At 72.2% G+C, this 50,319-nt stretch carries 33 protein-coding genes; 21 read left to right on the forward strand and 12 right to left on the reverse strand.

What is annotated here, in order from left to right:
* From O145_RS19460 to O145_RS15215, 3 genes are all read left to right on the forward strand, one after another.
* Nucleotides 1-216: hypothetical protein (locus O145_RS19460; RefSeq protein ID WP_043564534.1), on the forward strand; the 216-nt coding region annotated here is incomplete at its 5' end.
* A complete protein-coding gene (locus O145_RS15210; RefSeq protein WP_043564536.1) occupies nt 213-1,229 on the forward strand; it encodes a hypothetical protein in 1,017 nt (338 codons plus the stop codon). The genes O145_RS19460 and O145_RS15210, both read left to right, overlap by 4 nt.
* 91 nt (nt 1,230-1,320) lie before the next feature.
* Nucleotides 1,321-2,292, forward strand: a complete 972-nt coding sequence (locus tag O145_RS15215; RefSeq protein WP_043564538.1) for a tetratricopeptide repeat protein — start codon at nt 1,321-1,323, stop codon at nt 2,290-2,292.
* A 352-nt stretch (nt 2,293-2,644) separates the two neighbouring features.
* Here O145_RS15215 and O145_RS15220 read toward each other — a convergent pair whose 3' ends face one another.
* The 7 genes from O145_RS15220 to O145_RS15250 all read right to left on the reverse strand — a co-directional run bounded on the left by O145_RS15220 (nt 2,645) and on the right by O145_RS15250 (nt 16,499).
* Nucleotides 2,645-5,005 carry a glycogen/starch/alpha-glucan phosphorylase gene (locus tag O145_RS15220; protein WP_043564540.1) on the reverse strand — a complete coding sequence of 787 codons (2,361 nt, stop codon included), beginning with the start codon at nt 5,003-5,005 and terminating at the stop codon, nt 2,645-2,647.
* 443 nt (nt 5,006-5,448) lie between these two features.
* The gene (glgB, locus tag O145_RS15225; protein ID WP_229118629.1) at nt 5,449-7,668 is read right to left on the reverse strand and encodes a 1,4-alpha-glucan branching protein GlgB; all 2,220 of its coding nucleotides are present in this window, start codon (nt 7,666-7,668) and stop codon (nt 5,449-5,451) included.
* 103 nt (nt 7,669-7,771) lie between these two features.
* On the reverse strand, nt 7,772-9,307 hold the full coding sequence (locus O145_RS15230) for a 1,4-alpha-glucan-branching protein (RefSeq protein ID WP_043564543.1): 1,536 nt from the start codon (nt 9,305-9,307) through the stop codon (nt 7,772-7,774).
* The gene (treS, locus tag O145_RS15235) at nt 9,304-11,061 is read right to left on the reverse strand and encodes a maltose alpha-D-glucosyltransferase (protein WP_229118630.1); all 1,758 of its coding nucleotides are present in this window, start codon (nt 11,059-11,061) and stop codon (nt 9,304-9,306) included. The genes O145_RS15230 and treS overlap by 4 nt, the downstream gene beginning before the upstream one ends.
* Nucleotides 11,062-11,264: 203 nt before the next feature.
* A complete protein-coding gene (locus O145_RS15240; RefSeq protein ID WP_043564546.1) occupies nt 11,265-13,355 on the reverse strand; it encodes an alpha-1,4-glucan--maltose-1-phosphate maltosyltransferase in 2,091 nt (696 codons plus the stop codon).
* 140 nt (nt 13,356-13,495) lie between these two features.
* Nucleotides 13,496-14,608, reverse strand: a complete 1,113-nt coding sequence (gene trpS / locus O145_RS15245) for a tryptophan--tRNA ligase (protein WP_043564548.1) — start codon at nt 14,606-14,608, stop codon at nt 13,496-13,498.
* Nucleotides 14,609-14,747: 139 nt separating this feature from the next.
* A complete protein-coding gene (locus tag O145_RS15250; RefSeq protein WP_052375281.1) occupies nt 14,748-16,499 on the reverse strand; it encodes an alpha/beta hydrolase in 1,752 nt (583 codons plus the stop codon).
* Between the two features lie 117 nt (nt 16,500-16,616).
* On the opposite strand from O145_RS15250, the gene O145_RS15255 reads away from it, so the two are divergent.
* From O145_RS15255 to O145_RS15265, 3 genes are all read left to right on the forward strand, one after another.
* Entirely contained in the window at nt 16,617-17,531 is a 915-nt protein-coding gene (locus O145_RS15255) for an ABC transporter ATP-binding protein (protein WP_229118631.1), read from the forward strand.
* Entirely contained in the window at nt 17,528-20,101 is a 2,574-nt protein-coding gene (locus O145_RS15260) for an ABC transporter permease (RefSeq protein WP_043564551.1), read from the forward strand. The genes O145_RS15255 and O145_RS15260 overlap by 4 nt, the downstream gene beginning before the upstream one ends.
* 156 nt (nt 20,102-20,257) lie before the next feature.
* Complete coding sequence (locus tag O145_RS15265; RefSeq protein ID WP_043564553.1) at nt 20,258-21,169, forward strand: ribonuclease Z; 912 nt, start codon at nt 20,258-20,260, stop codon at nt 21,167-21,169.
* A 77-nt stretch (nt 21,170-21,246) separates the two neighbouring features.
* Here the strand turns inward: O145_RS15265 and glgX are convergent, their stop codons facing one another.
* Nucleotides 21,247-23,592 carry a glycogen debranching protein GlgX gene (gene glgX / locus O145_RS15270; RefSeq protein WP_043564554.1) on the reverse strand — a complete coding sequence of 782 codons (2,346 nt, stop codon included), beginning with the start codon at nt 23,590-23,592 and terminating at the stop codon, nt 21,247-21,249.
* A gap of 150 nt (nt 23,593-23,742) precedes the next feature.
* Here glgX and O145_RS15275 point away from each other — a divergent pair, with 150 nt between their 5' ends.
* The 6 genes from O145_RS15275 to O145_RS15300 all read left to right on the forward strand — a co-directional run bounded on the left by O145_RS15275 (nt 23,743) and on the right by O145_RS15300 (nt 32,630).
* Nucleotides 23,743-24,531, forward strand: coding sequence for an electron transfer flavoprotein subunit beta/FixA family protein (locus tag O145_RS15275; protein ID WP_043564556.1), 789 nt, complete (start codon nt 23,743-23,745; stop codon nt 24,529-24,531).
* A 71-nt stretch (nt 24,532-24,602) separates the two neighbouring features.
* Nucleotides 24,603-25,595, forward strand: coding sequence for an electron transfer flavoprotein subunit alpha/FixB family protein (locus tag O145_RS15280; protein ID WP_043564687.1), 993 nt, complete (start codon nt 24,603-24,605; stop codon nt 25,593-25,595).
* A gap of 45 nt (nt 25,596-25,640) precedes the next feature.
* On the forward strand, nt 25,641-26,798 hold the full coding sequence (locus O145_RS15285; protein WP_043564558.1) for an ATP-binding protein: 1,158 nt from the start codon (nt 25,641-25,643) through the stop codon (nt 26,796-26,798).
* Nucleotides 26,795-29,326: a DUF5682 family protein gene (locus O145_RS15290; RefSeq protein WP_229118632.1), complete on the forward strand. Its 2,532-nt coding sequence runs from the start codon at nt 26,795-26,797 to the stop codon at nt 29,324-29,326. The genes O145_RS15285 and O145_RS15290 overlap by 4 nt, the downstream gene beginning before the upstream one ends.
* Nucleotides 29,323-30,534 (forward strand): VWA domain-containing protein, encoded by a 1,212-nt coding sequence (locus tag O145_RS15295; RefSeq protein WP_043564691.1) that lies wholly within the window; start codon nt 29,323-29,325, stop codon nt 30,532-30,534. The genes O145_RS15290 and O145_RS15295 overlap by 4 nt, the downstream gene beginning before the upstream one ends.
* Nucleotides 30,531-32,630, forward strand: coding sequence for a hypothetical protein (locus O145_RS15300; RefSeq protein WP_043564560.1), 2,100 nt, complete (start codon nt 30,531-30,533; stop codon nt 32,628-32,630). The genes O145_RS15295 and O145_RS15300 overlap by 4 nt, the downstream gene beginning before the upstream one ends.
* Nucleotides 32,631-32,653: 23 nt before the next feature.
* Here the strand turns inward: O145_RS15300 and O145_RS15305 are convergent, their stop codons facing one another.
* The gene (locus O145_RS15305; RefSeq protein ID WP_043564562.1) at nt 32,654-34,819 is read right to left on the reverse strand and encodes a hypothetical protein; all 2,166 of its coding nucleotides are present in this window, start codon (nt 34,817-34,819) and stop codon (nt 32,654-32,656) included.
* A gap of 240 nt (nt 34,820-35,059) precedes the next feature.
* Here O145_RS15305 and O145_RS19465 point away from each other — a divergent pair, with 240 nt between their 5' ends.
* From O145_RS19465 to O145_RS15315, 3 genes are all read left to right on the forward strand, one after another.
* A complete protein-coding gene (locus O145_RS19465; protein ID WP_043564564.1) occupies nt 35,060-38,710 on the forward strand; it encodes a DUF4132 domain-containing protein in 3,651 nt (1,216 codons plus the stop codon).
* A gap of 646 nt (nt 38,711-39,356) precedes the next feature.
* Complete coding sequence (locus O145_RS19470; RefSeq protein ID WP_229118634.1) at nt 39,357-39,584, forward strand: DUF4132 domain-containing protein; 228 nt, start codon at nt 39,357-39,359, stop codon at nt 39,582-39,584.
* A 562-nt stretch (nt 39,585-40,146) separates the two neighbouring features.
* Complete coding sequence (locus O145_RS15315; RefSeq protein ID WP_043564566.1) at nt 40,147-41,028, forward strand: hypothetical protein; 882 nt, start codon at nt 40,147-40,149, stop codon at nt 41,026-41,028.
* A gap of 118 nt (nt 41,029-41,146) precedes the next feature.
* Here the strand turns inward: O145_RS15315 and O145_RS15320 are convergent, their stop codons facing one another.
* Nucleotides 41,147-41,428: a DUF1540 domain-containing protein gene (locus O145_RS15320; protein WP_043564568.1), complete on the reverse strand. Its 282-nt coding sequence runs from the start codon at nt 41,426-41,428 to the stop codon at nt 41,147-41,149.
* Between the two features lie 342 nt (nt 41,429-41,770).
* On the opposite strand from O145_RS15320, the gene O145_RS15325 reads away from it, so the two are divergent.
* Nucleotides 41,771-42,103: a GntR family transcriptional regulator gene (locus O145_RS15325; protein WP_052375282.1), complete on the forward strand. Its 333-nt coding sequence runs from the start codon at nt 41,771-41,773 to the stop codon at nt 42,101-42,103.
* Nucleotides 42,100-43,356: an ATP-binding cassette domain-containing protein gene (locus tag O145_RS19975; protein ID WP_084682676.1), complete on the forward strand. Its 1,257-nt coding sequence runs from the start codon at nt 42,100-42,102 to the stop codon at nt 43,354-43,356. The genes O145_RS15325 and O145_RS19975 overlap by 4 nt, the downstream gene beginning before the upstream one ends.
* A gap of 313 nt (nt 43,357-43,669) precedes the next feature.
* On the opposite strand, the gene O145_RS19980 is transcribed toward O145_RS19975, so the two are convergent.
* Complete coding sequence (locus tag O145_RS19980) at nt 43,670-44,122, reverse strand: tyrosine-protein phosphatase (protein WP_411265972.1); 453 nt, start codon at nt 44,120-44,122, stop codon at nt 43,670-43,672.
* A 428-nt stretch (nt 44,123-44,550) separates the two neighbouring features.
* Complete coding sequence (gene mnmA / locus O145_RS15340; protein WP_043564572.1) at nt 44,551-45,672, reverse strand: tRNA 2-thiouridine(34) synthase MnmA; 1,122 nt, start codon at nt 45,670-45,672, stop codon at nt 44,551-44,553.
* 197 nt (nt 45,673-45,869) lie between these two features.
* Between mnmA and O145_RS15345 the strand changes: the two genes are divergently transcribed.
* The 4 genes from O145_RS15345 to O145_RS15360 all read left to right on the forward strand — a co-directional run bounded on the left by O145_RS15345 (nt 45,870) and on the right by O145_RS15360 (nt 48,999).
* The gene (locus O145_RS15345) at nt 45,870-46,565 is read left to right on the forward strand and encodes a metal-dependent transcriptional regulator (protein WP_043564694.1); all 696 of its coding nucleotides are present in this window, start codon (nt 45,870-45,872) and stop codon (nt 46,563-46,565) included.
* 218 nt (nt 46,566-46,783) lie between these two features.
* Nucleotides 46,784-47,326 carry a class Ib ribonucleoside-diphosphate reductase assembly flavoprotein NrdI gene (gene nrdI, locus O145_RS15350; protein WP_084682678.1) on the forward strand — a complete coding sequence of 181 codons (543 nt, stop codon included), beginning with the start codon at nt 46,784-46,786 and terminating at the stop codon, nt 47,324-47,326.
* Nucleotides 47,327-47,380: 54 nt separating this feature from the next.
* Nucleotides 47,381-48,400, forward strand: a complete 1,020-nt coding sequence (nrdF, locus tag O145_RS15355) for a class 1b ribonucleoside-diphosphate reductase subunit beta (protein WP_084682679.1) — start codon at nt 47,381-47,383, stop codon at nt 48,398-48,400.
* Nucleotides 48,397-48,999 (forward strand): NADPH-dependent FMN reductase, encoded by a 603-nt coding sequence (locus O145_RS15360; RefSeq protein ID WP_052375284.1) that lies wholly within the window; start codon nt 48,397-48,399, stop codon nt 48,997-48,999. The genes nrdF and O145_RS15360 overlap by 4 nt, the downstream gene beginning before the upstream one ends.
* Nucleotides 49,000-50,319: the final 1,320 nt, after the last annotated feature.

Here is a 50,319-nt window from a genome sequence, read left to right on the forward strand (position 1 = left end):
CAGCCCGAGGGACAGCAGGGCTTTACCGGCCCGGGCTACCCGGACTACGGCACTCAGCCCGAGGGACAGCAGGGCTTTGCCAGCCCGAGCCACCCCGACACCAATGGACAGTCCGATCCCTTCTTCCCGGCCCAGGGCTGGCCAGCGGAGCACAGACGGCTTGATGCCGCGCCTGAGACGCCCACCGGCTCCGAGTCCGACGAGGAGAAAGCATGATGACCAGCCGCCGAGCCTTCCTGACGTCCGCTGCTGCGACCGTCGTCGGCGCCACGCTCACGGCGTGCTCACAGGAACTCCCGCCGGCGCCCGCGGTGGGGACTCCCACAGCGCATTCGGTCCTGGACAGCACGCGCTTCACCACTGTCCTCGAACGCATCCAGACCGGCCTGGACGCCGCAGACGCCGCAAAAGACGCCAAGCTCTTGTCCGGTTACCTCACCGGGCCGGCCCAGCGTGTGCGCACCGAGGAGTACACCCTGGCCTCGGCGGCAAAGGACGACAGCAAGATCGAGCACTTCACGACCCAGAGCCAGGCCGGTACCGCAGGACTGACCACGGGCTTCCCCCGCATTGCCCTGGCGGTCACCGACGCCGAGGAGGACAAGGTCCCTTACCTGCTGGCGATGACCCAGAACGGGGCTCGCGACAACTTCGAGCTGTGGGCCTGGGTGCAGCCGTTCGTTCCCGTCAGCATCCCCGAGACAACGGCCGTCTCGGCGGGAAGCGAACAGGTGGATGGCGACACCGACGGGCTGCTCTCCACGCCCCAGCAGGTCCTGGACGCCTACATTGACGCGCTGAACAACCCCGATGGGGACAACGGGAAGACCTTCGCCGATGATCCTCTGCGCCAGCAACTGGCGTCGCTGCGCAGCAAGGACGTGTCCGTGGCCGGCGAGATCACGGTAGCTGCTCGCGGCGGCTCTGACGGCTTTCGTGGCGTGCGCACCAAGGAGAACGGTGCGATCGTGTTCACGACGATCACCTACGACGTCGTGTACAAGCGCACGGTTGCCAAATCCACGCTCAAGATGCCGGCGGACGTCGCCTCCCTGCTGGGGACGGGCACCGAGATCGCAGGAGAGGTGACGACAACGAACGACGTCATGATGGCCTTCTCGATCCCGCCTGCCGAACCCACCGAGGCGTCCGGCAACCAGCCGGTGCTTCTGGGGCAGAGCCGCGTGCTGGCGTCGGCCTCCAAGGACGACTCCAAGTCACCCGGCTGAGCCAATAGACTCAGGACCCCGCCTGTCTCGCCACCACCCCACTGTTCCTTCCACCCATTAGCGGGCTGGCTCAGCCCGGGAAAGGCTCACCATGAGCATGTTCGGCGCCGTGGACCTGTCCACTCTTGCATCCCAACAGGGTGCTCCCGCCACAGGGAGCCCGTCGGGCGCCGGGAGACCCGCAGGGCGCCCTGCACCCGGCTCCGCGGGCTCGTCCTCGGTCTCGGCCACAGACTCTACGGTCTCGGCGCCGCTGGTGGTGGACGTCGACGCCGCCTCGTTGCGCAGTACCGCCGAGATCTCCATGCAGGTGCCAGTGGTGGTTGTCCTCCACACCTCACGCTCCCAGGCCTCCACGGCCCTTGCCGACCAGCTCGGGACACTGGCCCGGGAGTACGCCGGCCGCTTCCAGCTGGCGCGTGTGGACGTCGACGCCGCTCCGGAGGTCGCCCAGGCGCTCCAGGCCACAGCCGTGCCCACCGTCGTCGCCCTGGTCGCCGGACAGCCGGTGCCGCTGTTCCAGGGGGCGATCCCCGCCGGCCAGCTGCGGGAGCTGCTCGATCAGCTGCTCGAGCTGGCGGCTCGCAACGGCGTCGCCGGGCGTCTTGCGCCGCAGCCGGCGGATGAGGCCGAGCCGGCTGAGCCTGAGGAGACCGAGGTGGAGCGTCAGGCGCGCGAGGCCATGGAGCGGGGCGACTACGCGGCCGCCGAGAAGGTCTACGACCACGCCATTGCGCAGAACCCGGCGGATGGAGAGCTCAAGATCGCACGGGCCCAGATCCGCATGCTCGGGCGCATGGACGGCAAGGATCCGTACTCCCTGCTGACCGCCGCGGACGCTCCCGGGGCGAGCCTGGAGGATCAGCTCGCCGGGGCCGACGCCGCGGTGGCGCTGGGGGACGTGAATGTCGCGTTGGGGCGCGGCCTCGAGGCGGTGCGCTCGCACTCCGGCGAGGAGCGGGAGACCGCGCGGCTGCGGCTGCTCGAGCTTTTCGACGTTATTGGCTTCTCGGCTCCCGAGGTGGCCCGTGCTCGTCGCCAGCTGGCCAGCATTCTGTACTAACCGGGTCGACTGGCCCGTCCGCTCCCTCGCGCACCGGTCCTTGGGTTTTCCGTAGATTGAATTAATGCGGACTCGACCAGCGGCTGGGTCTTCCGGGGCCTTGCAGGTTGTTTCACGCGCTGCAGGTGGATACGCATCGTGCGTGCCGCGCCCCTGGGCCAAAGGCCATTCTGGCGATTTCGCATTGCCTGTGATAGGGGCGCGCGAATACAGATCTCGACGCGGAACTCGACCGATCTCGGCGAAGGAGGCATGGTGCGTCGTCGTCGGGTGCCGCGCCCCCTGGATGGCGCGCGGCGCCCCCCACCTTGTCGGTGGGGGGCGCCGCGCCGGAGTACCAGGCGACTCGGCCTCAGGCGATCGGCTCAGGCTGGATGTTCCACATCTTGGCGTAGTCGCTGATCGTGCGGTCCGACGAGAAGCGGCCGGAGCCGGTGATGTTGACCCACACCTTGCGCTGCCAGGCGCGCTGGTCCGCGTAGTCGGCCGCCATGCGGTCCTTCGTCTCGCGGTAGGCGGGGAAGTCGCCCAGCACGTAGTAGACGTCGGCCGGCTCGTAGGAGGGCTCCAGGAGGCTGCGGCGCAGGTCTGCGAACCAGCCGGAGCCGTTGTCGTCCAGGGTGCCGTCGATGAGGGCGTCCAGGACCCGCTTGAGGCCGGGGACGGTCTCGTAGGCGGCGCGCGGATCATAGGTCGCGCGCAGGGCGGGGAGCTCGTCCTCCGTGGCGCCGAAGATGTAGGCGTTGTCCTCGCCGACCGCGTCCAAGATCTCGACGTTCGCGCCGTCGAGGGTGCCCAGCGTGAGCGCCCCGTTCATCATGAACTTCATGTTGGACGTGCCCGAGGCCTCCTTGCCCGCCATCGAGATCTGCTCGGAGACGTCGGCTGCGGGAATGATGTGCTCGGCGGGGGAGACATTGTAGTTGTGGATGAACACGACCTTGATCGTCTTGGAGACGACCGGGTCGTTGTTGACCAGGTCGGCGACCGTGTTGATCAGCTTGATGATCGCCTTGGCCCGCACGTACCCGGGGGCGGCCTTGGCTCCGAAGACGAAGACCCGCTCCGGCACCCTCAGGCCGGGGTTATCCTTCATGCGGAAGTACAGGTCCAGAATGTAGAGCGCGTTGAGCAGCTGGCGCTTGTACTCGTGGAGGCGCTTGATCTGGACGTCGAAGATCGCGTCCGGATTGATCTCGATGCCCTCGCGTGCGGCGATCCAGGCGGCGAAGTCGACCTTGTTGGCGTGCTTGATCTCGGTCAGCCGGTCGAGAACGGCGTCGTCGACTCGCGTGTGGCTCTCCAGGAGCGAGAGGTCCTTCACCCACGCGTCGGAGCCGGTGACCTCATCCAGCAGGGCGGACAGGCGCGGGTTGCACTCGCGCAGCCACCTGCGCGGGGTGACCCCGTTGGTCTTGTTGTTGAAGCGCTCGGGCCAGATCGCGTACCAGTCCTTGAGGGTGTCGCGCTTGAGGATATCGGTGTGCAGGGCGGCGACGCCGTTGATTGCGTAGGAGGCGTAACAGGCGATCCAGGCCATGCGGACCTTGGAGCCCGAGATCGGCGCCATGTAGTCGATCCTGGCCCCGTCGACGCCGCGGGCCGCGAGGTCCTCGCGGAAACGGCGGTCGATCTCCCGGACGATCTCCATAATGCGCGGGAAGAGTTGTTCGAAGATCGAGGTCTCCCAGGTCTCCAGCGCCTCGGCGAGCACCGTGTGGTTGGTGTACGCGAAGGTCCTGGACACGACGGCCCAGGCGTCGTCCCAGCCCAGATGGTGCTCGTCCATGAGCAGTCGCATCAGCTCGGGGATGGCCAGGACCGGGTGGGTGTCGTTGAGCTGGACGGAGTTGAACTCGGAGAAGCCGGTGAGGTCGTCCCCGTGGTGGGCCACATAGTTGTCGACGATCTCCTGCAGGGAGGCCGAGCAGAAGAAGTACTGCTGGCGCACGCGCAGGACCTTGCCCTCGTAGGTGGTGTCGTTGGGGTACAGGACGCGGGAGATGTCCGCGGTGCGTTCGCGCTCGACGATGGCGTCGGTGAAGCGCTGGGAGTTGAAGGCGTCGTAGTCGAACTCCTCGGTGCTCTCCGCCCGCCACAGGCGCAGCGTGTTGACGTTCTTCGTGCCGTAGCCGACGATCGGCATGTCGTAGGGGACAGCGCGCACGACCAGGTCGTTGTAGCGCACGATCCGCTGCGCCTCCTCGCGGCGGATGACGAAGGGGTAGCCCTCCTCCATCCACGGGTCGGGGTGCTCGGTCTGGAAGCCGTCGGAGAAGAGCTGCTTGAACAGGCCGTAGCGGTAGAGAATGCCGTATCCGGCGACCGGGAGGTCGAGAGTGGCGCAGGAGTCGAGGAAGCAGGCCGCGAGGCGCCCGAGGCCCCCGTTGCCCAGGGCGGCGTCGGGCTCCTGCTCGAGGATGTCGGACAGGTTCTGGCCGAAGGCGCCCACGGCCTTCTCCGCCTCCTTGACCAGGCCGAGGTTGGTCAGGTTGTTCAGGAGCGCGCGCCCCATGAGGAACTCGGCGGAGAAGTAGTGCTCCATCCGGCCGGTCCGGTACGTCTGCTCGGTCGCGTGCCAGTTGTCCGCGATGGTGTCGACGACGGCGGCGGACAGGCCCTGCCACACCTCCATCTGAGTCGAGGCCTTGGCGGGGTGACCCGAGACGGACCGAACGTGGGAAGGCACGGTCTGGATCAGGTTCTGCGTCATCATTCTTCCCTTATCAGATTGCATGGAGCTGCTGTTGCAACGGGATTGCAACGGCCGCACGAGGTGTACAACGAGGGATCGGGCTGATCGGCGTGGGAGCACCGACGACCGGGCTCCTCCGCGGACGCCTTGAGCCTAGCGGTCCGGGTGTGGGCTCGCTCGTTGAGGCGGTGTCATTCCCGACACGGGAGGCGTCGCGATTCGGTCATGGAGCGCGGATGGGGCGATCGACCCCGGCGCCGGCAAAGGCTCGCTGATCTCGGCGCTTGGTGCGGAAGCGAACCGATCTCGAGCCGGAACTGGACCGATCTCGGTGCGGAATACGACCGATCACGGCAAAAGAATGGGCCGACGGCGGCCGGTAATCCGGTCGCCGTCGGCCCGCCCGGGCTGCCGCGGCTCTACGCCGTCCTCGTGCAGCCCGCGTCAGCCCCGCGCCCTCGTCAGTTCTGCGACGGGCGCAGGAACAGTGCGCCGAGCGGGGGCACGCGCAGCCGCACCGAGGCGGGGCGGCCGTTCCACGGCAGCTCCTCGGCCTCGACGTGCCCCGAGTTGCTCACGCCGGAGCCGCCGTACTCGGGGTCGTCGGTGTTGATGATCTCGTCCCAGCCGCCGGCGAAGGGCAGTCCGACCCGGTAGCCCTCGTGGGGGGTGCCGGCGAAGTTGACGACGCAGACCACCAGGTCGGCGTGACCGTCGGGCCCCGTGCCCTTACGCAGGTAGGACAGGACGTTGTGGTCGCCGTCGCCCGCCTCGATCCACTCAAAGCCCCGGTGGGAGAAGTCGTCCGCCCACAGCGCGGGGGAGTCGGTGTAGAAGCGGTTGAGATCGCTCACCAGGTGGAGCAGGCCCTGGTGGCCGGGGTCGTCCAGGATCCACCAGTCCAGCGAGTTGTCCGCGTTCCACTCCGTGCCCTGGCCGAACTCCTGGCCCATGAACAGCAGCTGCTTGCCGGGGTGCGACCACTGGTAGGCGAACAGGGCGCGCAGGCCCGCCAGCTCCTGCCAGTGGTCGCCGGGCATCTTGGACAGCAGGGAGCCCTTGCCGTAGACGACCTCGTCATGGCTCATCGGCAGGATGAACTGCTCGGAGAAGGCGTAGACCAGGGAGAAGGTCAGCTCGCCGTGGTGGTAGCGCCGGTTGATGGGCTCCTCAGCCAGGTAGCGCAGGGTGTCGTTCATCCACCCCATGTTCCACTTCAGCCCGAAGCCGAGCCCGCCGTACTCGGTGGGGGCGGTGACGCCGGGCCAGGCGGTGGACTCCTCGGCGATCATGACCGTGCCGGGGTTCTTCCGGTACGCCGTCGCCGTCGCCTCCTGGAGGAAGCTGATCGCCTCGAGGTGCTCCCGGCCCCCGAACTGGTTGGGGTGCCACTGGCCTTCCTTGCGCGAGTAGTCCAGGTACAGCATGGAGGCGACGGCGTCCACGCGCAGCCCGTCGGCGTGGAATTCCTCCATCCAGTACAGGGCGTTGGCCACCAGGAAGTTGCGCACCTCGTTGCGGCCGAAGTTGAACACGTAGGTGCCCCAGTCGGGCTGCTCGCCGCGCTGGGGGTCGGGGTCCTCGTACAGGGCCGTGCCGTCGAAGCGGGCCAGGGCCCACTCGTCCTTGGGGAAGTGGGCCGGCACCCAGTCCAGGATGACGCCGATGCCCGCCTGGTGGAGCTGGTCGACCAGGTAGCGGAAGTCGTCGGGGGTCCCGAAGCGCGAGGTGGGCGCGTAGTAGCCGGTGACCTGGTAGCCCCAGGAGCCCGCGAAGGGGTGCTCGGCCACGGGGAGGAACTCCACGTGGGTGAAACCGGCCTCCTTGACGTAGGGCACGAGCTCGTCGGCCAGGCCCCGGTAGCCCAGCCCCTGACGCCAGGAGCCGACGTGCACCTCGTAGATGCTCATGGGACCCGCGTGGGGGTCAGTGGCGGCGCGCTTGGTCATCCACTCCTCGTCGCCCCACTCGTGGAAGCGGTCGGTCACCACGCTCGCCGTGGCCGGGGGCACCTCGGTGGCGCGGGCCAGCGGGTCGGCCTTCTGGTGCCAGGAGCCGTCGTTGAAGCACAGCTCGAACTTGTAGCGGGCGCCCACGCCCACACCGGGGATGAACAGCTCCCACACGCCGGATGACCCCAGGGAGCGCATGGCCGAGGCGGTGCCGTCCCAGTAGTTGAAGTCGCCGACGACGCGCACGGCGCGGGCGTTGGGGGCCCACACGGCGAAGGCGACGCCCTCGACCTCGCCCATGGGGCCGGAGTAGTGCTTCAGGTGGGCACCGAGAACCTCCCACAGGCCCTCGTGGCGACCCTCCGAGATGAGGTAGGTGTCCATCTCGCCCAGGGTCGGCAGGAAGCGGTACGGGTCGTCGACCGTGGTGGTCTCCTCGCCGTAGGTCACCTTGACTCGGTAGTCGGGGACGCAGTCGCCGGGCACCACGGCCACCCACACCCCGTCCTGCTCGTGCTCGGCGGGGAAGGTGCCCTCGGTGGTGACCACGGCGACGGCGTCGGCCAGGTGGCGTACTGTGCGGATGGTGACGCCGTCCTCGCCGACATGCGCGCCCAGGACCTCGTGCGGATTGTAGTAACGCGCGTAGGCGACATCCGCGAGGACCCAGGGGTCGACGTGAACGGGTGTGCGGGCGGGGACGGGCTCGGGTGCGGCGACATCGGTCATGGTCACACTCTTCCATGTGATGGGCGGGTGAGGGGAGTCTTTGTGCTGAGATTTATTGGGACGTGCTGGGAGTGGCGGGCGATGGGGTCCTTTCTCCCTCCACTCACGCCGTTGCGGGAGTGTCGAGGATGCGCTGCAGGCCCCGTAGGGGGATCTCGATCCAGTCGGGGCGGTTACGGGCCTCGTAGACCGCCTCGTAGAGGGCCTTGTCCAGCTCGAGCGCGGCCAGCAGGGTGGTCGCGACGCGCCGACCGGTTCCATCGCGCTCGGGGGATGACTCCTCGTAGGCGCTGAGATAGGCCGCGCGCACGGCGTCGAGCCAGCCGCGGTCGGCGACCCCGCCGACCGCGGCCGCGTAGTCGAAGGACCTCAGCATTCCGGCGACGTCGCGCAACGGCTGATCCGCACGGCTGCGCTCGGCCAGGGGGCGCAGCGGCTCCCCCTCGAAGTCCAGGACGAACCAGCGGCCCTCGCCGGCCTCGGGGCCCGCGACCTCGTGAAGGACCTGCCCGAGGTGGTAGTCGCCGTGGATGCGGGTGGGTGGATCGAGCCGGTCGAGTCCGGCCACCCGGGCCGGGACCTCATCGACCGCCTCATGAAGGCCGGGCAGGCGCTCGGCCAGTGCCGGGACCTCCTGGAGCGCCCAGGCGGCGCGTCGGCGCAGGGCTCGTGCCAGCTCGGCCGGCGGCTGCGGCGCGCCCGCGCCCAGGGCCGCGGCGAGGTGCCGGTGCATCTGGGCGGTGGTCGTCCCCAGATCCGCCGCCAGGGCCAGTGCCCTGGCGCGCACCGGGCCGTGCGGCCCGTCGTCATCGGCGGCCAGGGAGCAGAACAGCTCGAAGCCGTCGTCGGCGCGGGGGATGAAGGTGCAGGCCACCGCCGAGTCGGTCGAGTTGCGGGCGCCGGTGGCCGGATCGTGCCACTCGAAGGCGGACCAGGCCACCGGCGCGGGCACCCGGTCCCAGCCGTCTCCGGCCAGCGCCACCGAGACCTCCACGTCGGGGTTGCGCCCCGGTGCCAGCACCCGCAGGAGCTTGACGATGAGTCCGCCCGTCGCGGCGTCCTCCGGGCCGCCCGCGTCCCGGTCGGATGCCGGGGCGGGCAGCACGACGCTGGTGTTCGACTGCTCGCCGGTGATCACCCGTAGTCGTTCGGCGCGCTGGGCGATGGCGCGCGCGCCGGTGCCGTCCAGGATGGTTCCCGCCTCCAGGACGGCCTGCGCCCAGGCCCGCCAGAAGGCGGGGTGGTGGGGGCCGTCGATGAGGGAGGTCTCGGCGCCGTCGGGCCCCGTGACGGTCAGCCCCTCGCCGCCGGGGGCCTCCCCGTCGACCCGGTAGCGGGCCAGCGCTTCGCCGGTCTCGAGCACCAGCGGCACGTGGACGAGCACGGACGGGGCCCCGGCGCGGGGAACGGCCACCAGCAGATCGCGCACACCCGGGGCCAGCTCTCGGTCGCCGATCAGGGTCAGGTCGCGGGGCTCGGGCGAGGAGCCCCCCTTGAGCGGGTACCAGCGCCGCCGCGCCATCCACGGGGCCAGCGCCGCCAGGAGCGACGCGTCGGCGGGCCAGACCGGGGCCGGGCCGGCTCCGCGCCGGACTGGTTGGGTGAGTTCAGGGGGATCAGTCGATTCGGTGGGTGTCATCGTCCATTGCCTCCTTGCGTTTCGGGATCGACAGTCAACCAATAGTAGCCGCGGGCGCCCAGCGTGAGTGTCAGGCGGCCGTCCGGCCCGACCGCCGGGAACGCCGCCCCGCCCAGGACGTCGGCGGTGGTGCGGCCCGTCAGGTCGGGCAGCGAGATGCTCACGCAGCGGGGCGAGTCGGCCAGGTTCGCCACGCACAGCAGCGTCTCCCCGGGCTCCCCGCTGGGGCCCTCCGCCTCGTGACGCGTGTGGGCCAGCACGGCGTCGTCGGAGACGTCCCGCAGGAGGAACTTCCCGCGGCCCAGCACGGGGTGGGCGCGGCGCACGTGGAGCATGCGGCGGGTCCAGTGCAGCAGCGAGTCGGGCCGTCGCAGCTCGGTGGACACCGTCATGTGCCGGTACCCCGGCACCTGGATGATTGGCAGGGTGAGCGCGCCGGGGTCGGGGACCGAGGAGAAGCCCATGTTGGGCGACTCGTCCCACTGCATGGGCGTGCGCACCGCGTCGCGGTCGTCCAGCCAGATGTTCTCGCCCATCCCGATCTCGTCGCCGTAGTACAGGCACGGCGAGCCCGGCAGCGACAGCAGCAGCGCCATGGCGAGCTCGGTCTCGGCTCGCGAGGCGTCCAGCAGGGGGGCCAGGCGCCGGCGGATGCCGATATTGGCGCGCATGCGGTCCTCGGGGGCGTACCACTGGTACATCATGGTGCGCTCGTCGTCGGTGACCATCTCCAGGGTCAGCTCGTCGTGGTTGCGCAGGAAGGTGCCCCACTGGCCGTGGGGCGGGATGTCCGGGGTGGCCGCCAGGACGTCGCGCACCGCCCGCGAGGAGCCCTCGCGCAGGGCGTAGTAGATCCGCGGCATGACCGGGAAGTGGAAGCACATGGTGCACTCGGGGACCTCGGTGGTGCCGAAGTACTCCACGACATCGACCGGCCACTGGTTGGCCTCGGCCAGGGTGATCGTGCCGGGGAACTCCTGGTCGAGCATCTTGCGGATCCCGGCGACGACGGCGTGCGTGTCCGGCAGGTTCTCGCAGTTCGTCCCCTCGCGCTCGGTCAGGTAGGGGACGGCGTCCAGGCGGAAGCCGTCCACCCCGGTGCGCGCCCAGAAGCGGATGATGTCGTGCACGGCCTCGATGACGGAGGCGTTGTCGTAGTTGAGGTCGGGCTGGTGGGAGAAGAACCGGTGCCAGAAGAACTGGCCTCGCTCGACGTCGTAGGACCAGTTCGACTCCTCGGTGTCGATGAAGATGATCCGGGTGCCGGCGTAGCCGGAGTCGTCGTCGGCCCACACGTAGAAGTCGCCGAAGGGGCCCCCAGGGTCGCTGCGCGAGGCCTGGAACCAGGGGTGGGCGTCCGAGGTGTGGTTGAGGACCATGTCGATGACGATGCGGATGCCGCGCTCGTGGGCCTGGTGCACCAGGTCGCGGAAGTCCTCCATGGTGCCGTAACGCGGGTCGATATCCGTGTAGTCGGAGATGTCGTAGCCGCCGTCGCGCATGGGCGAGGGGTAGAAGGGCGGGATCCAGATCGCGTCTATGCCCAGCCACGCCAGGTAGTCCAGGCGGGAGGTCAGCCCCTGGAAGTCGCCGATGCCATCGCCGTCGGAGTCCGCGAAGGAGCGCAGCAGCGCCTCGTAGAAGACGGCGGTGCGGAACCACTGCGGGTCCGGCGACAGCCCGGTCCGGGGCTGGGGAGGCAGGTCCGGCACGCCGGGGATGAATGCCGGTGGCGCATAGGGATTCCCCGTCATGGCGGGTACGCTCGATATACCGGCGACGGGCGTTGCCAGTGGCGCGGGATGGGCGCCGAGACCGGGAGCGATGCCTGATGCCGGGGTGACGGGAACGGACACGGTGACCTTTCGAGAGTGACCTTTCGGGGACGGGCGGGAAGCGGGGGCGGGCCTGTGGCGCGGCCGGGAAGGCGCCTCGTCCCGGCCGCGCGATGGGCCCTTCAGAGGGGTTTGACGTGCAGGACGTGCGCGACTCGACCGGCGAAGGGGTCGAAGCGCACGTAGTTGGTGCCGCTCCACTCGAAGCTGTCACCGGTGAGCTCGTCGGTCACCCGCAGGCAGGGGAGCGAGCCGTCGGTGTCCGCGGGCAGGCCCAGCTGCGGCAGGTTGAGGTAGACCTCGCCCTCGCGGATGTTGTGCGGATCCAGGTTGACCACGGTCAGCACGATGTCGTCCCTGCCCGTGGGGGAGTGCGCGGCGTCGACCCGCTTGGAGTAGGCGATGAGGGTGTCGTCGCTCGTGCCGTGGAACCAGATGTCGCGCAGCTGGCGCAGGGCGGGGTGCGCGGCGCGAGCTGCGTTCAGACGCGTGAGCAGGGTCTCGATGCCGTTGGCGCGCGCGGCGGCGAAGTCGCGCGGCTTGTACTCGTACTTCTCGTTGTTGAGCTGCTCCTCGAAGCCGGGGCGCGGGGTCGACTCGGCCAGCTCGTAGCCGGAGTAGATGCCCCAGGTCGGGGACATGGTGGCCGCCAGGACCGCGCGCAGCTTGAAGGCCGCCACCTTCCCGTTGGTCATGAAGGGGGTGAGGATGTCGTGGGTGGTCGGCCAGAACGCGGGGCGCAGCACGTGGGCGGTCTCCTGGGAGAGCTCGACCAGGTAGTCGGTGAGCTCCTGCTTGGTGTTGCGCCATGCGAAGTAGGTGTAGGACTGGTGGAAGCCGATCTTGCCCAGGGTGCGCATCATGGCCGGGCGGGTGAAGGCCTCGGCCAGGAAGAGCACCTCCGGGTTGGTGGAGCGGACCTCGCGGATGAGGCGCTGCCAGAAGGTCAGCGGCTTGGTGTGCGGGTTGTCGACGCGGAAGATCGTCACGCCGTGGCTGATCCAGGTGCGCACGACCTCCAGGATCGCGGCGTAGATGCCCTCCGGGTCGTTGTCGAAGTTCAGGGGATAGATGTCCTGGTACTTCTTGGGCGGGTTCTCCGCATAGGCGATCGAGCCGTCGGCCAGGACCGTGAACCACTCGGGGTGCTCCTTGACCCACGGGTGGTCAGGGGAGCACTGAAGGGCCAGGTCCAGGGCGACCTCCATGCCGAGCTCGCCGGCCCGGGCGACCAGGGCGTCGAAGTCGTCGAAGGTGCCCAGGTCGGGGTGGATGGCGTCGTGGCCGCCTTGCGGCGAGCCGATGCCGTAGGGGGAGCCGGGGTCGTCAGGGGCGGCGGTCAGGGCGTTGTTGCGGCCCTTGCGGTTGGTGGTGCCGATGGGGGAGACCGGGGTGAGGTAGAGGACGTCGAATCCCATGGAGGCGATGCGGTCGAGCCGCTCGGCGGCGGTGCGCAGGGTGCCGGTGTGCCAGTGGCCCTCGGAGTCGGAGCAGCTGCCCAACGAGCGCGGGAAGATCTCGTACCAGGAGCCGGCCAGGGCGCGGGAGCGGTCCACCTGGAGGGGGTAGGTGGCCGAGGGGGAGACGCAGTCGCGCAGCGGGAGCCGGTCCAGAGCGGTGACGACGGCGTCCGCCAGGCCGGCCTGCAGGCGCTCGTCCACGGAGTTGGCGGGGTTGCGCATCACCCACACGGCGGCATTGAGGGCCTCCACGCCCTCCTCGTCCCGGCCCGGCACCGCGGCCGCCCGGTCCAGGACGCGGGCGCCCTCCTCCAGCATGAGCTCGACGTCGATGCCGGCGGGGACCTTGATGCTGGCGGCGTGGGCCCACGTCGCGTAGGGGTCGGACCAGCCCTCGACCCGCAGGCCCCAGTCGCCGGGGGCGTCGGCGGCCAGGCGGGCCTCGTAGCGGTCCAGGCCGGGCATGATCTCCACCATGCGGGCGCTGGGGCCGTCGGTGCCGTCGGGGCGCACGAGCACGGCGGTGGCGCCGAAGCGGTCGTGGCCCTCGCGGAAGACGGTGGCGCGGATCGGGATCACCTCGCCGGGCACGGCCTTGGCCGGCCAGCGCCCGTCCTCGACGACGGGGAAGACCTCGGTCACTGGAATACGGCCGATCGGCGCATACGGCGCCGGTTGCGGCGCGGCTGCGGCGGTGGCGGGGGCGGGGGCAGGGGGCTGGGGCGCGGCGTTGCGCGTGGTGTTCGCGGTCACAGACCAAGCCTACGGGCTCCCGCCCGTTGCGTCACTTCGGCCCGCACGCTCCCCCCGCCGAGATCGGTCGAGTTCCGCACCGAGATCGGTTCACTTCCGGCTCGAAATCGGTTCACCCCGGCGCCGGGAGCGATGCGGCCTCAGTAGTCCATGCGCATGGCGGTGCGCACGGCCTCCAGTGTCCGGTCGGCCACCTCGTTGGCGCGGGCGTTGCCGGCGTGGAGGACGTCGAGCAGGTGTGCCTCGTCGTCGGCGAGCTCGGCGCGCCGCGCGCGGATCGGGGCGAGTAGCTCGTTGACGGCCTCGGTGGTGAGCCTCTTGAGCGCGCCCGCCCCGCCGTCGCCGATGCGCTCGGCGATCTCCTCCGGGGCGCCGGCCCCGCACAGGGAGGCCATCATGAGCAGGTTGGACACCTCCGGGCGGGAGGCGGGGTCGTAGGTGATGCGCCGCTCGGAGTCCGTCTTGGCCTTCCTCAGGGCCCGGGCGGTCTCGTCGGCGCTCATGCGCAGCTCGATGGTGTTGCGGCGCGACTTGCTCATCTTCTCCCCGTCCAGGCCCAGCAGCACCGGCGCCTCCCCCAGCAGCGCCTCGGGGCGGCGGAAGACCGGGTGCTCCTTGACCGCCCGCCCGTAGCGCCTGTCGAAGCGCTGGGCGATCAGGCGCGCCTGCTCCAGGTGGGGGAGCTGGTCCTTGCCCACCGGCACCAGGTTCGCCTGACAGAAGAGGATGTCGGCCGCCTGGTGGACCGGGTAGGTCAGCAGCAGCCCGCTCATGGCCCGTCCGTCGGTGGCCTCCTGCTCGGCCTTGACGGTCGGGTTGCGGTGGAGCTCGGCCTCGGTGACCAGCGACAGGAAGGGCAGCATGAGTTGGTTGGCCGCAGGCACGGCCGAGTGCGCGAAGATCGTCGAGCGCCGGGGGTCCACGCCGACCGCCAGGGTGTCCGCCACGAGGGACAGGACGCGCTCGCGGATGGGGCCCACCCCGTCGCGGTCGGTGATGACCTGGTAGTCGGCCACGAGGATCCAGGTGTCGACGCCGCGGTCCTGGATCCTCCGCCAGGAGTCCATCGTCCCGAAGTAGTGGCCCAGGTGCATGTTGCCTGTGGGCCGTACGCCGGTGAGCATGCGGTAGCGGCCCGGGTTGACATCCAGGTCCGCCTTGATCTCGGCGGATCGGGCCAGCGAGCGGGCGAGGGAGGCGTCGTCGGCGGCGTTGGCCAGGGCCTCCTCGGCCGCGTTGGGGGTCTGCGTCATGGCCTCATCCTAGGCCGGTCCCGGAGGCTCGGATGACGCGTCCGACGCCGACGACGCGCCCGACGCCGACGGCGCCGTCGCCCCGGGTCCGAACGGCCCGGCCCGGTCCTCCCCGTCCTTCGCCGTCCCCGGCGGGGCGTCAGTCGTCCGTGGGCTGGGCGGCCAGGGCGCGCTCGACCTCCTGGCGCGCCTGCGTCACGCGCTCGGCGGTGAAGGCCTCCTCATGGGCCACCAGGGCCAGCCCGTTCAGGATCTCGGTGCCGTAGTGGTGTCCGTGGCCGTGGGGGACGTTCATGGCCCGCGGCAGGTCGGCGCTGACCTGGAAGAAGGTGATGTACGGCATCCAGCGCATGGCGGGGGAGCGGTCGGTGCTGGCCCGCTCCCGCAGCCAGTCGGGCTCGGGGGCGCGAATGAGCCGGGGCGACCACCACACCACCGGGTCGCTGGGGTGCTGGATGTAGAGGACGCGGCGGTCGCCCCAGGAGGCGTCCCCGACGAAGGTCTCCATCTCGTCGCGGTCCTGGGCGAAGCGGACCGTCAGCCCCGCCGAGTAGGTGGGATCCACCTCCCGGGTCCCCGGGTCCCGGCGGGCCACGAGATCGCTCCACAGCCGCGAGGAGTTGGGCGGCCCCACCCACAGGACGCCGTCGACGCTGCTCAGGACGTCGGACAGGTCGGAGAAGGCGGCCTCGCCCGCCACGACCCCGAGGGACTCCCCGTACAGCAGCAGTTTCGGACGGTCGTCCTGCGGCAGGGTCCGCCACCAGGCGACGACGGCCCTCACCAGCTCCCTGCCCGAGGAGCGCGCCTTGTCGGTGTCGGCGATGAACTGGACGCTCGAGGGCAGGTAGGAGTACTGGGCCGCGGCAATAGCCGTGTCGCCGTCGTAGAGGACCTCCAGGGACAGGGCCGCGATCGGGTCCGCCCAGCCGGTCCCGGTGGTGGGAGCGATCATGACGGCGGAGCGGGAGGCCGCCCCGGTGCGCTCCAGCTCATCGACCACCAGGGCGGCGCGCTCGGCGTCGGTGTCGGCGCTCTTGAGCCCGGCGTAGACGCGGATCGGCTCGACGGCGGGGCGCGAGGTGACCTCCTCCAGGCCCTGGGCGCTCAGGCCGCGCCCCACGAAGCGCTTGCCGTAGGCGCCCAGGGTCTCCCACGGCACCAGCGAGCCCGGCGACCCCGAGCGCTCGGCGGCCGTGGGCCGTTCGACGTTGGGGGGATCGGCGTCGTTGCGCACGGAGAAGGCCGCCTCCGCACCGCCGATGATCAGGCCCGGGATGGCCTGGTGGACCAGGGCGAAGACCAGCATGACCACGACGATCCAGGACGACACCGAGCGCACCGGCAGCGGCAGGCGCTGGGGGAGGCGGTCGCGCAGCCAGGTCTCCAGGTGCAGCAGGCAGCGGCCGATCGCGACCAGCAGCATCCACAGCCCGAAGCCGATGGGGAAGACCAGGAGGTACTGCGCCGGCGTGTAGGCCCGGGAGTCCGTCAGGGCGGCGACCTCCTGCTGCCAGCCGACCGCGCGCAGCAGGATCCCGTTGAGCGTCAAGATCACCGCCAGGCTCAGGGCGACTTCCACGCGCCGCCTCCACCTCGGCCACCACCTGGGCAGGCTCCGACCGCCGGCCTCCCACAGGACCCGGACCACCTTGCGGATCCAGGTGCGCCAGTTCCAGGAGACCCAGACCCCCAGCAGGTAGCCGGTTCCCGCGCACAGCCCGCAGGCCGCCCCCTGGAAGAGCAGGTCGCGGGGGAGCAGCGAGGGGGTCAGGGCCAGGACGAAGAACACGGCGCCCAGGACGAGCCCGGCCGGGTCGGGGCGAAGGCGGTCCCAGAGGCGCGCGACGAGCAGCGGTCTGGACGGTGTCGGCGGTGTCGGAAGCTTCACGGATCGAGGTCCTCAGGGGTCGGCGGCTGAGGGCGAGGGGCCGGTGCCAAAGATATACGCGCCGTTCCGGGTCCTCCCTGATGCGTCTCAGGGTGGTGCCTGTGAAACACTCCCGCCATGACCAGGCATGTGCAGGATGGTGACGGTCTCCTCGCGGGATACTCCGAGGAGGCCGATTCGTGGCGGCAGCGTGAGGAAGGACGTGCGCATGGCCGCGGGGGCGCCGGCCTGGTCGAGCACGGAGCGGTCGACGACCCGGTCGTCACGGCTCGTGCCCTGACCAGGATCTTCGGCCGCGGGGAGAACGCCGTGACCGCGCTGGACAGGGTGGACGTCTCCATCGCCCGTGCTCGTTTCACAGCGATCATGGGACCCTCGGGATCGGGCAAGTCCACGCTCATGCACTGCCTGGCCGGCCTGGAGTCCGCCACCTCCGGGACGATCACCCTGGACGGGCAGGAGATCACCTCCATGAGCCAGCGGCGCCTGACCAGGCTGCGCCGCGAGCGCATCGGCTTCGTCTTCCAGTCCTTCAACCTGGTCCCCTCCCTGACGGCCGGGGAGAACATCACCCTGCCCCTGGACATCGCCCGCCGGAAGGTCGAGCGCAGCCGCTTCGACCAGGTCGTCGAGGCGGTGGGGCTGTCCGACCGCCTGTCCCACCGGCCCGCCGAGCTCTCCGGCGGCCAGGTCCAGCGCACCGCCTGCGCGCGCTCCCTCGTGGGCCGCCCCGCCGTCGTCTTCGCCGACGAGCCCACCGGGAACCTCGACTCCCGGGCCACCGAGCAGGTCCTGAGGGTCCTGCGCTCCAGCGTCGACGACTTCGACCAGAGCGTCGTCATGGTGACCCACGAGGCCGAGGCGGCGGCCTGGGCGGACACCGTGCTCTTCCTGCGCGACGGACGGGTCGTGGCGCAGATGGACGAGCCGGACCGCGACCGGGTCCTGGAGGCGCTGCACGACCTGGGCTCCCCCGAGGGCGGGAGCGTCGGGAGCAGGCGGCCCGCCGCCGCGCAGGGGCCGTCGCTGTGATCCGGGTCGCTCTGCGCTCCGTGCGGGCCCATGCCGGACAGTTCCTGCTGACGGCGCTCGCCGTCGTCCTGGGCGTGACCTTCCTGTCTGGCACCCTCGCCCTGCGCGGCGTCCTGTCCGACACCTTCTCGGCGCTGATGTCCTCGACCATGACGGCCGACCTCTACGTGACGGGGCAGCCGATCAGCGGTGCGCAGTCCGGCGGCGGCAGCGGGGTCCTCACGGAGAAGATCGACGGGGCGGCGGCCGAGCAGATCGCCCGGGTCGACGGCGTGCGCGCCGCCCACGCGGCCTCCTCGCTCAGCGGGACGCTCGTAGGGGCCGACGGCACGCCCGTGACCTCCACCGGCGCCCCGACGCTCATCGTCCCCGCCTTCCCCGACTTCCCGGGATGGCGGCTGGTCGCGGGCCGGGACCCCTCCGGGACCGGTGAGATCGCCCTGGAGTCGGACGCCCTGAGACGCTCGGGCCTGGCCGTCGGAGACCGCACGCACCTGGTCGTGGACGGCACCCCCTCCGAGGTGACGGTGGTCGGGGAGCTCACCTACGGCACCTCGATGGCCGGGGCCACGATCGTGGCCGCGGACCCCGACTGGGTCATGGGGGTGGCCGCCCCGGACGGCAAGGTCGCCCAGATCGAGATCACCCTGGCTGACGGCGCCGACACCGCCGCCGTCAGCCGGCAGATCACGGACCTACTCCCCGACTCGGACCGCCTGCAGACCCGCGCCGAGCGCATCGACGAGCAGAACGCCTACGTCGAGTCCATCCTCGGCTACGTCCAGACCTTCCTGCTGGTCTTCGTCGTCCTGGCGATGTTCGTCGGCTCGTTCATCATTATGAACACCTTCGCCATGAGCGTGCGCCAGCGCCAGAAGGAGTTCGCCCTCCTGCGGGCGGTCGGGGCCTCGCCCACGTCCGTGTTCGCCACGGTGCTGTTCCAGGCCATTGTCATCGGCCTGCTCGGGTCGCTCATCGGCGTCGCGGGCGGGGCCGGCCTGACCCGCCTCCTCGTGGCCGGCCTGGAGGCCTACGGCATGCCCCTGCCCGGCGGGGTGCCCATGACGAGGGGCGTCATCGCCGCATCCGTCGCCATCGGCCTGCTGGTGACCATCGTGGGCGCACTCCTGCCCGCGCGGGACGCCGCCCTCACCCCGCCGGTGGAGGCCATGCGGGGGACCGCGGGTGCGCGCGAGAAGCCCCTGTGGGTCCGCGGCGCCGTCGGGGCGCTCCTGACGGCGGCGGGCCTGGCGGGCGTGGTCGCCGCCTGGACGGGCGACGACCTGCCCCATCGCACCGCCGTGCTGGGCGCGGGCGCGGGCGCCCTCGTGCTCGGGCTGCTCGTCTGCTCCCCGGTGCTCGCCCGCCAGTCCATCGCGGTCCTCGCCATGCCGCTGCGCCTCCTGCGCCCCGTCGGGCGCCTGGCGGCCCGCAACCTCGCGGCGGCGCCCCGCCGGACGGCCGCGACCTCGGCGGCGCTGGTGATCGGCGCGGCGCTCGTGTGCGCCGGGACGATCATCGCCTCCTCCATGCAGGCCTCGATCACCGACATCGTCAACGACTCCATGCGGGCCGACCTCCTGGTGAGAGCAACCGCGACATCGGGTCGGCTCACCCCCCTGCCCGCCGAGATGACCGAGCAGATCAACGCGCTCGACGGCGTGAAGGAGACCACCGGCTACACCGCGTACTCGGTGTCCACCACCCTGCCGGACGGCACCGAGAACGTGGGCTACATGGTCGCCGTCGACCCGCAGCGCTACCCCGACTTCTACGACCCGAACGTGACCGCCGGCTCGCTGGACTCCCTGGACGACGCGCACGTGGCGGCCTTCGCCGACTCCGGCCTGCAGCTCGGCGACCAGGTCGCGGTCACCGGACCGGCGGGCTCCGTGACGGCCACCGTCTCGGCGGTCGCCGACTCCAAGGGGCTGACCGGCACCCTCTACGCCACCCCCGAGGTCGCGGCAGCCGTCGGCTCGTGGACCGCCCCGGCGCCGACCGACCCGCAGGAGGTCCTGAGCTCCCCGCAGGGTCTGTTCGTCTCCCTGGCCGACGGGGCCGACATGGGCACCGTGCAGTCCCAGATCCAGGAGATCGTGGCCCCGGCGTACGTCTTCGAGGTCCTGGACGCCGATGAGCTCTCCGACCAGGTCGGCCAGATGGCCGACCAGATGCTCGCCGTCCTCTACGCGCTGCTGGGCCTGTCCCTGGTCATCGCCGTCCTCGGCATCGTCAACACCCTCGTCCTGTCGGTCAGCGAGCGAACCCGCGAGATCGGGCTCATGCGCGCCGTCGGCCTGGGCCGGGCCCAGGTGGCAGGCGAGATCCTGTGCGAGTCCGTCCTCACCGCCGTCTACGGCACCGTCCTGGGCGGGGCCACCGGCGTGCTGCTGGCCGGGGCCCTGCGCTCGGTCCTGGCCGACCGGGGTCTGACCGAGCTGGCCATCCCCTGGCCCCAGCTGGCGGTCATGCTCGCGGCGGCCGTCGTCGTCGGCGCTCTCGCCGCCCTGTGGCCGGCGCTGCGCGCCGTCCGGCTGCCGGTCCTGAGGGCCATCGCCACCGAGTGAGCACTGGAAGTGATTCCAAGGGGTGCGGAGCTCGCCGGACGGAGTGCGCTCACGTTCCGGCTCGACACCGGCCGGCAGGGCCGGCGCGGAGGGGCTGCCTACCATGGGTCCCGCCATCGGGAAGAAGGAGACCGGCATGGACGACGAGGCGGCACCGTGAGTGGGCGCGAGCTGATCGCCCTGGGCACCGGCAGCCTGGCGCCCACCCGGGAGCGCAACCAGTCCGGCCACCTCCTGCGCTGGGGGGCCGCCGGCGTCCTCTTCGACCCCGGCGAGGGCACCCAGCGGCAGATGACCCTCGCGGGCGTCCCGGCGCGGTGCATCCGCATCATCTGCCTGACCCACCTGCACGGCGACCACTGCCTGGGGCTGCCCGGGGTCCTCCAGCGCCTGTCCCTGGACCGGGCGCCCCACCCGGTGACCCTCGTCTACCCGGCATCCGGCCAGGAGTACGTGGACCGGCTGCGCGCAGCCAGCATCCACCACGACGAGCTCGACCTGCGCCCGCTGCCGGTCGAGGTCGGCAGCGAGCCGGCCGAGGTGCTGCGCGCGCCCGGCCTCATCCTGTCCGCCGCCGCCCTGGACCACCGGGTCGACGCCGTCGGCTACCGGGTCCAGGACCCGCCCGGCCGGGTCTTCGACCCCGGCGCCCTGGCGGAGCGGGGCATCGCCGGGCCCCTTGTGGGGCGGCTGCAGCGCGAGGGGCGCATCGAGACCGACGGCGCCGTCACCAGCCTGGAGGACGTGACCCGCGAGCGCGTCCCCGCCTCCTTCGCGCTGGTTCAGGACACCCGGCCCTGCGAGGGCGCCCGGCGCCTGGCCGACGGCGTCGACCTGCTGGTCATGGAGGCGACCTACCTGTCCGACCTGGCCGGCAAGGCCCGCGAGTACGGGCACTCCACGGCCCTGGAGGCCGGGCGGCTCGCCGCGGCGGCGGGCGCCGGCAGGCTGGCCCTGACCCACTTCTCCTCCCGCTACGGCTCCGCCGAGGCGCACGCGGCCGAGGCGAGGAGCGCGCACGGCGACGTCATCGCGCTCGCGGACCTGGACCGGGTGCGGATCCGCTGAGCCGCGGCGTCCCGGCCCGGACCGATCTCGACGCGGAAGTGAACCGATCTCGAGCCGGAGTACGACCGATCTCGGCGTCAGGGGCGGGGCGGGGGCAGCGGGTCGGCCTCCACGGGCTCGAGCACCTCGCCGGACAGGTAGATCCGCATGCTCAGCGCGTCCAGGGTCGTGGTGTCCCCGGGGCGGTCGTGGCGGCACTCGGCGGAGCGCCGCGGCCTGTCCTTCGTGGGCCTGACGACGCGGGTGCGGGCCGCCCCGCGGCTGACCCGGTGGGCCAGGGCGAAGGCCGAGGTGTGCGGGCGCGGCACTGCCCACGTGGAGTCCCAGGACAGGTGCCAGTCGGTGCCGTGGCCGTCGGGCAGCGTGACATCGACCTGGTCCAGCCAGCCGTTGATGACCACCAGCAGGTCGTTGTCCCCCAGCGGCCCGCCGTTGCGCAGCATCTGGACCACGCGCGTCCACGGGTCGTGCCAGGCGTTGGTGCTCATGGGGACGCCGTCGGCCCGGTACCAGGACAGGTCGGGCAGCGTGTCGCCCTCGGGCACGGTGCCCGTGGCGAAGATCTCCGGCCGCAGCACGGGGTGGGAGCCGCGCAGTCCGATGAGGAACCGGGCGGTGGCCAGCAGGTCGTACTGCCATGGCGCCAGGTCCCAGTCGTACCAGGAGATCGGCGAGTCCTGGCAGTAGGAGTTGTTGTTGCCCTCCTGGGTGCGGCCCATCTCGTCGCCGCCCAGCAGCATCGGCATGCCGGCGCTGATGAACAGGGTGCCCAGCACGTTGCGGGTGGAGCGGCGCCGCAGCATCTCGATCGGCCCCCCGCCCATGCCCTCCGCCAGCGGCCCCTCGAAGCCGTGGTTCCAGGAGCGGTTGTCCTCGGTGCCGTCGCGGTTGTCCTCGCCGTTGGCGAGGTTGTGCTTGTAGTCGTAGGAGACCAGGTCCCGCAGGGTGAAGCCGTCGTGGGCGGTGACGAAGTTGACGCTGCCCAGCGGGCCGCGCCCGCCGGGGCACTCCCCGTAGCTGAAGGTGTCGGCGCTGCCCGACAGGCGCGTGGCCAGGTCGCGCAGGTCGGAGCCCGGCCGCCCCCTGGACATCTCCGAGGCGTCGCGCAGCCAGAAGGAGCGCACCGTGCCGCGGTAGCGGTCGTTCCAGTCGTGGAAGGGCAGGGGAAACTCGCCGGTGCGCCAGCCGCCCGGCCCTATGTCCCACGGCTCGGCGATGAGCTTGACGGAGCGCAGGACCGGGTCGGTGGCCATGCCGATGAGCAGCGGGTGCCGGCTGTAGAACTCCGAGGCGTTCCGGCCCAGGGCGACCGCCAGGTCGAAGCGGAAACCGTCGATGCCCATGCTGTCGGCCCAGTAGCGCAGCGAGTCCAGCGCCAGCTGGACGGCGCGCGTGGAGCGGAAGTCCACCGTGTTGCCGGTGCCTGTGACGTCGATGTACTGGGCGGGGCGGTGGGGGGCGTGAAGGTAGTACTCCAGGTTGTCCAGGCCCCGCAGGGACAGGCTCGGCCCGCCCACCCCCGACTCGCAGGTGTGGTTGTAGACCACGTCCATGATCACCTCGAGGCCGGCCTCGTGCAGCAGGGAGACCATGCCGCGTACCTCGTCCAGAACCGCCTGGGGCCCGGCGGCCTGCGCCGCGGCGGTGGCGTAGGTGGGCTCGGGGGCGAAGTAGGACAGCGTCGAGTACCCCCAGTAGTTGGTCAGGCCTCGCTGGAGGAGGAAGGCCTCGGAGAAGGAGGCGTGGATGGGCAGTAGCTCGACGGTGGTCACGCCCAGCGAGCGAAGGTGCTCGATCGCGGCGGGATGGGCCAGGCCCGCGTAGGTGCCGCGCAGCTCGGGCGGGACGCCGGGCATGTCGTGGGTGAAGCCCTTGACATGCGTCTCGTAGACGACGGTGCGGCCCTCGGGCACTCGGGGGCCGGGCACGACCGTGAACTGCTCGCCGGTGACCACGCCGAGGGCGACGTGCCCGGCCGAGTCCAGCTCGGAGGGGACGAAGGGCACATAGGCGGGGGAGAGGTCGTCCTCGACGGCGTGCGCATACAGCTCGGGCCCCAGGGACGGCTTCCCGTCCAGGGCGCGCGCGTAGGGGTCGAGCAGGAGCTTGCGGGGGTTGAACAGCAGGCCCTCGGAGGGCTCCCAGGGACCGTGGACGCGGTAGCCGTAGCGCTGCCCGGCCCTCACGCCGGGCACGTGGGCGTCCCATATGCCGAGCCTGGGGCCGCGCAGGCCGATTCTTTGCTCCGAGACGGCGGTACCGGTAGCATCGGTGTCGGTCAGGCACAGGTCGACGGCGGTCGCGTGCGGCGCGACCACGGCGAAGTCGGCCCCGTCCCCGCTCAGGGTGGCGCCCAGGCGGGTGCGGTCCGATGCGCCGGAGGCTGCTCGGGTGGCCGGCTGAGGCTCTGACAAGGACGACATGGGCTCCATTGTCGACGTACATCCGCCGGGCGGCCACTCGAGGCAGACGTGGGACACGCCTCGCCGCCCGGGCCGGGGGAGCAGTACGGGCCGATGCGCGTGACCCAGCGCTCATCGGCGCGGCTGGCCGGGTATGGCAATCTTGGACGCATGAAAATCGTGGTCTGCATCAAGCACGTTCCCGACGTGCAGTCTGAGCGGCGCATCGAGGACTCCCGCCTGGTCCGGGGCGAGGACGACGTCCTCAACGAGCTTGACGAGAACGCCGTCGAGGCCGCAGTGGCCCTGGTCGAGGGGCTCGGCGGGGAGGTCGTGGCCCTGACCATGGGCCCTGAGGACGCCGAGGACGCCATCCGCCGCGCCCTGCAGATGGGGGCCGACTCCGGCGTCGTCGTCAGCGACGACGACCTGGCCGGCTCCGACGTCGTGGCCACCGCGCGCGTGCTGGCCGCCGCCGTCGGACGCATCGGCGGGGCCGGGCCGGGCGACGGCGGCACCGGGGACGTGGACCTGGTGGTCACCGGCATGGCCTCCCTGGACGCCATGACCTCCATGCTGCCCGGCGCGCTGGCCGCGGCCCTGCACGTGCCCGCCCTGACGCTGGCGAGCTCCCTGGAGGCGGGCGCCGGGGAGGCCACCGTCACCCGCACCACCGGTACGCTCAGCGAGGTCCTGTCCGCCCCCCTGCCCGCGCTCGTGTCCGTGACCGACCAGGCCAACGAGCCGCGCTACCCCAACTTCGCCGCCATGCGCGCCGCCAGGAGGAAGCCCGTGGACACCTGGGACCTGGCGGACCTGGGCCTTCAGCCGCGTCCCGCCGCCGTCGAGGTCGTGGACGCCGAGTCCCGGCCCGCCCGACAGGCCGGCACCATCCGCACCGACGCCGGTCAGGCCGGGCGCGAGCTCGCCGCCTGGCTCGTGGACTCCAAGCTCGTCTGAGCGCGCGCACAAGACGTTGAAACCCCGCGCATGCGGGGATGACCGCCCCCAAGGAGAAGATCATGCCTGCCATGTCCGAGGCTCTTGACGCCCCCGTCCTCGTGCTCGCCGACCTCGACGGCGACCGCCCGGCCGACACCGCCCTCGAGCTCGTCACCGCCGCCCGGGCGCTGACCGCCGGCGACGTCATCGCCCTGACCCCGGGGCCCCTGGAAGCCGGCGCCCCCGCCCTGGCCGCCGCGGGCGCCACCCGCCTGCTGGTCGCCGACCTGGGCGGGGAGCGGGCCCAGGCCGCTGCGGCGGCCGACGCCGTCGTCGCCGCCGTCCACCAGACCGCCCCCGGAGCCGTCCTGGTCTCCGGCGACTACCGCGGCAGGGAGGTCGCCGGGCGCGCCGCCGTCCTCCTGGACTCCGCCTGCGTCGGCGACGTCGCCGACCTGCACGTGGCCGGCGGCGCCATCCGCGCCTCCCGGCTTGTGCTGTCCGGCTCCTGGTCCACCACCATGGCGGTCGCCGCGAGCGCCGGGCGCCCTCCGGTCCTCGCCGTGCGGCCCGGGGCGGTCGAGACCGCCGACAGCGCCGCCGACGGCGCCGCGCCGCTGACCGCCGAGGCCCTCGACGTCACGGTGAGCCCGGAGGCGGCCGCCGTCCGCCTCGTCTCGCGCGAGCGCACCACTGCGGCCGCCGGGCCGGACCTGGCCGGGGCGCGCACCGTCGTCGTGGGCGGACGCGGCGTGGACGGCGACTTCGACCTGGTGCGCTCACTGGCCGAGCCGCTGGGCGCGGCCGTGGGTGCCACCCGCGTGGCCTGCGACGAGGGGTGGATCGAGCGGTCCGCCCAGATCGGCCAGACCGGCGTGTCCGTCGCCCCGCGCCTGTACATCGGCCTGGGCGTGTCCGGGGCCGTCCACCACACCAGCGGCATTCAGGGCGCCGGCACCATTGTGGCCGTGTGCGACGACTCCGAGGCCCCGATCTTCGAGATGGCGGACTTCGGGGTCGTCGGCGACGTGGCCGAGGTCGTTCCCCAGCTGGTCGACGAGCTCGCCCGTCTGCGCGGCTGAGCGCCCGGCGCCAGTCACCGGTCAGCCGTTTGTCCAAGGAGAGCAATGACCGCCAGGCCCGCCGCCACCGAGTCCTCCCAGCCCGACGACCCGGGGCCCGAGGGATCTGCGGCTCCGACCGCCGAGCTGCGCCCGCCCGCCGAGGACCGCTGGGCGGCCGAGCTGGCCGCCCTGGCCGACTCCGACGCCTCCTGCGGCGCCGAGATCCCCGACGGCTGGCGGCTGTCGCCCCGCTCGGTGCGGGCTTTCATCGTGGGCGACGAGACGCTCGGGGTGACCCGCAAGTTCTACGGGGACGACCCCCTGGTCGACCGCGCCGTCGTCACGCTGCTCGGGCGCCAGGGGCTCATGCTCGTGGGCGAGCCGGGCACCGCCAAGTCCATGCTCTCCGAGCTGCTCGCCGCGGCGGTCAGCGGGGCCTCGACCCTGACCGTCCAGGGCTCGGCGGGCACCACCGAGGACCACATCCGCTACTCGTGGAACTACGCCCTGCTCATCGCCGAGGGCCCCTCGCGCCGCGCCCTGGTCCCCTCCCCGGTCTACCAGGCCATGGAGTCCGGCCGCCTGGTGCGCTTCGAGGAGATCACCCGCTGCCCGCCCGAGATCCAGGACACCCTCGTGTCGGTCATGTCCGAGAAGCAGCTCATGGTGCCCGAGCTCGGCGACGGCTTCCGCGTGGCCGCCGCCCGCGGATTCAACGTCATCGCCACCGCGAACCTGCGCGACCGCGGCGTCCACGAGATGAGCGCCGCCCTGAAGCGCCGCTTCAACTTCGAGACGGTGCGCCCCATCGCCGACCGCGCCTTCGAGGCCGAGCTCATCACCCGGGCCCTGGAGGCCGAGCTCGGCCCCGACCGGGCCCCCATGAGCCCGGAGGTCCTCGACGTGCTGGTCACCGTCTTCGCGGACCTGCGCACCGGCGCCACCGCCTCCGGCTCCCCGGTCAAGCGCCCCGACGCAGTCATGTCCACCGCCGAGGCCGTCAACGTGGGGGTGGCCGCCTCCATGAGCGCCTGCTACTTCGGCGACGGCACCGTCCGCGCCGCCGACGTCGCCCGCCAGCTGGTCGGCGTCGCCCTCAAGGGGGAGGCGGAGGACGCCCGGCGCATGCGCTTCTACGTCGACTCGGTGGTGCGCGAGCGCGCCCGCGCCTCGGCGCACTGGAAGGAGTTCCTCGCCGCCTCCCAGGGATTGTGGGAGTGACGGCCCGCGCGACCGGACCCGGCCCCGCGGTGACGGCCGCGGGGCCGGGCCGCGCGGGCGTCCCGCCCCGCCTGCGCCGCGCCCTGCGCTCCCAGCGGGCCTGGGGTGAGGCGGGCGTCCACCTGGTCCCCGTCCGCCATCACTCCCCGGCCTGCGCCCTGGCCCTGTCCGCCCTGCTGGAGGAGGTCCGCCCCGCCGTCGTCCTCATCGAGGGGCCGGCCGAGTACACCGCCCTGCTGCCCGCCCTCCAGGACCCGGGCACCGTCCCCCCGGTCGCGCTGCTCTCACTGGCCGACCGCACTGCCTTCTACTACCCGCTCGCCGAGTTCTCCCCCGAGTGGGTCGCCCTGCGCTGGGCCGGCGAGCACGGCGCCGAGGCCGCCTTCATCGACCGTACCCCCGGCCCGCACGGCGACACCGATAACGCCGACGACGCCGGCGCTGCCGCCGCCCGCACCCTGCAGGCCGAGTACCACCTGGCCCGCTCCGCCGCCCTGGACGCCCTCGCCCGGCGCCTGGGCTGCCGCGACCACGACGAGGTCTGGGAGCAGCTCTTCGAGGACCGCGCCACCGCCGACATCCGCGCCTGGCGCGACTTCTTCGCCGACACCCTGGCCTGGTCCGCCCTGGCCCGCCTGGACGCCGAGCGGGAGGTCCTCGACACCGACGGGACCCACGCCCGCGAGGCCGTCATGGCCGCGGCACTGCGCCGGCGTGCGGAGGAGCGCGGGGAGGAGAAGGCTGGCCTCAGGGGCGGGCCCCTGGTCGTCGTCACCGGCGCCTTCCACACCCCGGCCCTCCTCGACGCGCTCGACGCCGCCCCCGAGGCTGCCTGGCTGCCCGAGCCCGAGACGCAGCCCGACCTGCGGGACCGCCCGGAGAGCTGGCTCATCCGCTACGACTTCGCCCGCCTGGATTCCCTGAGCGGCTACGGGGCGGGCATGCCCTCCCCGGGCCTGTGGCGGCGCGCCTGGCGGGCCCGCACCCGCGACGCCCGCCCCGGCCGGGTGGCCCCCGCACCCGCCGGCGCCCGCGGCTTCGCCACCGGGGTGGTCCTCGACGTCGTCACCGCCCTGCGCGAGAAGGGGGAGCCGCTGGGCACGGCCCAGGCGCGCGCCGCCGTCGAGCAGGCCCTGGGCCTGGCCGCGCTGCGCGGACGCGCCTGGCCCGGGCGCACCGACATCCTGGACGCCCTGACCAGCTGCCTGGTCAAGGACGACACCGGCCTGTCGGGCAGACTGGGCGCCGCCGTCGCCACCGTCTTCGCCGCCTCCGACCTCGGGCGGGTCCCCCCGGGCACCGTCGGCCCGCCCCTGGTCGCCGAGGTGCGCGAGCGGATGATCGCCCTACGCTTCACGCTCGATACCGCCGTGGAGCGGCGCGTCAGCCTGGACACCGCCCGCAGGCCCCGCCACCGCCGGCGCCGAGAGCTGCTCGCCCGCCTGCGCTTCGCCGGGGTCGGCCTGGCCCGCCAGGTCGGCGGCGCCGACCTCGTGGCCGGCACGGGCCTGGGGCAGTTCGTCGAGGAGTGGGCCTACGCCTGGACGCCCGTGGTGGAGGCGGCCCTGGTACGCGCCGCCCAGGAGGCCCCCACCCTCGACATCCTGGTCGCCACCCGCCTGGCCGAGCGGCTGGAGGCAGAACCGGCCGCCGGGGCGCTGGCCCGGCTCCTGACCGAGCTGGCGGTCATGGGAATGGGCGAGGCGGCCGCGCAGGTGTGCGACGCCCTCGAGGCCGCCATGAGCGGCCTGAGTGACCTGTCCGAGCTCGCCGACGTCCTCCACCGCCTGGCCACCCTCGTGGAGGGCTCGGGCCGCCTGCGCCTGGACGGTGCCGGCAGCACCGGCGGCACCGCCCCGCGCCTGCGCTCCATGCTGGAGCGGGGCACGGCCGCCGTCGCCCGCCTGGTGGCCGAGCTGGTCGGGCTGAAGGACGACGAGGCCGCCGAGGCGGTGGGCGCCCTCATCGCCGTGCGCGACCTGCTCGTGCGACTCACCGGAGCCGACTGCGAGGCCAGGGCCGGCCGCGAGGCCGTCCTGCGCGAGATCGACGCCCTGCGCCGCGCCCGGGCCACCGCGCCGGTGCTCGCCGGCTGCGCCACCGGAATCGCCTCGACCACCGGGTCCCTGAGCCGCCAGGAGGTGTCCGACGCCGTTGTCGCCCGCCTGAGCCCGGGGGCGGACCCGGCCGTCCTGGCCGACTTCCTCGTGGGACTGGTCCGCACCGCCCCGGAGGCGGTCCTGCGCGCCCCCGACACCCTGGCGGCGGTCACCCGCACCCTGACCGCCCTGGAGGAGCCCGGCTTCCTGGCCATCCTGCCCGACCTGCGGCGCGCCTTCACCGCCCTGCGCCCCACCGAGACGCACCGGCTGGCCGAGCAGGTCGCCGCGCTCGCGGGCACCGACGCCTCCCAGATCGACGTGGTGCTGAACGTCGCCCCCGCCCAGGCCGCGCTCGGGCAGCGGATCGAACGGGACCTGGTCGCCTCGCTGGTGCGCGACGGCCTGGGGCGGTGGGCGGGCCGATGACCGCGCCCCCGCCCCCCGCGGGCCCCGACCGGGGACTGGACGACGACCGGGATCGCGACCTGGACCGCGAGCTGGCCGTGCGCCGCTGGCGCATGGTCCTGGGGCGGTACGCCGAGTCGGCCCTGCCGCGGAGCCCCGGCGACGCCGGCCTGGACGACACCCTGGCCTACCTCTACGACCGCGAGTACACCGGGCGCGGCCACCTTCTGGGCGGCGCAGGCCCCGGCGCGCCGGGCGGGTCCGGACGCGGCGGCGGACTGGGGCCCTCGGCGCTGCGGGCCGTGGACTGGCTCGACGGCGCCCGCCGCCTGTTCCCCGACTCCACCATTGAACGCCTCGAGAGCGACGCCCTGACCCGCTACGGGCTGACCGGCCTGCTGGCCGACCCCGGCTCGGTGGACTCCATCCGGACCAGCCCCGGGCTCGGCGCGGCCCTGCTGCGCATCAAGGGCACGATTCCGCCCGCCCTGGCCGACGGGCTGCGGGCCCTGATCGCCCGTATTGTCTCCGACATCGTCGAACGGCTGCGCCGCCCGATGACAACGGCCCTGACGGGCGCGCGCCGGCGTCACGCCCGCAGCCCCCGAGCCTCGGCGCGCAACTTCGACTGGCGCCGCACCATCGCCGCGAACCTGGGCAACACGGACCCGGCCACCGGGCGCATGCTCGTGGAGGACGTGCGCTTCATGTCCCGCCAGCGGCGCCGCAATGTGGCCTGGGACGTCATCATCCTGGTGGACCAGTCCGCCTCCATGGCCTCCTCTCTGCTCCACAGTGCTGTCATGGCCTCGATCCTGGCCGGCCTGCCGGGGATATCGGTGCGCCTGATCCTGTTCGACACCGCCGTGGTGGACGTCAGCCACCTGGCCGACGACCCCGTCGAGGTCCTTATGACCTGTCAGCTGGGCGGCGGGACCGACATCGCCAACGCCGTTGGCTACGCCGCCGCCCGGGTCGCCCAGCCCACCCGCACGGTGCTGGCCCTCGTCTCCGACTTCGAGGAGGGCGGGTCGGTCTCCGCTCTCGTGGCCCGGGTGCGAGAGCTCGCGGGCTCGGGCGTGACCATGCTGGGGCTGGCCTCCTTGACTGACGAGGGCGCGCCCTGGTTCGACCGGGCGGTTGCCGAGGAGCTCGCCGGGGTCGGCATGCGGGTGGCGGCCATGAGCCCCGACCGCTTCGCCGACTGGCTGGCTGAGGTGACCGCATGAGCGGCCTGCCCGCCTGGAGCGCGGTCTACACCGCTTTCGACGACGCCGCCCTGGCGGCCCTGGCCAACCGCGGGCTGGTGCGGCGCGGACGCGCCGCGCTGGCCGCGGGGCGCGTCGAGGCGCGGGACATCGGCCAGGACGGCGCGACGATCGCGGTGACTGACGCCGGACAGCTGGCGATCCCGGTGGTGCTGGGCGATGGCGGCCCGGGGCGGGCGCGCTGCCCCTGCCCCGTCGCCGGGGTGTGCGTGCACGTGGTCGCCGCCTGCCTGTGGATGCGCGAGGCGGCTGCCGGGAGCGGAACCGGTGCTGAGGCCCCCGCCCCGCCCGGCGCCGCCCGGGCCGGGGCCGGGGAGCCGGACACCCCCGGGCCCGCTGCGCCTTCAGGGCTCGGCGCCCGCCCGGAGGTGCCACTCGAGCCGCACCCCGGTATCGCCGGCGAGGACGACCCGGTCCTGGCTGAGGTGCTCGCCTGGGAGCCCGCCGCCGTCGAGAAGGCTCTCGGCGTGGCCGCGCTGCGCCGGGTCGCCGCCGCCGACGCGGGCGCCGACCCCGCCCGGCTCGCCGCCGAGACCCGTCTCTCCCGCGCGCCGGGGCGCCTGAGCGTCACCTGGCCCGGCGCCCCCGAGGTCGTCGTGATCGCGGGCCTGGGCCCGGGCGGGATGGTCGTCGCCGGCCGCCATGCCCGTCTCGCCCACGCCGCCTGGCGCCTGCGGGCCGTTGTGCGCCTGTTCGCCATCGCGGGCAGGGCCTGGCCGTGGAACGTCCGGGAGGTCTCCCTGAGCGCCGACCAGCGACGCCTGCTCGCCTCGGCCACGGCTGTCGTCGAGACCGTTATCGCCGCCGGGATCTCCCACGCCGGGCCCCGCAGCGCCCACGAGCTCGATCGCCTCGCTCGGGCCGCCCGCCTGGAGGAGATCCCGCGCCTGTCCCGGCTCCTGTCATCGGCCGCCGGGGTCGTGGGCGCGGTCGCCCGCCGCGACGACGGGGTGGACGAGGCCGCCGCCCTCAGCGCCCTGGCCGCCGCCTGGTCCCTGACCCGGGCGCTGGATGCCGCCGGGGCCGCCCCCGACCCCGCCCTGCTCGGGCGCGCCGAGGCCCAGCAGGCCCGGCCGGGCCTGCTCGTGCCCCTGTCGGCCACCTGGTGGCTCACCCCCTCGGGCAGCCGCGGCCTGACCGCCCGCTTCTGGGACCTGGACAACCGCCGGCTGGAGTCGGTGACCACCGGCCGCGCCGCCGGCGCCGACCCCGCCTTCCAGCGCTCCGAAGACGCTCCACTGGTGTGGGGCGCCCCCGTCAGGACCCTGCTGTCCGGCCCGCTGCGCCTGAAGGGGGCCACCCGGCGCGGCGATGGCGCCCTGGCCCCCTCCACCCGCACCGCGGTGACGCGCTGCGGCGGCTACGACGACATCGACCTGGCCGCCCTCGCCGATGAGCTCGGCTCTCTGCGGCGCGGTCCCCGGGCCGCGGGCTTCGAGGCTCCGGCCCCGCCGGTCCGCCTGCTCCTGCCCGGCGCGTCGGGCCTGGGCAGGATCGACGTGGACGAGATCCACCAGCAGTACGTGTGGCCCGTGCACGACGCGGCGGGCCGGGGGCACCTGCTCCGCCTCGCCCCCGACGGCGCGGAGTCCTGCCTGGTGGCCGCTGTCCTGGCCCGCAGCCTCCCGGTGGTCGCCATCACCGTGGAGGGGGACCGGCCCGCCGGGATCTATGTGCGCAGCGAGGGCGCGCTCGCCCTGCTGTCGCCCACCATCTCCTCGGTGCGCGCGGACGCCCCCGGCTTCTACCGCCGTCTGGCCGAGCGTCTGAAGCGGTTGCGCGCCGGGGCGAGCGTCCTGGCGCCGCCCCGGGAGGCGGGGCCGATCGAGTCCCTGTGCACCGACGTGCACGAGGCGCTGACGGCGCTGGCGGCCTCCGGCGCCCTGCGGGCGGAGGGGACGATCGCGCACGTACTGGCCACCCGCACCCGCGCGGCCCGCGACCTCCAGCTGCAGACCCTGGCCGCGGCGCTGACCGAGGTCGAGCAGCGCCCCGGGCCGGGGGCCGTCCTGCGCGCCTGCGCGGTGGTGGACCGGGTGCGGGCGCTGGCTCGCTGAGGGGCCCGCGGCGGCGGGCCGGCTCAGGCGAAGGCGCGTCCGATGTCGACCACCTGGTACTTCCCGGTCTCGTCGGCGCGCAGGATGAGCCAGGAGGCGTAGGCGCCCCGGCCGGGCCCGCCGTCGGGCCTGGGATGCAGCCAGGGCATCGTCGGGTCGTCCGTGGTCACCGGGCAGATGATGTCGCCCGGCGCCGAGGCCCGGCCGCTGCCGTTCGTGCTGTAGGGGCTCCCGCTGGGACCGGCGAGCGCGCACCCCACGACCCTGCCGCCCGTGGGGAACTGGACGGCCCGCGCCGTCGAGTTGCGGTTCTGACCGGCGCCGAGGTGCTGGTCGAGGGCGTTGAGGGCCTTCGGCTCCACCAGCTCGTCCTCGACCGCCCGGTCGTCGGAGGCGATGGCGTCGTAGGCGGTCTGGACGTCCTGGGCTGAGGGTATCCGCACCGCTCCCGAGGGCAGGCGGTAGAGGACGTCGGTGATCTCCAGGGAGTCCCCGTCCCACTGGTCGGTGACCGTGGCCTCGGCGCCGCCCTCGCAGGCGTGGCAGGCGGCGTCGCCGGCCACCTTGATGCCGGGCACGGTGTAGACCAGCGTGTTGCCCACCGAGCGCAGGTTCTTCACGACGAGGTCCGGGGACTCGCCGATGTCGTCCTTCACCACGTGGTCCACGGATCCGATGAGCGTCTTGTCGGAGTCGTAGGCGGCGACCACGTCGAACACCGTGTTGCCCCCGCCGTAGCACCTCAGGACGGTGATGGCCACCGGCGAGCCGTCGAAGACGCCCGGCCGCAGTGCGGTCATGGTGGCGGTCGGCGGCGCCCCCACGGCGGAGGAGCCGGTGGCCACGCCGTCGACGAAGGCGGCCATGGTCTTTCCGGTGGCCGGGTCCTGGCTGCCGGCGGTCTTGCACAGGTCGGGGACCTCGAGGGTGGAGCCCTTCATGTCCTCCAGGTCGGGCGCAGGCGCCGTGTCCCCGGTCGGGGCCGACGACGGCAGGGCGGTCGCGGTCGCGGGGACGGAGCCCTTGCCGAAGGACAGCAGGGAGGCCGTCGAGCCGTTGACGACGACGATGGCGTCGCCGGAGGCGGACCAGGAGGTCACCGTGCCGTCGGCCTGCCAGACGGTGCTGCCGCTCATGGGGTCGATGGCGACGATCGCGTCCGGGTGGGCGATGACGATCGCCCCCTTGGCCACCAGCCACCGCGGCGGGTCCTGGGCGCCCAGGCCGTTGAGGGCGGCGACGCCGTCGGGCAGGGTGCCGGACCACAGCAGGGAGGAGCCGTCGAGCCCCGCCATGGTCGCGCCGTCGCTGACCACCCACACTCGGCGGGTCATGGGCAGGGTCATGCCGGCGAACGTGCGGGGCATGTCGATGCGGGCCGCCCACACCGGGCCGTCGAACGTGAGCTCCCTGATCGTCTTCCCGCCGGCGGTCAGGGAGCCGTCCGGGCTCACGGCCAGTGGCATGTCCTCGGAGGCGGACTCGCCCAGCTGCACGGAGGCCGTCGGGGGCGCGGGGAAAGCCGAGTCGGGGGCGGGCGGCTGGCCGCCCGCGGCGCCGGGAGTGGCGTCCGGGGACGCGGGGGCGGCGGCCGGCACCGTGACGGGCCCGGCCGTATTGACGCCGGTCGACGGGTCGATGCTGAGCAGGTCCCCGCAGTCGATGGCCTCCTGCGTGTACTGGCAGCTCAGGGCCTGGCCGGCGAGCTCGTCGGGGACGGGCACCTGCCACACCGGGTAGCCCGAGGCCGAGGAGAGGTCGACGCCGACCAGCGCCTCCCGGCCGTCCTCGACCACTCGCAGCACCCGCATCTGTCCGGAGGCGAGGACGACGGAGCCCCCGGAGTCGATGGGGGCGGGCGCCAGATGCTCGCCGAGGCCCGACAGGTCGAGGGTCGCCTGGACGGCCGGCGGCCTCCTGTGCGTCCGGGAGCCCCCCGAACGGGCCAGGGCCCAGGCGCCGACCCCGGCGAGCACGATCACCAGCACCAGGACCGCGGCGACGGCGGCGCGGCCCCGGCGGCCGAGGCGGGGGCGGCGGAGAGCGCGCGATGGAGGCGGTGGGGCGGGCCGCCCCTGGGCGCCGGCGGCGACGAGGTCTGGTGCGGTAGAGGAGGGGGAGGCCCCGTCGGGCGGAGGAGGGGGAGGCCCTGGCTCGTCGGGCGGAGGCGGGGGCGGCTCGGCGGTCATAGGACCAGCGTAGAGCCGGCCGGCGGTGTCGTACGCAGGATGGGCGCTGCGCGCCAATGGGGAGGCCTGCCCTTCGCAGGCGGGGGTGCGGGGAGGGCGGGCCGTGACGCTCCGATCAGCCCGGCCCGCTCAACCGGGGCGAATTCATGTCGCACCCGGTCGTTACCCTTCATCCCGTAAGAATCGACATGGGGCCCGGGGAGAGCCGATGACGACGATTGACGACGCAAGGAGAATGCCGTGACCGAACCTGTAGTCCGCGACCTCGTCGACCGGGCGCTGCTGCCGCTCAAGGCGGTTGACGCGGGCCTGTACCACCGTGCCGTCGACTACGTCGTCGACGACGGCGACCCCGAGGTCCTGCTGGAGATCGCCGCCTTCGGGGACGGCCCCATCGGTTGCCTGCTCCTGGCGACCTCGAACGCCTCCTACACCCACTGGTACGGCCGGACTTGGCGCAAGCGCCTGCAGGAGGCGGGGATCAGCTGGAGGAAGGGGGACGGCTCGGCAGGCCCGGTCCTGGTCAGGCGCGACGCCCTCTACCGCAGTGACGCCGTGATCCCGGCCCAGTGGGTGCGGCTCGGCCGGCTCCTGGCCGCCGTCCTCCAGACCGACCCCACGTACGACCCGCCGGCTCCCGAGCAGGTACCCGGCTGGGTGGACGCCCTGCTCATGGATGTCATGTTCACCGTGGACGCTCAGGGCGCCGGCTCCACACCCGAGTCCCAGGCGCGCAGGCTCAGGCAGAGGCGGCTGTTCTGGGACGCCGGGCGTCTGGCGGCGCTGCTGAGGCAGGGGGGCGTGGAGGAGGCCGACGCCCCCGCCGTCGTCCTCCTGGCCGCCCACTCCAACTCCGCCGGGCAGCCGTCCTGGCGCAGGCGGCTGTCGGCCGCTGACCTGCCCGGGGTCACCGACTACCTCACTGAGCACGCGACCGCCCTGCCCGGCCCGCTCCTGGACGGCCTGCGCCGGCAGGAGCGTCATGACGTGCTCACACGTATGGCGGCCAACCCGCGGTGGGCCGCCGCGGGCGCCCACCTGGTCGCCGCCGTGGCCGCGGGGGCCTCCAAGGAGCTGCGCCGGGAGGCGATTGAGCTTCTCGAGGGCCTGGACGCGGCTACCAGGGCCGGTGCGCTGGCCCCCGTCCTGGCCCAGGCCCCGGCGTCCCGCTGCCGGGAGCTGGTGGAGTTCCTGGCCCGGACCCCCGGCGGCGCCCACGTGCTCACCCGGGCGGCCGAGGAGAACCGGAGGCTGGCCGACCTGGTCTCCGCAACCCGGGCCCGCCACGAGACGCTCGACGCCGTGGGGGTCGATGAGCCCCTCGACGTCCCCCCGTTCACGCCCCTGGAGGTGGGCCCGGACGCCGCCCCCGTCAAGGACGAGCTGCGCCCCGTCCTGGGGCAGGCTATGGAGCGCGCCGCCGCCTCGCAGAACTCCTCGTCCCGCACCCGGGCAGAGGGAGTGCGCCAGATCACCGAGGCGGATCTGGATGAGCTGGTGGCGGTCGCCAACGGCAGGAGCCGCGCCCGGCCCGCGCTCCTGCGCCGGTTCAACGTCATCTGGGTCGTCAGGAACGCCCCGAGCCTGACCCTGGCGCACGCGCTGCGGCTCCATGCCGTGGAGACGAGCCCCTGGTGCCGGCTGGCACTGAGCCACTACACGGGGCCGGAGACCGACCCGCGAGCCATTGAGGACCTCATGGCGCGCCTGGGCGGCGGCCCCGACGCCGTCGAGCGCTTCTGCGACTTCCACGACTACGTCTTCCTCACCGTCGACCCGGAGGCGTCCTGGCCGTGGTACGCCGAGCACCTCGACCTGCTGCGCGAGCGGCTCATGGACGCCGCCACGGCGCCGCGGGCCCTGGAGATCCTGACGGCCTTCCCCCGTGTCCCCGCCGAGCTGCTGCCCGCGGTCGCCGACGCCGCAGTGGGCCCCTCCAAGGCGAGCCGCCCGCTGGCCCAGGCGGCGCTGCGCTCCCACCCGCGGGTGCGCGAGCTGGCCGAGCAGGGGCTTGCCGCCAGGACGACCGAGGTGCGCACCTCGGCGGCGGCCTGGGTCGGCTCCCTGGCGCGCCCCGAGTCGGTCCCCGCGCTGCGCACGGCCCTGGGGCGGGAGAAGAGGGACGTGGCGCGGGCGGCCCTGCTGGTCGCCCTGGAGGACTGCGGCGGCGACATGACGGAGTTCCTGTCCCCCCGGGCCCTGGGGGCCGAGGCCGCCAAGGGCCTCAAGGGGAAAGTGCCCGCCTCACTGTCCTGGCTCGACCCGCAGTCACTGCCGGCCGTCCGCTGGAAGAACGGCGACGCCGTCGACTCCCGCACGCCGTGGTGGTGGGTGGTGCTGGCCGACAAGATGAAGAACCCGTCGGGCCGCGGGCTCATCAACCTCTACCTGTCCCTACTGGAGCCCGCCGACGCCGCGGCGCTGGCCGCGCACGTGACCCGGGCCTGGATCGCCCAGGACACCGCCCACCCGAGCGCGCAGGAGAGCCGGGCGCACGCCCAGGCCGCCGGTCGGCAGCGCTACGACCACGCCCAGCGGTGGCTCGCCGACTGCCGCGCGGCTCCCAGGATGGCAGGCTTCCTGAGCCGGGCCGAGGCCGAGGCCGCTGTCCCGCTGGAGGAGCGCGTCGCCCAGGCCTACGCGGAGCACCAGCGCACCTACGTGGGCTCGGCGATCGCCGACAAGGGGCTGCTGGCTTTCGCGGTGAGGATGGACGGCGGCGAGCTGGCAGGGCTGGTACGCTCCTACATGCGCGACAACCCGGGGCGGCGGGCCCAGTTCGAGGTCCTGGTCCACGCCCTGGCCGCCAACGGGAAGGACACCGCGCTCCAGGTGCTCCTGAGCATTGCGCGCCGCCACAAGATGGCCGGCATCCAGGCCGCTGCCGCCGCCCTGGCCCAGGAGGCGGCCGACGAGCGGGGCTGGAGCGCCGACGAGCTGGCGGACCGCACCATCCCGACCGCGGGCTTCGACCCCGACGGACTGCTGCACCTGTCCTATGGGGACCGGGAGTTCACGGGCCGCCTGACTCCGGACTTCAAGATCGTGCTTTTCGATGCCGGGGGCAAGGCACGCAAGTCCCTGCCGGCGCCGCGGGTGAATGAGGACCCCGAGGTCGTCAAGGAGGCCAGGAAGCAGCTGAGCGTCGCGCGCAAGGACGCCAAGGCGGTCCTGACTCTCCAGTCGGCCCGGCTGTACGAGGCCATGTGCGCGCCGCGCACCTGGCGGGGTGCCGACTGGCGGGCGCTGCTGGCCGCGCACCCCCTGGTCGGCCGCCTCGTCAGCCGGCTGATCTGGACCGCCGCCCCGGGCGGCGGCGGGGAGGTGGTTACATTCCGCCCCACCGAGGACGGGGCGCTCATCGGGGCCGACGACGCCGAGGTGCCCCTGGCCGATGACGCGGTGGTGGGCCTGGCCCACGGCACCGCCCTGAGCGGGGCGCAGGTCGCGGCCTGGCGGGCGCATCTGGCCGACTACGAGGTGGAGCCCCTCTTCGATCAGCTGACCGCCGCCGTCCCGAGGATCGACGAGGGGCAGAAGGCCCTCTCCGACCTCCAGGGCCATGTGACCGACACCTTCACCTTCCGGGCCGCGGCCGCCAAGCGCGGCTACCAGCGTGGGGACGTGGTGGACGCGGGCACCTTCCACGACTACGTCAAGGAGTTCTCCTCATCGCGCCTGACCGCGGTGCTGGGCTTCACCGGCTCCTGGGTGCCCGAGGAGAGCATGCCGTGTGCCACCACCAGCCTCTCCTTCCGGCGCAGGGGCCGTGAGGTCGAGCTCGCCGTCGTGCCACCCGTCCTGCTGGCCGAGTGCTACGCCGACTACCGGGCCATGGCGGCCCTGGGGTCCTTCGACCCCGACTGGAGGAAGAACGCCAGCCCGTGGTGAACGCGGGCCCGCCTCGCCCCCGGCCGCGGACCGGGGCCGATTCGTGTCGTACCCGATCGTTACGCTCATGAGCCATGAGGGCCGCCCCGCAAGGCCGGGCGGTCGGTGAGAGACAAGAAGAGCGCCGTGACCGATCCCGTAACCCGCCGGCTCGTCGAGCGCGCCCTGCTGCCGTTGCGCGCCGTCCTCGCCGACCTGCATGCCCCCGTCGGCCACATGGCGCCCGCGGGCCAAGGGGCACCGGCTCCGGGCCGTCGGTGTCCGAGTGCTGGAGCCCGGCGGCGGTCGCGGCCCTGTTGCGGGCGACGGGCACGGCCGCCGAGCAGATCCCCGCCGTCGTACTCCTCGCCTGGCTCGCCGAGGAGGCCGGGGTCCCCACCTGGCCCGACAGCCCCGAGCACTGCCTGCCGGGCCTTGACGGCTGCCTGGTCGCCCACGGTGGACAGGTTCCCGCCAGCGCGCTCACGGCACCGTCCGCGCACGCCAGGGCGGTCCTGGTCAGGCGCCTGGGTGACCACCCGCAGGCCGCCGCGGCCTGCTCCCGGCTGCTGGCGGCCCTGGTGGTGGACAGCGCCGCCACCGTGCGGCGCGCCGCGATCGCCGTCCTGGACGTCTGGACGTCCAGACGCGCCGGCTGTACGAGGCCATGTGCGCCGGGCGCACCTGGCCGCTGGCCCAGCGGCGCGAGCTGCTGGCCGCCCACCCGCTCGCCGGGCACCTGGTCACCCGACTGGTGCGGCTGGCGAGCGACGGGCGGGACGTTCCTGAGCCCAGCGCCCCGGACGGCAGTCCGGCACGGCCCCACCGAGGACGGCGAGCTTCTCGGGGCCGACGACGTCGCGGTCCACCTGCGCCGCCCCACGCCAGCTCCTGACCGGTGCCCAGGCCGGGGCCTGACGGGCATACCTGTCCGACTACGAGGTCGAGCCGCTGTTCGACCAGCTGTCGGCCCGCGCCCCCGGCCTCACCGCCGGTCAGACGACCATCCGGGACGCAGCCGGGCGGCGCACCGTCGCCCGCGAGCTGCGCAGGGCGGTCGAGTCCCGCGGCTACGAGTGCGCCTCGACCAGGTACCGGTACAGCGAGTTCTCCAAGGACTTTCCGAGCCTGGGTCCGCGCAGCATTATCGACTTCGCGGGCGCCGACGCCTGGGACGAGGGCGAGGAGACCGCCACCGGCGGCCTGAGCCTGCGCCGCGGCCGCCGGGACGTGCCCCTGGCGCAGGTTCCGCCCGTCCTGCTGGCGGAGTGCTACGCCGACTACCGCGCCGTGACGGATGCCGCCGAGGAGGCGCCCCTCCGCAAGGACCGATCGGCGGGCCTGACCGGCGCCCCGGCCGGTCCGCGCGCCCGTCCGGTGAGCGGTCTCTCCTCGCCTTCGCGGGGCTGCCAGGCTAGCCTTACTTCAACGATCTCTGGCGATGGGGAAGGGGAACCGTGACGTACACCGATGAGAGGCGCACGCCGCAGGCCGCCATCGCCTCGCGCCGCATGGCGCGCCGTCTCCTGTCCGGTGCCGGCTGCGCCACCCTGACCGCCTACCGGCTCGACGCCGGCGCCCCCTCCCAGCTCGTCCTCCACGCGCTCGACGTCACCGGGAGCATTATCGTGGCCGCCCATCCGGCGGCGGACCACCCGATGGCCGACGTGCCGTGCGAGTCTCCGGTCGAGGTGCGCCTCGACGTCGCGCTTGAGGCGGCCGAGCCCGGCCTGCGCATCACCACCGCCACCGTCCATCTCCTGGGCGTGCTCACCTGGCTCGACGACGTCGGGCGCGACGCCGTCCTGTCCGGCTCGGTGGCCGGGTGCCACTGCGCGATCACGGGTGAGGACCCGCTCACGGACCTGGCCGGGCTCGCCGATGCGCCGGGCGGGCGCCTGGGCGTCATCGAGACGAACCGGATCATGGTTCATGACGCCATGGGCGTCAGCGGACACACCATGGAGGAGGTGCTCGACCCCGATGCCAAGGGCGTGCGGCCCCTGCTGTGGTCGGCCTTCGAGACCTTCAGCGCGCAGGAGGAGGTCAAGGCCCTGGGCGAGGGTGCGCTCGAGGTGCTGTGCGACGGAGTGGGGCAGGGCGGCATTCCCGGGGTCCTCTGCTCCAGGCGCCCGTCCGAGGGACTGTGCGCGGCCCTGTGGGGGCGGGTGCTGTGCGTGGACGTGTCCCCGTACGCCGTCACGCTTCTGCGGCTGCGGCGCGAGACCACCGACACCCTTCAGATCTTCCTGCCGGCGGGCACGACCCGCGCCCACGAGGTCGGGCGTCATCTGCGGCGCCTCGTCCGGGAGACCCTGGTCGGCGGGCTGCTGCGGTGAGCGGCTGCACAGCCGCGCGGAGACGATGATGGGGAGGCCCGGTTACGGGCCTCCCCATCGCTGTACCTGTGAGGCGTGTTCTCCTGCCGCGGAAGCCATGACGAGCTGGGCGGGCGCCTCAGCGGGCCTCGTAGGACAGGCAGGTGGCCGTGTCCGATCCAATGGCGACGGCGTCGGCAGTGCACATGAGGTCGGTGTTGTGGACGCACTCCAGGCGCTGGCAGGCGCCCACGTGCCCCTCGGCCACCGGCAGGCCGCCACGGGCGTCGAGGCTGACGAAGGTGGAGCAGGCCGGGGCGGCGGCGTCGCCGCCGACCGTGATGGCGAAGGCGGTGCAGCCGCCATGGTTGTAGGCGCAGGCGGTGGTGGCGCAGGACTTGATAGCGGTGACGGTCGACATGATGGGTGCTCCTTCGGTGAGGTGCGATCACTGACGTAATTCACGGTAGGAGTGCGCGGCAGAGCTGGCAACATCTCTCCGGCAGGTTCTGCGCCGGTGGTGAAGGAATGTTGTTATCGCAATGAAAGGTGGATGTTGTGATCGGGTGCGGCACGTCGGGTCGGGGTGCGTCCGGGAGGCTTCTTACACGCGTTCGGAATTCGCTTAACAGGTGAGTCGAGCCTGTGCTGAGACCGCTGGGGCGGCGGGCGGGCCGAGGCGGCGCGAGTCCTCCGGCTTGACGGCGGCGTCCGTCTCGATGACTCCCGTCCGATCCGGATCCAGCTCGTCGATGACTTCTGCATGCGGATCGTGACCGGCACCTGGCCCGCCGGAACCCGGATACCCAGCGTGCGCGACCTCGCCACGCAGGCCGGCGTCAACCCCAACACCGTCCAGCGCGCCCTGGCCGAGCTCGACCGCAGCGGCCTGACCGCCGCCGACCGCACCGCCGGACGCTTCGTCACTGCGGACGACACGGCGTTGGCCGCCGTCCGCCGCGACCTCGCCGTCGGCGCCGCAGACACCTACATTGCCGCCGTCGCCGCCATCGGCATGGACCTCGCCCAGGCGGGCGAGATCCTGGCCGAGCGGTGGCCGGAGCGCCCCGCCCAGAAGTCAGGAGAGACCTCATGAGCACCTCGCCGACGACGCCGTTGGACGCGCAGGGCCCCGCCGCGCGCCCCCGCCCTCACGCCATCCCGTCCCTGGACGGCGCCCCGCCGCTGGTGGTGGTGCGTCACCTGACCAAGGCCTACCGCGGGCGGCCGGCCCTGAGCGACCTCAGCCTGAGGCTGCCGGCCGGGCGCATCGTTGGCCTCATGGGTGCCAACGGCTGCGGCAAGACCACCCTGCTGAAGATCCTCGCCGGCCTCCTGACCGACTACGACGGCCAGGTGCGCATCGCCGGGCATGCTCCCGGGCCGGCCTCCAAGGCGCGGGTGACCTTCCTCCCGGACGCCGGGTTCCTGGCCGCCGGCCTCACTGCGCCCCGGGCCATCGCCCGGTTCTCTCGGCTCTTCGCCGACTTCGACGCCGACAAGGCCCGCCGGCTCGTTGACTTCTTCAACCTGCCCCTCGATCACTCCCTGAGAGAGATGAGCAGGGGCATGGGGGAGAAGCTGCGCGTCGCTCTGGGGATGAGCCGCCGCGCCCGGGTCTGCCTGCTCGACGAGCCCATCTCCGGCGTCGTCCTCCTGGCGGGCCTCATGCGGGTCGCCGCCATGGGGGTGATTGTCGTGACTCCGGTCGTTGTGATGGTCCAGGTGGCGGTCGACTACTGGCGGTCCATGTACGGCCGGCGCGGCTACCTCACCCTGGCGGTGCCGGTGCGCGGTCGGGTGCACTTCGCTGTCAAGGCGCTCTACGCCTGCATGATGGCGCTGGTCGTGGGCGGGGTCTGTCTCGTCGGTCTTGTCATCTGGCTCGTCGTGTTCGCGCGCAGCATGGGTACCACCCTCGGCGGGCTCCTTGAACCGCTGCGAGTGGCTGCCGATGCGGCCGGACCGGTCAAGGTGATCATTTTCGTCACGGCCGTCCTGATCGGGATCGTCACGCTCGTTATCGAGGTCGGCGCTGTCATGAGCATTGGCGCGCAGGGGCGCTTCAACCACCTCGGGCTCGGGGCGCCTGCGATCGGGTTCGTCCTGCTCTACGTGGTCAGTCAGCTGCTCGGGCTGGTCGCTACCCTTTTTCTCCCTGTGAGCGTGGACGTCACGACTGGTGACGTCACGACTCAGGTGATGTGGCCGCAGTTCCTTGAGGTGATCCGTACCGGTGCCGAGGCGAGGAAGGTCGGGGTGGGCGCGGTGGCTGTCGGCCCCCTGCTCGCCGGGGCGCTGGCCTGGTGGGCGGTGCGTGCCATCGAGCGGCACACGTCCTTGCGCTGAGGGGACCCGTCATGCCACCTTGGCTCTCCGGTCCGTTCACGACAGTCGGCCACTGGCTCGCAAGCCCGGCTCACCGGCCCCGCACCCGAGCTGGAGCGGATGCGCGAGCGGCAGGCGGAGCGTCCCTTCCGTCTGGCCGCCATCCGCCTGGGCGGCCTCGTGACCCTGATCTTCCTCGGCTACGGCGGCCTCAGGGGCCGCTGGGGCGGGTGCCGGCTTCCCGCCCCGGCGGCCCTTCACCCCGGCTCTGCTCACCGTACTCAGTGGCTGGGCTGTGCGCGGTGAGCTGCTCAGGGCGGGGGGCTGTCGGAACCTACCTCGGCGCCTCACGGGCGTGGCTGCGCCGGGATGGGGTGCCGTCCTCCTGACCTGTTGAGCGGCATGAGGCGCCTGCGGGAGGCTGCGCGCCTCGGAGGGCTTCGACCACCGAGGAATGCCGGCGTTTCGTGGCACGCGGTACGCGCTGCTCAGGCCACGAGGGGGCTGCGCAGCCGGGCCCGGACCGATGGGCCCTCGCCGATGAGGCCCGTGGCCTCGTCCGCTCTTTCGTCGGCGTCGCGGACCAGTGAGACAGCATTCGGGCCAGGTGGGCGACGACCTCCGCGTCGGACCACCCGGCCCGCTCATCGATCGTCGGGACCTCCCTCTCGTCGCTGGCCATCGCGTACGCGCTGGCGGCGTAGTCCTGGGCGAGGCCCTCGGGCGGGGTGCCGGCGTTCGCGAGCAGGAGCATCAACACCATGCCCGTCCGGTCCCTGCCGTGCAGTGGACGGGAGTTCCGGGTCCGGCTCGGCGACCGCCTCGAGGGCTCTGCGGGTCAGGTGCGGCTGGAGCCGTCAGGCGTGTCACCACACGGGGGAATCCAGGATCGGGAAGTGGACGCGCTGGAACTCCAAGTCCGAATGGTCCTCGATGGGGGCGCCCAGAATCCATACCCGAGACGGTGGGTCGCTCGGGGCGCCTCGCATGCACAGCGCAGGTCCACCACGGTGCGCAGCCCCAGTCGAGGGCCCGGCGCCAGCCCCGCTCCGTGAGACATGCGCGGCGTGGGCCGCGCGCCGCGCATCCGGGAGTCGTGAACCTCCCGGACGACGTCGGGAGACCGCCCAAGTTACGGGCGCTGGTGCAGCTGTCCCACCGCAGTACGCGCACCCGCCTAGGGGGAGGACTCCGCTCCGGCATCGGCGCCCGGCGTCAGGTCACGGTCGCCTGGGCCAGCACCTGGTCGCCGGACTCGCCGCCGTAGACGACGACGGACTGCCCTGCCGCCAGGCCCCGCAGGTGCTGGTGCAGCCGCGCCCGCAGCGTTCCGGTCTCGGCATCGACGGCGACGTCGGCCGGGACGGGGCGACCGTGGGCGCGCACCTGTACGGTCACGTCTCGCCAGCCGGCCCCGCCGTCGTCGAGCACAGTGGGCTCGGCCAGGAGGACCAGGGCGCTGCCGCTCACGGCACTGCGGCGGAGGAGCTCCTCGGGGCCGACGACCACCTCGTTGGAGCTCGGCCGGGTCTCGATGACGTAGCGAGGCCGTCCGTCGGCTGCCGGGCGGGTCAGGCCCAGGCCCTTGCGCTGGCCGACGGTGAAGCCGAAGTAGCCGTTGTGGGTGCCGAGCACCTCGCCGTCGGGGGAGACCAGGGCGCCCTCACGGACGCCGAGGCTGCGGGTGAGGAATCCGCGGGTGTCGCCGTCGGCGACGAAGCAGATGTCGTAGGAGTCGGGCTTGGAGGCCACCGGCAGGCCGCGGCGCTCTGCTTCGGCGCGCACCTCCGCCTTGGAGGGGGCGTCACCGAGGGGGAAGAGTGCGCGGGACAAGCCCTCGCGGCCCGAGACCGCCAGCACGTAGGACTGGTCCTTGGCGGTGTCGGCCGCGCGGCGCAGCTCCAGGCCGGCGGTCTGGCCGGGGCGCCCGGAGGCGGCGCCCCCGCGCAGGCGGGCGTAGTGGCCGGTGACGACGGCGTCGAGGTCCAGGGCGAGGGCGCGCTCGAGCAGGGCGTCGAACTTGACGCGCTCGTTGCAGCGCACACAGGGGTTGGGGGTGCGGCCAGCGCGGTACTCGGCGAGGAAGTCGGCGACGACACGCTCCTCGAACTGTTCGGACAGGTCCCACACGTAGAAGGGGATGCCGAGGATCTCGGCGGCCCAGCGGGCATCGGACGCGTCCTCGATGGAGCAGCAGCCGCGCGAGCCCGACCGGGTCTGGGCGCGGCTGCGGGTCAGAGCCATGTGCACCCCGACGACGTCGTGCCCTGCGTCGGCGGCGCGCGCGGCGGCGACGGCGGAGTCGACTCCGCCGGACAGCGCCGCGAGCACGCGCATGGGGTCTCCTTCGATCGGATTCGGTCTGAGGCTGAGCAGGGGCGCAGGCAGAATATCGCGGCCTGCCCCGGTCGGAGTGAGGCATGAAGAGGGGCGTCGGGGGGGGGCAGCGGACGGCCGGCCCTTCGGAGCCAGCAGAGGCGGCGGATCTGTACATGGCGGCCCCCCGCGCGCGGGCTGCAGGTAGCCTTCCGGGCATGCCCGCTTCTGAGCTGTCCGCGTCCAACCAGGAGTACCTCAAGACGATCTGGACCCTGGGGGAGTGGGGCGACGGCCCCGTCACCCCGAGCCGTCTGGCCGAGCGCATCGGCGTGCGGCTCTCCTCGGCCTCCGACGCTGTGCGGAGGCTGGCCGCCAGCGGGCTCGTTGAACACGTTCCGTACGGCGCCGTCGCTCTCACTGCGGAAGGGCGGAAGGCGGCTCTCATCCTCGTGAGACGGCACCGGCTCCTGGAGACATTCCTCGCCAAGGTGCTCGGCTACTCCTGGGACGAGGTGCACGCTGAGGCCGATGCCCTCGAGCATGTCGTCTCCGAGCTCATGGTTGAGCGCATCGACAAGCTTCTGGGGCGTCCTGAGCGGGATCCCCACGGCGATCCGATCCCCACTGCGGACGGCGTCGTGGCCGCTCCCCGCCATATCGCCCTGGAGGCTCTGCCAATCGGGCGCCGCGGTCGCCTCGAGCGTGTCCTTGACGCGGATCCGGATCTGCTTCGGCACCTCGACAGTGCCGGTCTCAGACTGGATGACGAGGTCGAGCTTCTCCCCTCCGCACCCTTCGCCGAGCGAGTGACGCTCCGCTTCGGGGGCGACGGCCGGACCGTGCGTGTGAGGCGATCCCAGTGCCGTTTCCTCAGGATCTCTGTGCCGACGCGTCCTGGTCCGGACGTCTGAGGCTCGGCAGCCGACAGGACCCGCCCCGGCGTCTGCAGACGGCGTGTCGGGTGTCTGACAGGCACTCGCCCATCAAACTACGCCATGACGTATCTCATAGTACGGCATGGCGTAGTTTATGTGAGATTACTGCTACTACTACATAGCCGCTACTTGCAGGCATCGGACCACAAGATCTTGTGGTCGCATGAGTGACGAGCAGTACAGGAGGTTCTCGTATGCCCCTATCCGCAACCTTGGCCGTGCTCCCGTCAGGGCCGCAGGCGCGCTCGGTCACCGTTCTGGAGGGCGAGGTCTCGACTGACCTGGTCTACTTCTCCTCGGCATCGGGCAACACGCGCCGATTCGTCGAGAGACTCGGCAGACCTGCCACTCGCATCCCTCTGCGTCCTCGGACCGAAGGGCGTATCCGGGTTACACGGCCCTACGTCCTCATCGTCCCCACCTACGGGGGCGGGGACATCTCAGGGGCGGTGCCTCGCCAGGTTGCCCTTTTCCTCAACGATCCCCACAATCGCGCCCTGCTGCGCGGGGTCGTCGCCTCGGGCAATACCAACTTCGGTCAGGCCTACTGCCTGGCCGGTCCGGTTATCGCAGGCAAGTGCGCCGTTCCTGAGCTCTACCGCTTCGAGCTCTTGGGCACCGAGCACGACGTCGAACGGGTGCGCGAAGGGCTCGACCGGTTCTGGCAGGACCATGACGAGAGCGCCCGGACCACCTTCTCCGAACTGTCCCAGATGGACGGCGCGCCGTCATCCTGACGGCCCTGGCGCTCCTGTGCTTAGAACGGCCCACCCACAATGAAAGACCATGGTATGAACGATCTCACCATCCCCTACATCGAGCTTTCCGCCACGCCCCAAGGCTTCCGTCACGACCCCACCGCCCGCTTGCGCCCCGTTAACTGGAATCTTGTTCAGGATGACAAGGACCTTGAGGTCTGGAACCGACTCACCTCCAACTTCTGGCTCCCCGAGAAGGTGCCTCTGTCCAACGACATTCCCTCGTGGCGCTCCATGGAGCCCGAGGAACGGATCCTCGTCATGCGGGTCTTCACCGGCCTTACCCTCTTGGACACCGTCCAGGCCACCGTCGGGGAGATCAGTCAGATCCAGGACGCGCGCACCGAGCACGAGGAGGCCGTTTACACCAATATCGCCTTCATGCAGGCTGTTCACGCCCGATCCTATTCCTCGGTGTTTTCCACCTTCTGCTCCACACCCGAGATCGACGAGGCCTACCGGTGGGCAATCGGCAACGATGTTCTGCAACAGCGAGTCAGGAAGGTTATCGTCCACTACTACGGGGAGGATCCTCTCAAGCGGAAGGTCTCCTCCACCCTGCTGTCCTCCTTCCTGCTTTACGCCGGCTTTTACCTCCCCTTGCGCCTCTCCGTCCGCGCCACCTTGACGAACACCGCTGACATGATCCGCCTTATCCTGCGGGACAAGGCGGTGCACGGGTACTATTCCGGCTACAAGTATCAGCGCAGCCTGGAGACGAAGAATCCCGGACGGCGCCAGGAGATGGAGGACTTCGTTCTCGGCCTCCTCGAGGAGCTCCACGACCTTGAGATGGTCTATTCCGGGGAGCTTTACGATCCCTTCGGGCTCATGGATGATGTTGCCGCCTTCGTCCGCTACAATGCGAACAAGGCACTCATGAACCTCGGCTACCCGGCTCGTTACGCACCTGAGGAGACCGTCGTCAGCCCCGCGGTCCTGGCCGCGCTCTCGCCGGGATCCGAGGAGAATCACGACTTCTTCTCCGGCTCCGGATCTTCCTACATCATTGGACGTGCTGAAAGCACTAGCGACGAGGACTGGGAACTGTGAGCACGAACGGCACAACAGGACAGGGCGCAGCCGACACCGAGATCGCCATCATTATCGGCAGTCTGCGTCGTTCCGCGCGCTCGCGTGATATCGCTCGCCATGTCATTAGCTACCTGCCTCAGGGCTGGCGCGGAAGCGTCGTCGAGATTGGCGACCTGCCCCTCTACGACGCCGACTACGACGACCCGGCCGTTCCGGATAAGCCGCTGCCCTCGCAGTACGCGCGTTTCCGTCAGGCTGTGCGCGCCGCCTCAGGGGTTCTGTTCATTACCCCTGAGAACAACCGGACGATCCCGGCCTGCGTCAAGAACGCCGTCGACATCGGCTCCAAGCCGGGTGGTGAGGCGGTCTGGACAGTTCTTCCTGCGGGAGTCATCAGCCACTCGGTGGGCTCTCTCGGCGGCTACAGCGCCAATAAGAACCTACGGCTGGCGCTGTCCTATTTCGACATGCCCATGCCCGGACAGCCCGAGGTGTTCCTGCCGCGCACTGGAGAGCTGCTCGACGAGCGCGGTGAGTTCCGCAGCGCGAGAACGGAGGAGTTTCTGAGAGACTACGTCGAGAGATTCGCCCGCCTCGTCGTCCGGCGCGGCCGATAGTCGGAAACTGCGGAAGATCGTCCGTCGGGGCTGGTGTCTTAGACCCAGGCTCTTGTTCTGTCCAATGGTGAAGTTGAAATGTGGAGCCTGGCGTTGTCCAGGACGACCGCGGTCCTTTTGTTCCTCATCGGTCTCGCGTGTCGGGCGACCCGTCATGGGGGGCGGGTCTGATCGGCGTCCTGGTTACCCTTGATGGGGTGGGTCCTCATCCTCCTGGTTGTCAGGCCCAGCGCCCTGAGGAACGACTGGCTCGCCTTCTCGCGGTCCGCGTACAGCCTTGCTCTCCTCCCCCTTGGGGAGCCGCATCCGTCTGGTCATGGCCTCCTCGCCACTGCGCCTCTCGAACGGGTCGGGCAGAATAGACTCATACTCGACAAGGCGCAGGAGCAGCCGGTCAGGAGGAGTCCGACCTGCACCGGGCACCGAACCTGATCAGACTCGACATCCTCAAGAGCCGCGTAACTGGATTGCCGAGGTTTTTCGGACTGTGTTGATTGTGCTGAGCTGAGCGGCCTTGTTCTGGTTCGGCCGCTCGCGTTCGACCTCGCCCTGTGTCCGGTGCCCGGGCGTCCGCGTGGAGACGTGTCTGACTTGTGTACCGGGCTCGGTCCAGGAGGCAGTATCGTTGATGGTCTTACTCTTTGCTGGGGTGGACCATCGGCGTGCGCCCTACTCGTTCCTTGAGGGGCGCGCCCGCCGGCTTCCGCCCGGGCGCCCGCCCAGCGCACCCCGGTCCTCTCCGCCGAAGGATGAGTACCCTAATCCTTCAGGTGCCAGGCGGAACTGCTCGGCGGCGTGCCGGGGTGCCGCGGCGCGGGGGTGGGGTTTCTCCTCGTCGGGCGGCTGCGGGGCGCCATGTCGATTGCCTCGTGCCAGGACCGGTGCCGCGTGCGGTCGCCCCAATCGCACAGCCCACGACCTTCTTGGTGCAGCAGCCCGGGGGCGGTCGCAAGGTACACGAACCCTTTCCCAGGTGCGGATATAGGTGATATCGCCGACCAGCCTGTCTCCAGAACGTTTGGTGGCGGGATCCCGCATCGGAGCAGATCGGGGCGCGAGCCCCAGCACGACCGCCGGGATGATGGTGCGGACCTTGCGGCGGGGTTGTGCGGCCTCCAGGACTTAGGCGCGCACTGGCGGGTGCGCACCGCCTCCCGTTCCACTACCACGCCTCTGCTCGCGCGGGGTTTACGAACGCAAGTCCCTGGCCGACCTGTGGAAGGCCGGATCATCCCCGCTCGCGCGGGGTTTACCCTGCTGTTCATGGCCCCGCCTGCTGCGGGGCCGGATCATCCCCGCTCGCGCGGGGTTTACGTGGAG

This window comes from Actinomyces israelii DSM 43320 (genome assembly GCF_000711965.1).
In the GTDB taxonomy this organism is placed as follows: domain Bacteria; phylum Actinomycetota; class Actinomycetes; order Actinomycetales; family Actinomycetaceae; genus Actinomyces; species Actinomyces israelii.

Coding starts and splice junctions, on each gene's coding strand:
- O145_RS15210 (WP_043564536.1), top strand. CDS start 213: ATGATGACCAGCCGCCGAGCCTTCCTGACGTCCGCTGCTGCGACCGTC.
- O145_RS15215 (WP_043564538.1), top strand. CDS start 1,321: ATGAGCATGTTCGGCGCCGTGGACCTGTCCACTCTTGCATCCCAACAG.
- O145_RS15220 (WP_043564540.1), bottom strand. CDS start 5,005: ATGACGCAGAACCTGATCCAGACCGTGCCTTCCCACGTTCGGTCCGTC.
- glgB (WP_229118629.1), bottom strand. CDS start 7,668: ATGACCGATGTCGCCGCACCCGAGCCCGTCCCCGCCCGCACACCCGTT.
- O145_RS15230 (WP_043564543.1), bottom strand. CDS start 9,307: ATGACACCCACCGAATCGACTGATCCCCCTGAACTCACCCAACCAGTC.
- treS (WP_229118630.1), bottom strand. CDS start 11,061: ATGACGGGGAATCCCTATGCGCCACCGGCATTCATCCCCGGCGTGCCG.
- trpS (WP_043564548.1), bottom strand. CDS start 14,608: ATGACGCAGACCCCCAACGCGGCCGAGGAGGCCCTGGCCAACGCCGCC.
- O145_RS15255 (WP_229118631.1), top strand. CDS start 16,617: ATGACCAGGCATGTGCAGGATGGTGACGGTCTCCTCGCGGGATACTCC.
- glgX (WP_043564554.1), bottom strand. CDS start 23,592: ATGTCGTCCTTGTCAGAGCCTCAGCCGGCCACCCGAGCAGCCTCCGGC.
- O145_RS15275 (WP_043564556.1), top strand. CDS start 23,743: ATGAAAATCGTGGTCTGCATCAAGCACGTTCCCGACGTGCAGTCTGAG.
- O145_RS15280 (WP_043564687.1), top strand. CDS start 24,603: ATGTCCGAGGCTCTTGACGCCCCCGTCCTCGTGCTCGCCGACCTCGAC.
- O145_RS15285 (WP_043564558.1), top strand. CDS start 25,641: ATGACCGCCAGGCCCGCCGCCACCGAGTCCTCCCAGCCCGACGACCCG.
- O145_RS15295 (WP_043564691.1), top strand. CDS start 29,323: ATGACCGCGCCCCCGCCCCCCGCGGGCCCCGACCGGGGACTGGACGAC.
- O145_RS15300 (WP_043564560.1), top strand. CDS start 30,531: ATGAGCGGCCTGCCCGCCTGGAGCGCGGTCTACACCGCTTTCGACGAC.
- O145_RS15305 (WP_043564562.1), bottom strand. CDS start 34,819: ATGACCGCCGAGCCGCCCCCGCCTCCGCCCGACGAGCCAGGGCCTCCC.
- O145_RS19470 (WP_229118634.1), top strand. CDS start 39,357: ATGTGCGCCGGGCGCACCTGGCCGCTGGCCCAGCGGCGCGAGCTGCTG.
- O145_RS15320 (WP_043564568.1), bottom strand. CDS start 41,428: ATGTCGACCGTCACCGCTATCAAGTCCTGCGCCACCACCGCCTGCGCC.
- O145_RS15325 (WP_052375282.1), top strand. CDS start 41,771: ATGCGGATCGTGACCGGCACCTGGCCCGCCGGAACCCGGATACCCAGC.
- O145_RS19975 (WP_084682676.1), top strand. CDS start 42,100: ATGAGCACCTCGCCGACGACGCCGTTGGACGCGCAGGGCCCCGCCGCG.
- mnmA (WP_043564572.1), bottom strand. CDS start 45,672: ATGCGCGTGCTCGCGGCGCTGTCCGGCGGAGTCGACTCCGCCGTCGCC.
- O145_RS15345 (WP_043564694.1), top strand. CDS start 45,870: ATGCCCGCTTCTGAGCTGTCCGCGTCCAACCAGGAGTACCTCAAGACG.
- nrdI (WP_084682678.1), top strand. CDS start 46,784: ATGCCCCTATCCGCAACCTTGGCCGTGCTCCCGTCAGGGCCGCAGGCG.
- nrdF (WP_084682679.1), top strand. CDS start 47,381: ATGAACGATCTCACCATCCCCTACATCGAGCTTTCCGCCACGCCCCAA.